This window comes from Bartonella sp. LJL80 (assembly GCF_054871565.1).
This window is the reverse complement of record NZ_JBTXLM010000008.1, coordinates 57,672-115,342: the sequence shown is the minus strand read 5'-3', so window position 1 is coordinate 115,342 and position 57,671 is coordinate 57,672. Positions and strand designations below refer to the sequence as shown.

Genomic DNA, 57,671 nt, shown 5'->3' with positions numbered 1-57,671 from the left:
CAAGACCGGTGCCTTAAACCGCTCGGCCACCCCTCCGTAAGGATAAGTTTGTCTTTACAAGGTTCCTGCTAAAAATCAATCACCAATTTATGCTTTTTATCATTCTTTTAGGCTGGTCGTGTGCCGCGATAGATGTTTACCCCTAAATCGCGCACCTTTTTACGCAGTGTATTGCGATTGACCCCTAAGAGCTCGGCAGCCTTGATCTGGTTGCCTTTTGTGGCCGTAAGACACGCCAAGATCAAGGGATATTCAACCTCGGCCAGAATGCGATGATACAAGCCCGATGGCGGCAATTCCTCACCGAAAGAAGAAAAATATTTTTGCATATTCAGTTCAACCGCCTGCGCGATTGTCATATTTTCGTTGATTGCGACGCCATCCTGACTTTCAAAGCTGCGCATCTCGTTTTTCAGTTCGGTTTCGATAACATCGATGGCAATTTCTTCTTGTGGATAGAGCGCTGCAAGCCTTCGGATGAGGTTTTCCAGCTCGCGCACATTGCCCGGCCACGAATAGCGCCGCAACAACTCAAGGCCGTCATTGCTGATATGCTTGAGCGCAAGCCCCTCATCAGCTGCCAATTTGAAGAAGTGGCGGACGAGATCGGGAATGTCGTCTGCGCGTTCGCGGAGTGAAGGAATGCGCAGCGGCACCACATTCAGGCGATAAAACAGATCTTCACGGAATTGTCCCTGATTGATGAGCTGATGGAGATCCTTATTGGTGGCTGCAACAATCCGCACATCGGTTTTAATCGGCGTCCGGCCACCAACGGTCATATATTCGCCCTGCTGCAGAACACGAAGAAGCCGTGTTTGTGCCTCCATCGGCATGTCGCCGATTTCGTCGAGAAAAAGTGTACCGCTATTGGCTTGTTCAAAACGACCGCTTGAACGCATATTGGCACCGGTGAAGGCACCTTTTTCATGGCCGAAAAGCTCGGATTCGATAAGGTCCTTAGGGATGGCGGCCATATTAATGGCGATAAACGGCCCCTTGCGCCGACGCCCATACTCGTGCAGCGCACGCGCTACAAGTTCCTTGCCTGTACCGGATTCACCGGTAATCATCACCGTCAGATCTGTCTGCATCATTCTTGCAAGAATGCGGTATATTTCCTGCATGGCTTGCGAGCGCCCGACAAGCGGCATCGTATCACCGCTATCGTCGGGAACCGTTTTTTCGCTTTGGCGACGGGGTTCAGCCATAGCACGGCCGACAATGTTAATCAGTTCCGATAGATCGAAAGGCTTGGGGAGATAGTCATAGGCACCGGCCTCCGATGCTTTTATGGCCGTCATGAAGGTATTCTGCGCACTCATAACGATGACGGGAATTTCAGGACGCGCTTTTTTGATACGTGGCAGAAGATCAAAGGCGTTTTCATCCGGCATAACGACATCGGTTATGACAAGGTCGCCGTCTCCGTTGGCAATCCAGCGCCAGAGCGTGGCGGCATTGGGAGCAACCCTGACATCGTATCCGGCACGCGACAGCGCCTGATTGAGAACGGTACGGATAGCCGCATCGTCATCGGCAACAAGAATCATCCCTTTACTCATCTTTGATCTCCGCTTTTCTCATCATCCAAATCTTCAGGCCGCCACATGGGTAAAAGGACACGAAATGTCGTTCGTCCCGGTTGTGAATCGCATTCGACAACGCCGCCATGATCATTGACCAGTTTTGCAACCAGCGCCAAACCCAAGCCGGAACCATTGGGCTTACTGGTGATAAAAGGATCAAACAGGTGTTCTTGAATATCGGCCGGTACGCCGGCACCGTTATCTTCGACACAGAATTCCATTGGAAGCGCGACCTTATCCTGACGGCCCTGTACCGAAAGCCTTATCCCTGGGCGATAGGATGATGTCAGCGTAATTGTCGCATTGTCACGATCGGTCAAAGCTTCTGCCGAGTTTTTAACGAGATTGAGAAAAATTTGCACAAGCTGGTCGCGATTGGCAAAAACCGGCGGCAAAGACGGATCATATTTCTCGATAAATTTGATGTTTTTAGCAAAACCGTTTTTGGCTACCGCTTTTACGTGATCAAGCACGGTGTGGATGTTGACGGGGAAGCGTTCGATTGGGCGTTCATCGGAAAAAACTTCCATCCGGTCAACCAGAGCAACAATGCGGTCTGTTTCATCGGTGATAAGCCGTGTCAACTGCCGGTCATCATCGCTGACAACACTTTCCAGCAATTGTGCCGCACCGCGTATACCTGAAAGCGGATTTTTAATTTCATGCGCCAACATTGATGCCAGGCCCGTTACCGACCGTGCGGCACCGCGATGGGTCATCTGCCGGTCAAGTTTTTCGGCCATGGATTTTTCTTGAAACAAGATGACAACGCCACCTTGGATATCTGAAAGGGGCTGCACGAAAATATCGACGAGCTTATCGTGGCCGAGTTTGGGCGAAGACAGGTCGACGCGATATTCATTGACCGGTTTCGGCGCCTCGCGCACTTGCGCAATCAGTGAAAGAAGCGGGCTCCCAAAGGGCAGGAAAGCATCAAGCTTGCTGCGCGCCAGGACAGCGGAACTGGCTTTGAAAAACTGCTCTGCATCGGCATTGGCATAGGCAATAAAATCATCGCCATCGACAAGGATAACGGGATGGCGCACAGCATCCAAAACCAGCGCTGCAAGGTTTTGTACCGGATATTTCTGGTTATTGACAGCCATCAAGCTACCTCTTTTGTGCTGCTGGGCAGACGGGAAAAAATATCATCAAGCATTGTTAAAACATTTTCCGGTTGACTGGATGTGAGGATTTCTCGGCGCTCCACGTCATGAACCTGCCCAATTGAATGCTTTTGCAAATACCAGTCCAGATGTTTTCGCGCATGGCGCGGGCCGGTGGTCTCACCATAATAGTCAACCATAGCGCGATAATGCGCGCAAATATAATGCGCCAGATCCTGTGTAAATGGATTGCCTGCAATCTCGCCTAAAAGCCACGGTTGCCCGCAAGCCGCCCTGCCAATCATCACAGCATCGGCACCAGAACGGCGCATAAACTCATCAGCATCGCTGCGGTTCGTTATATCGCCATTGGCAATGAGGGGAACAGATATGACATCGCGAACAGCCTTTAATGCATCCCAATCGGCCTTGCCGGTATAAAACTGCATTCGCGTGCGCCCGTGTACCGTTATCATGGCAATGCCGGCCTGTTCCGCCAATTTTGCAAGTTCTGGCGCATTGATGTTCTGTTCGTCCCAGCCAAGCCGCATTTTCAACGAAACCGGCACCCGCGCAACTTTCAACACGGCCTCTATCAAAGACATGGCCAAGGGGATATCGCGCATGAGTGCCGCACCGGAATATCCGCCGGTGACCTTTTTGGCAGGACACCCCATATTGATGTCGATCATATCGGCGTCGCAATCTTGCGCGATTTCTGCAGCACGGCCTATCCATTCGGCCTCTCGCCCGGCCAGTTGCACGATATGCTGCGGCAGACCATTGCCATTCATGCGCAAAAGGCTTTCGGGCGAACCGGCACAAAGCTCGGCACTGGCCACCATTTCCGATACAACCATACCGGCACCGCTTTGCCAGCAGCGCTGCCGAAAAGGCAGATCGCTGACACCCGACATCGGCGCCAGAAACACCCGGTTTCTAAACACAATATCCTTGACTTTAAGCGGGGTATCGAGCAGCGACAATCCAGAGTGCCTTAATGTTGTGCAATTGAGGAAACGCCTAATCCTTAACCATTTTTTCAAGAAAACGCAATGCCGCTTGTATTGATCAATGTTTGTGCGCGCGGTTTTTGTGCTGGGCAATTTGGCCATTTATCACTTTGGTCGCTATTGTCCTTATTGTCCGGCCGGCGCGTCTCAAGCTTTTAATTTGTCGCGGTATCTTATCCGATTGATAACTCACATCAATCAAGAACCGCTCTAAACAGCAAAGAGATGCGCGAAGGAAAGCCAAAGCCAAGTGATTTACCCAGAAACCGATCCCCATTTTTGGTACACGCCTTAGGAAGCGATGGGCCAAATCAGAAAGGCCAATGACAATGACCAGAAATTGATCGGTTGATTGCAGCTTCAGGGTGTAGGATAGTTGCAGTATGACGCGGCAGTAGCGCAGTCATCAAGTGATCTATCGAAAATGCAATTGAAATTTAGAAGGATAATCGTCATGAAATTATATTTTTCACCCGGTGCGTGTTCCTTATCGCCGCATATTGTGGCTTTGGAAGCGGGAATACCGCTCACATTGGAAAAGGTGGATTTGGGCAAAAAGCAAACCGCAAGCGGCAGCGACTTTCTGAAAATCAATCCGAAAGGCTATGTCCCAGCATTGGAACTTGACGACGGCCGTTTGATTACCGAGGGTCCAGCCATTGTGCAATATTTGGCTGACCTGAAACCGGAAAAGCTTCTTGCAGAAAAGGCTGGTACGTTTGAGCGCGCCAAGGTGCAGGAATGGTTAAACTATATCGGCACGGAAATTCATAAAAACTTCGGCCCGCTATTCAACAGTGCCGCGAGCGAAGCAGATAAAACACAGGCTATCAACAAGATCAAAGACCGTTTGAAACTGGTTGAAACCCAGTTGGAAGGTTCTGAATATCTGGTAGGTGCACGTTTTACAGTGGCCGATGCCTATTTATTCACCGTTCTGGGCTGGTGCCATTATGTCAATCTTAGTCTTGATGAGTTTCCGGCTATCGCGGCTTATGTCGATAAGCTTAAGGAGCGCCCAAGCATCAAAACAGCGCTGGATGCCGAAAAGGCTGCTTAGAGTTTCCTAAGCGACGGGTTTAAACACCCGTATCAGGAACAAAAAGCAGCAAGGCGCCAATCAGAAGGCCGCCAAGAAATCCAAAAACGGTTCCCGCCGCCAAACCAACCAAAGTGGCGACGGGGCCACCCGAGGCAACAACCGGCCCGAACCCCGGTATCGCCGTATAACCTGTCGCTGCCAAAGATGCGATAATCGCGCCCGACACACCGCCTATCAATGTACTGATTGAAATGGGTTCCCTCATGATCGACAGTCTTGTCGGCTGCTTTTGGATCACAGGTTCAAGTCGAGAAGCTTGAAATTGCACGTCTATATTGGTCATGTCCGCCGCCTTAATTCTCGACAACTATCTTGCCGGAGTAATCGACGGAAATCAGATAATCATGGCCTTCATGGTCTACCAAGGCCCGCCATATGCCGTTATCGTCCAATAAAATGCGCTTAACATTATCAAAGCCATTGCCACGCAAATGCTCGCGCACCTGCTGCTCGGTGAAAGAGTTTTGCCCAATCTTCAAAACCGTTTCTGTTGTTCCAAAACTTATGCTTTGCTGTTGTTCGATTGGTCGATTCAGGGCCTCGGATGCAGTAGCCGAGGCACACAAGCCCATAGAAACACAAAGTGCTGTCAACAAAACATTGCGGTTCAAGGTGTAACGCAAAAACATGAAGCCACCTCTCAGTAGTCTTTTTTCACCCCACCACAATGGGGCGAAGCATTGATAATATACACTTTTAACGCGTATTGGGGTAAGTGGTTCCCATCGCCCTATAGCCATTGTGAACCAGCGTTGAAAGCAAGATGCCAATCAATGGCAATGTGGCTTGATGGTGTTTCGGCTATTGTGTTGACAGCCATTGCCTGAATTTGATGAGCGACGGCAATGCGGCACTCCGCTCGGGATAGACCAAAAAATACTGACGGGTGCTTTTGACGGCCGGAAGCGGGCTATACAATTCACCGGCTGCAAGCTCGTCCTCGACCAGCACTTTTGGCACCAAGCCAATGCCAACCCCGGCTTTTACAGCTTGGATGAGATGCGAGGTCAATTCAAAATGGGCTCCTTGGCGCATCATGCGCCGCGGCAATCCAAAATGGTCGAACCAGCGCCCCCAACTATCGGCATTATTGATGATGTTGAGCAATACAAGATTGGCAATATCTTCAGCCTTACAATGTCTATTCGTGGGAAAGTCTTCGGGCCGGCCTATGACAACCAGTTCTTCATCCATGAGATGGTCGCAAAAGCCGCCATCCCATTGCCCGCTTCCAACTGAAATCGCCGCATCGGTCTGACTTTTACGGAAGTCGACGGGTGCGATGCTGGAGTGGATGTGAAGCGAGATATTGGGGAATGTCTTATAGAAATCGTTGAGCTTGGGAAGCAACCATTTTGTACCGAATGTGGGGAGCACGGTCAGCCTCAGCGTGCCCTCGCCAGATGCGAAAGCTATGGTTTGCAATGTCGCATTCCTGATTGCGGCAAGCGCTGGCTCCAGCTCCTGCTTATAAAGGCGGCCAGCATCGGTCAGCGCAATCTTGCGACCGTTTTTAACGAAAAGTGCAACATCGATCATTTTTTCCAATGTTTGCACCTGTCGGCTTACGGCACTTTGTGTCAGCGCCAATTCCTCGGCAGCACGGGTATAGCTCTCATGACGCGCGGCTGCCTCAAAGGCCAGCAAAAGTGACATGGATGGTGTTAAACGCCGAGGATTCATTCATAAAACTCATGTAATAGGTGTAAATAATATGTTTGTTAGCAGATTTTTTAGCCTTTAAATAGAAACCCAGTATCGCTTTTCATGAATATTATGAAGATGTAACATGTCGCCAGTTTTAAAAACAGCAATGCAGCCAAACGCGCTATACAGCGCATTCATTACCTTTATAGCTGAAAACGGTTTTAGCGGAGATATCGCAGCGAGTTATGGCGGGCGGCTGATCATGGCGACCGACAACTCAATCTATCAGCGCATGCCGCAGGCCGTATTATATCCTCGCTGCAGCGCCGATATTCAGCTGATTATGCGGCTGGCCGCACAGGAAAAATGGCGCAAAATCATCTTGACCCCGCGCGGCGGCGGCACTGGTACCAATGGCCAGTCTTTGACGGATGGCATTGTTGTCGATCTTTCACGCCATATGAACCATATTCTGGAAGTCAATATCGATGAGCGATGGGTCAGGGTGCAAACCGGCGTCGTCAAGGATCAATTGAATGCAGAACTGGCAAAACATGGTTTCTTTTTCGCACCCGAGCTTTCCACATCCAATCGTGCGACCATTGGCGGTATGATTAATACCGATGCTTGCGGTCAAGGAAGCTGCACTTATGGAAAAACCCGTCATCACGTGTTGGAACTGTCTGCGATTTTGCTCGATGGCAGCCAATTGCAAAGCCGAGCCGTTGACATGGCATCATTGGATCAACTCTGCTCCCAATCAAACAAGATCGGAAATATTTACCGTGTCGCCCGCGAAATTGCCCAAACCCGCCAGCAGGATATTAAAAACCACTTTCCTGTATTAAACCGCAGTTTGACCGGATATGATCTTGCCCATCTTGTGCAGGACGACGACCTCTTTAACCTGAATAGTATCTTATGCGGCGCTGAAGGCTCATTGGCATTTCTGACCGAGGCCAAACTCAACATCTTGCCGATACCCAAACATAGCCGGTTGGTCAGTATCAGCTATACCGGTTTCATGGCTGCACTCAGCGATGCCCAGACACTGATGCAGCACCGGCCAATATCAATCGAAACGATTGACTCACGTGTACTTGGGCTCGCCAAGCAGGATAATGTCTGGCAAGCAGTTTCAGCATGGTTTCCCACTTTTGCAACCCAAACCGAAGGCATTAATCTTGTCGAGTTCAGCGGCGATGACGCCGAAGATGTTGAAGCACGCACACAAGCCTTTATCACTATGTTGAAGAACGAAGCCAATCCTGAACGGCTTGGCCAAACGGTTGCAAGCAGCAAGGCCGACATTGCCGCTATCTATAATATGCGAAAAAAAGCAGTTGGCTTGTTGGGCAATATGGAAGGTGAAGCCCGTCCGCAACCATTCGTCGAAGATACTGCTGTGCCCCCGGAAAAGCTTGCCGACTATATCGCCGAGTTTCGTGCTTTATTAGACCAACACCAATTAGAATATGGCATGTTCGGCCATGTTGACGCCGGCGTTCTTCATGTTCGTCCAGCACTTGATATGAAAAATCCCGATCATGCAAAACTTATCCGGCCTATATCCGATGCCGTGGTGGAATTGACCCATCGCTATGGTGGTGTAATTTGGGGCGAACACGGAAAAGGGTTGCGCTCGGAATATGTACCGCATTATTTCGGCCCGCTCTACACATGCCTGCAGCAATTAAAGGCCGCATTTGATCCTTTCAACCAGCTCAATCCGGGCAAGATTGCCACCGCCGCCGCCAGCGAAAAACAGTTGACCCGTTTGGATGAAGTCGGCCTGCGGGCAGATATGGACAAGCAAATTCCCAATGCCGTTTGGAAAGAATATGGCCCATCGATGCATTGTAATGGCAATGGTGCCTGTTTCAATTACGATTTGAACGATGCCATGTGCCCATCCTATAAAGCAACGCGGGACAGGATGCATTCGCCAAAAGGCCGTTCATCTATGATGCGCGAATTTCTCAGACTTGAAAATGGCGGTAGCGCTATCAAGCAGACAGCGCTGTCCACCCGCTTCATCAATAGCATAACAAAACCGAAAGTTCCGACATTGACCGACGAGGTTTTTGCGGCAATGTCTGGCTGTCTTGCTTGCAAATCCTGCGTGGGGCAATGCCCGATCAAAGTCAACATTCCTGATTTGAAATCACGTTTCATGGAGATCTATTATCGGCGTTATTTGCGTCCCGTTCGCGAGCATATGGTCGCGCGGCTCGAAACAATTGTTTTTTTCTTGGCACTGGCACCAAGCATCGGCAATCTTTTGCTCAAACCACCTTTCCTTGGTTGCTTGACGGAAAAAATAATTGGCTTGGTCGACACACCGAAATTGAGCCGCTTCAACCTGACAGCCTTGCTTCGGCAATATAAGGTTGAAACCGCTACTGTTGAAAAACTATCGACACTTTCCGTCGATGACCGCATGCGCAGCGTCATTCTGGTTCAAGATGCTTTCACGCGTTACTTTGAAACACCATTGATGGCGCGTTTCATTCAACTTGTAACCAAACTGGGGTACAAGGTCTATCTTGCTCCTTTGAACCCTAATGGCAAAGCAATGAAGGTCTTGGGTTTCAATAGTGCGTTCGACAGGACAGCCCGCAACAATGCATCTGCATTATCAAAGCTTGCACAGTTCGGCATTCCCTTTGTCGGTATTGATCCCGCTATGACACTTGTCTATCGGCAAGAATATCGCAAAATAGCAAATCTGGCTTGCCCTGACATATTGCTGCCTCAGGAATGGCTGAACGATCGGATGCCAAACATAAAAACCAACCGAAATAAGACCTTCAGGCTCCTTGCTCACTGCACCGAAAAAACCAATGATGTAAAGGCAACGGCACAGTGGATGAGCGTCTTCAACAACGTCGGCGCCAAACTGGTCATGCAGCCGGTCGGATGTTGCGGCATGTCAGGCACTTTCGGTCATGAACGCAGCAACAAACATATGTCCGAGACAATATTCAAACAATCATGGCAGGGCGCGCTGGATAATGCAGCAAATGCCGGTGAAGAAGCTTTGGCAACCGGATACTCGTGTCGCAGTCAAGTCAAGCGTTTTAGACACGCAGCAATACGCCACCCGATCGAGGCTTTGCTTGATTTAATCGACTGAAAATACCAAAAAGTCCCTTTTCAGATATTTTTCCATAAAATATCTGAAAGGGAACTTAAAATGGCGTCACCAAAAATTGTTCAAAGCAGCTATAATTGCGGTTTTGTCATTGTTTAATGATTGTTTTTTATAGATATTTCGAAGTCCTATGCATTTTATTCGCTTGAATCAAAGTTTAAGCTTGAACTGCCTCTCTTTCCAGCTATATTGCGCCTCGCTGGAGAGGTGGCCGAGTGGTTGAAGGCGCACGCCTGGAACGCGTGTATAGGGGAAACTCTATCGAGGGTTCGAATCCCTCTCTCTCCGCCATTCCGGAACAAAAGTGGGAACCTGATTTTGCAGTGTTTTTTCTTTTGATAAACCGGCGAGCGCCCGCAACAGATTTCCCTTGTGACCGATAATCCGAACGCGGCCTTCTCCGACCTCGACCCGTTGGGCGAGTGCCCGCAGGTGCTCACGGCGGTAGCCGCTTGATGGTTCGCGCAGGCGCTTTCGAGCAGCCTCGGCAAATTGTTCCAGCATCTGCGCGGTGATTGCCTTTTTTTGCGAACTGTCGAGCATGGCGGTGATGCGGGCTGATTCTGCCCGCGCGGCATCACGCAGGGCTTTCAACTGGTGGATGCGCTCCTTGAGGTCTGGATCATCAAGGTCAGCTACGCCGGTTTCAATCGCGTCATAGAGCCGCTTGATCCGTGCCTCGGTCTCCGCAGCCTTCTTGTTGAGCTCGGTAATCTGGCCGCGCCGTTCTTCTGTGTGCTCCTGCCGACGGTCAAGAACCGTGTGCAGGATCGTTTCAAGGCGCGCCGGTTGCAGGATGTGGCGCTCAAGATGGTCCGAGACAAGTGTGTCAAGCTTGTCCATCGGCACCGTCATGCCGGTGCATCCCATCTCACCCTGGCGCGCCTTGGTCGAACAGATGTAGTAACGGTACTGGCCGTATTTGCCGGTTCTGAGCGTCATGGCGCCGCCGCACTTGTCGCAAAAGCAGATGCCAGTTAAAAGCGTCGGACCGCTGACAACGCGTGGTGGCGATACCTTCGGGTTTCTCGATCTTAGGTGATTCTGCACCGCTTCGAAGGTGTCTTTGTCGATGATCGCCGGAACCGCAATCGTTACCACCTCGCTTTCCGGTTTTCTCTCTTTTTTCTTGGAACGACGGTTGAACTCATGTTCGCCGATATAGGTCTTGCGGGTGAGAATGCGGTGCAACTGGCCGATGCCCCAGCGTCCGCCGTCACGGGTGCGGATATCGTGCCGGTTGAGATGGTTGACGATCGCCTTGACGCCCATCGGTCCCGATGTGCCGGTGCCGTTGAGGGCCAGGCGGAAGATCATGCGCACGGTGTCGGCCTGCAGCGGGTCGATTTCAAGCTTCTTCTTGGTCTTTGCGCCGCGCTGCTCGGCAGCTACGGTGCGATAGCCGATTGGCGGCCTTGAACCGTTCCAGAACCCTTGCCTTGCATTCTCCTTCAAGGCGCGCAGCACATGCTTGGCGTTTTCCTTTGACTGGTATTCATCAAACAATGACATGATCTGCCGCATCATGACATGCATCGGGTCGTCGCCCATCTCCTGCGTGATCGACAAAAGCCTGACGCCATTCTTCGCCAGCTTGCGGATATAGAACTCCATCTCGAAGTGATCGCGGAAGAAGCGTGAGAAAGAATGGACAATAACGACATCAAACAAGGGTGGCTTTTGCGTTCCCGCCTCAATCATGCGCTGGAATTCAGGCCGCTTGTCGGTGGTTGCCGAGGCGCCAGCCTCGACATAGGTTTCCACCAGTTCGAACCCACGTGACAGGCAATAGGCTTCGCCCTGTTTCTTCTGGTCGGGAATGGAAACATCGTGTTCGGCCTGCCTTGTGGTGGAAACACGCAAATAAAGTGCTGCCCGCACAGAAAGCGTCATGGCAATATCCTTTGCTCAAATCGTAATAGCAATAATGAAATCAGCCTTGTTACAATGAGCTACATCGTAACGGAAAACCGCTTCATGGCCTATCGAAAAGTGCGGCAAAAATATCATCAAACCAGCGTTCGAAAACCTCGACTTCCGCTTGTGTGACAGGCACGGGCCTCGGCCAGTCATCATCGACTGTCCATGTCGACATATCGTGCTTCGGCGGCCTGCCGCTGTTCTTGAGCAACTGCGCCATATAATCACGCAGATCCGGCGGCACGTCGTCCTCATACTCGTCAATGTTCCGGTCGGAATATTTTGCAGGCCTGGTCATGACCCGCATTATCCAGAAGCAATGACCATTGAAAAGACGGGAAATAATGTAAAAACAAAGGCATGGTAGGCGAACGTAAATGGTCGTAAATGCTGCGGAGTTGGGTCATGACTTATCCACAGCTTTGTCCTATGCCCATGCACAGACCTCTCTCCAAAACGACAAAACCAATCCCCGCCCAAACCGGCTCACTCTGCTCGCAAGACCTGATCATCTCCATCAAGCATCATGCTGCATCAAGATCATTACGACCTTGTCTCCGAAAGGAGAAGCGGGGAAAGAAGAAACTATAGGACAGGGGTAGTTTCAGCGCGTTTTTTTTAAAGGTTAATTCGGGCTTTGCGGAGGCAAGATAAAAACCCGGTGAAACCAAATGCAAGGCATTGTTTTCGCACAGGAATATGGACGGTCGTTTTTGGCTTTGGTGGTGGTCATCGACAATCTGTCAATGGAATCAAAGAGGTTTCCCGTACCAGACTTACGAACTCAAGTCTGGATGATTAGAAAATACAATAGGTTCTCCCTTGGAGATCCGAATATCTCAGGCTGTCCATCAGAGTTGTAGCCACCTCCCCGGAGTACTTCGCAGTTGAGCGTGCTGTGACATGGGGAGTGGAATGAATACTCAGAACCTCTGATGAAATCACGAAGGAAATTTGTCATCATTTGAAAGCGGCGCGCAAACAGTGTGGCCTGTCCGCCGAATATGTCGCCGAACATCTCGAAATACCGGTGTCTTTGTATGAGGCCTTTGAAGCGGGCACTAAACGCCTTAGCGACCAGATATGCTACCAGCTATCTGTCCTGCTTAATCAACCGTTGAGCCTTTTCTTTTGTGGCTCAATTCGTGATACGAGACTGGACGGTGCGCTGCGGGGAGAGTTGGAGTTTTTGGATCTTAATCCCGCCGACGGTCTGACCCTGCTTCGCATCTTCACCAAACTGAACGTCAGGGATCGGGAAATATTGATGCGAACCGCCGACGCACTTGATCGCTCTGAGCGATTTGGCGGTTGCGATTAATTGGACACCATATTTTTTGGAATGGTCAAGAGTTTTTGTTGAAGTTCCGGCGACATTGAATTGTAAGCACGAAATAGCTCTATCATTCCTCCCGTATCGAGGTTCTCATAACCCGGTGTTTTTTTGAAGAACGTTGACACTCCAGTGTCATAATGCTCCGCTATTCTTTGCAATAACGTTGCGTCAATGCGGATTGCGCCCATTTCAAAAAGCGTTATTTGCTCCAGCGTTTGTGCAATTATTTGCGCAAGGTCCTCGCAGCTTTCACCTTTATTAATGCGGATTTCAGCCAAAGCAGCACCCACGGCAGCATCAATCGGATCAATCTTATTCATGATTTTCCCTCAACATGCAGGGCACACACTGCAAAAAGTGTTGAGGTGTCGGAAAAACTGCTACGTGACAGTCCTACTTATTCATCACCGCGTGGGGAGATCATTTAGTAGGCATCCCCAACACCTATCCCCGAAGGGACGTGATGGGGTAACTGCAGTCAGCCCGCAGAAGTTCCTTCCGCAGGTTAATTGGCGTTTGTGTAGAGGGTTTTCCGAACCCTAATCAGAGCGCCTCACGCAGAGCTCGTTGACTCATGCATGGCTGATTAATCGAACCATATGTGAAAAGGCTATGCAGTCAATTGAACGTGAAGCTAACTTTATTGATTGATTTTTTTGCTAATTTTGTGGCTCCGGTAATCGTTAAACCCGAAAGCCAAAACTTGGAGTAGTAGCTATAAATATCATTAAGTCACCAGATTTTGCGCAAGCTAGCGATACTGTTTAAATAACGAAAGCAGGACGTAAATTAGTTCTTGTTTTTCGCCTTTCAGTTTTTCAACATTGTAGCGCAGCATTGCCGTTATCGTCGGTAAAGAGGGCAGGATGACATCCCCATAACGATTAAGCTCCACCCCTATTGTGCCGTCGCAGTATCTTTCCGGAAATACACCGATACCAAAGCCTTGTCTGATGGCTTGCATGGCCCCGAAATAGCTTGTTCCGCTATATCTTATTTCGTAATCGATCTCATTCTTGTTCAAAGCGTCAAGGGCAATCCTGCGATATGAACAGCCGTCATTCAATAAAACAAGCGGCAATTTCTTCGCTTCGCTTGATAAAGCGAAAGAAGAGCCGCGAATCCACACAAGTTGTTGACATTCAAGTTCAAATTGTCCTTCAACGGTCGCGTTTTCTGTGCTCAGCTCCTTCGTGAGGATGATATCCAATATACTCGGGAACATCGTTTCGAGATGTCCGGAAAAATCCGAAAAAACTGAAAAATCTATATAGGGAAAATGCGTTGCCAACTTCTCAATAATCAGTTGCAAGTTGTCGATATTATAATCGTCAGTTGTGCCTATCCGGATTTGTCCCGTTTGGGTCTTATTCCGCGTAGAATTATAGAATATCTCCACAGCGCGTACAGAGTTCTGGGCATACGGTAATACCTGTTTGCCGATTTCCGTTAAGCCTTGCACGCGTCCACGGGTGCGTAAAATCAATGGCGCACCTACGGTTTTTTCTAATTTACTCAATTGTTGGGTTATTGCCGATTGTGATCTTCCCAGACGCTTTCCTGTCGCCACAAAACTGTCTGTCTCAACAAGCGATACAAAAATTATCAGCTGATCCAGAGATATCCGATGCATCAATTCTCGCATAGAAATCCTTAATTAGCAAAACTTATAATATTGGATAGTAAATTAATTTTACTGACTTAACAATAACTTTTAGAATCCCGAGTGGGAGGAGTGAGCATGAACAAATCGCTGGTCATGACTTTGCTCGGTGTTGTTTTCAGCGCTTTATGGGCATCAGCGTTCATCGCGGGTAAGGTCGCCATGGAATTTGTCGATCCTATACCGCTGCTCTGTCTGCGCTTTTTGCTCGCCGGTTTTTTGATGTTTGCGGCCGTATCTCTTATGCCAAGCGGCCAGCCTATATGGTCACTGAAATTTCTTAAAGACGCTATTGTCCTAGGCTTCCTAAACAATGCGCTTTATCTCGGCCTGACATTCTGGTCAATGCATTACCTGTCCCCTGCAACAGTCGTGCTGTTGGTGTCATCTGCACCTTTTCTTACGTTGTTGATTACACGGTTACAGGGAGAGATCGTCACCAATACTCAATATTTTGGGACTATCTTAGGCATACTGGGTGTTGGTTTCGTGGTGGGTACCCCAGATATCGGTGATGCTATTTTGCCGCTGGCATTAGGATTGCTAGGCGTTCTGGCCTTTGCGTTCGGTACGTTATATTTCAAGAAATATGGGGTAGCTTATAACCCTGTCGCAATCAATGCGGGGCAAAACCTATTCGGGGGCATTATATTATTGCCCTTCTCGTTGTCTTGGTTTTGGGACAATACCTTACCTTATGAGAATGCAAGATTTATCTTAACCCTTTCATATCTCGTGCTCGTTATTTCGATCATTGATTTCTTAATATGGCTATATCTCATTAGAAAAATAGGCCCGCAGAAGGCGATGGCCTTTCATCTGCTAAATCCCATTTTCGGCGTCGGTATTTCCTATATCGTGCTGGGGACAACCATCACCACAAGAATGTTGCTGGGGGCTTTGCTGATAATCATAGGCCTGTTTTTCGTTCTGTTTAATAGAACATCGTTGCTAAGGGGAGGTACAAAAAATGGTGGTAAAGTCTGAATTAAAATCTGTTGATGATGTGCGTTTATACGTTCAGAATATTTTATCAAATTATCCGTCTGATATGGACGTTCAAATCGAAAATAATAACATCATACCTGAACATATTATTCACGACATGGGACATGCGGGCCTTTATGGTATCAGCATCCCCACCACATATGGCGGTCTCGGCTGCAATCATTTAAGCCGGTTCATAGCTATCGAAGAAGCTTCTTACTTTTCTGGCGCACTTGGCGGCGCCCTTCAATCTGCAATTTTGGGTACAGCTATGGTACAGCAATGCGGGTCTGAACAACAAAAGAAAAAATGGCTCCCGCGTTTTGCGTCCGGTGAAGACATCATTTCCATCTGTATAACCGAACAGGGTTCCGGATCCCATATCTTGGGTATGGAAACGACCGGTACCAAAGCCAACGAAAACCTTATCCTCAACGGTAAAAAATGCTGGATCGCTAACTCCCACATTGCAACCGTCCATGGCGTTATCTTCCGAACGGCCCCACCATCAAAAGGGTTAACAGCGGTTTTAGTCGAAAATACCTGCTTAGGGGTGCGGCCGGGTGTTGCAAATGATAACACCGGTTTACGTGGTTTCAATATCGGAGAATTGATCTTCGACAACTGTATCGTTGCCATCAATAATATGATCGGCCGCAATGGTGATGGCATAGCTATAGCACACCAGGCAATCACGACTTATGGGAAGCCCAACCTCACCGCGGTTGCATTAGGAGTACACCGCAGAATTTTACACGAAACAATCTATTACGCGAAAAATAGAACTATTTACAACAGGCCAATGACCGCTTTGGAAAGCGTTCGTCTGAAAATAGGCGAAATATATACGAACTACCGAACAGCGAAGCTTCACGCATATAATGCAATGCAAAAGCTTGATAGTGACGGACATGCTGATAGCGAAATCATGTTGGCAAAGCTGATTGGAACTGAGCTCGCATTCAAATCTGCCAAGTATGCCATGGATGTTTTTGGCGCTCGGGGAACAAGTCGCAACGCAAAGATAGAACGATTGTTGAGAGACAGTCTGATGTTGTTTCCGCCTGCTGCAACGTCCGACATTCACCGCAAGCGGCTTGCAGAAATTGCGCTTGGAGAATATGTTCCGACAGCCAAAATTCCGACTTTTGAGGAGCTAGAAGCATGAAAAATCTTCTAAAAACGGGAAACAGTTTTGATATTGAATACCAAGTTACTAATAAAAAGACGGTTGCCGGCCTTTATCCAGAATTCGAAGAATTTCAGCAGTTTCCCGACGTTTTCGCTACAGGGTTTATGGTCGGGCTGATGGAATGGTGCTGCATCTGCGCGCTCAAACCGGCGCTTGAAGCCGGCGAGGGTAGTCTTGGCACTCTAATCAACGTTACGCATGAAGCGGCTACGCCGCCGGGTGCTCTTGTTAAGGTGCATTCAGAGGTCAAAAACATTCAGGGTCGGCAAATATTGTGGGCCGTCGAAGCGTATGATGATCTTGATTTAATAGGCAGAGGCGAAATCGGCAGAACTGTCGTTCAGTGGGACAAATTTCACGAGCGTTTTGGCGAAAAAATCAAGAAAATTTCTGGCACCACTTAGTATGAGCATTTCTCGGTTAAGCACACGTTATTGGCTGAAAATTTATATCGAGATTCCGGCATATGATCGCTGATAGCTTTGCGCATCTTGCTAGACTGCGAAGCCGTATTGTCTCAAATTGTCCGCAATAACCAGCATCAGGCCAGACCGCCCACAAACGGACTTGCCTTTCTGTCTTCGATTAAAAGGACTTTGACTTCACCTCGGCAGCCCCGGGCATGGCATATCTCCTGCGTCTCCACCTCATCAAGATAAAGAAACTCCCGTTCCGGCGACCGGCAAAGTTCGGCTTTTGTCAGATAATGCGTATGTCCACACCGGGTGCAGGTGCATTCAAGCTTCATCTTGTCCTCACGGTCTCTGACCTGCAGATCTGTTTTCCAACTCATTATAACTCACCAAAAATCTTCTGAAGAGAGAATGCGCGTGAACGAAGTCTTCCCCCCGGTATGGCCGCCCGATGGCGGTTTCCAATTGTCCAGACTTACAACTGTACCGGTATAGCGCTGGTTGAGCGCATCGACAGCAGAGTTTGCGGCCTCCCATTTACGGCGCATTTGGTCGTCGTTCAGAAGCATATCCAACTGCCGTTGATCCGCTTTCGTCAAATCACCCAAAGTGACGCTCACTTTAAAAATCCTTGTGCGTCTGAGCAGTTCAGTTTCTGCAAGCCTCCAGACATTCGACAAAGCCCTCAAGCACAGCTTGGTCGTCTTTCACGATAGGAAGGCGATAGGACTTGCCCCAATAACCGTTGTCAATCGAAAGCGAAACCCACAGGAGCGAGCAATAATAGTTTTCATTGCGAAGCCGGTGTGCTGCTTTCACCAGCAGCAGCCAAGCGATGCCATGCGCTGACAGGCTGCGACTTTCTGCCGGCAATACCCGCCCATGGCCGAACATACCGCGTTCTGAGGTGCCGGCTTCAATGTCATAACCATTGAGGGCATACCGCAAGCGTTCACCAGTAACGTTCCTCCAAAGATTACGCATTTGCTTGGGTGCGCAGGCAAGCAGCAATTCCATATTAACAATACTGGCTTTCAACAGCCTGGATTTCATCCGGTTGCCGATGCCCGGAACATCTTCCAACGGTATGTTCAAAAGCGGCCCAGGCATAATTTCTGGTTTCCAAATAGCCAGACCGTCGCCATATTTACCATCGAATACCTCCTCGTCAATCACTTGGCTATGCTGGTTGCGGGTGATGAAGCCCTCGCATTCATCCGGCGATGGCGAGGGCAACAGATCCCTGCGAAGGACGTATGCGTAATCGGGATCCTTGTCATGAAGCGACTTTATCTGTATCTCGCCAACTTCCTGCGGATCATAGATATAGCGCCAGAGGCCATGCAGCCTGTAATCCCCATCCGCATAGGCGCCGATGTCAAAATACACCGTGTCCAGATTGGCAAAACTGTGCCGCCAGCCGAATTGTGTATCGGCATTCACATAAGGACAGGGCGATTTGAAACGCAGCGTCCAATGGCGTTTTTGCGGATGAAGACCCAATAACTCGATCTCGAACTCTGTCAAAAAGGGTTTGACCTGCAAGTCGTCTGCCGCTGCATTGTGATATGCATATTTGTAGTCATCGGGTAGATAGGGCCAGCGATTGTCGATCCAGTTTTGGTCATAGGTGCCGCCAAGCGGTCGGCGCGGCAGCCACGCCGCCGGTATCGGCCCAAGACCCGCAGGTTTGTAGCGCTTGTACGGGTCGGTTATCGGCTCGTCGGCATATTCGATCTGCGGCGCAGCTTGTGGTTTGGTGTGATCTGTCCAGTCGGGGTCGATATAACCTCGCCCAACCGGATTGTATTCATAGGCGGCAAGGACAGGATTGCCGTTTTCGTCCGCGCCCTTTTCGACAGCGCCGCCATAGGCGTATTCAAACCGGATCGGCAGGCTTGTTATCGGTTCGGGCTCGGTGAGCGTCCACCCTTCAAAGAGATCGCGATGTTTTTGCCATTCGGCCCTTTCCCGATCACTCAGCGGCCGCTTCCATTTTGGCGCCCACCAACGCGGGCCGGTGATGCGAAGAAACTTGGCTATGATTGTACCGGTCGCATTTTTGACCTGAATGCCTACGGTAAAGCTCGATACAGGCTTGCCATCCGGCGCATAAGCGATTGCGTCAAAGATGATGTCAGTGGCCGTTTTTAGGGGCAGAAGTCCGATGTCATCCGAAGCGACGATGTGTTGACTTCCTCATAAAACTCTTCGGAAAAGTTGATCGGCTCGTGCTCTTGCGAAAGCCGGCATCCGGTAGCGCCCAGATCGAAAGACGCCTTCACCAACACAACACCAAATTTCCGTCTGCTGACAGTGCGCCCCGGATATTTGAGACAGGCAAACGGCGTTGTATTCAAAACTCGGATTGTCAAAAAATGCCCCCAACGCATGATTATGATTAAGATAACACGAATATATCAATGAGTTATCTCTTCTGCTTTCTATTGCATATCTGGGAAAATGCAAACCATCATTCTGGGCTGTGTCAATTTTGTGTATATCTCTGCGGTAGCAGCTGTTTGAGCGAGCTATCACGGAACCCATGAAGGGGCTCGCCGGCAACCTGTTGAAAATCGTAGGTCTGGTTCCAAAAAACTGATTGATTTCATTGGAGGATTACCGATGACCACCACCAAGACCAAAACCGACCGTCCATATTGCACAGGAAAAACAATGCTTTGCATTGGGTTTCACCGGGTTTTTATCTTGCCCTTCAAGAACCCAAATTAGTGTTTAAAAACCTGTGCCGAACTTGAACCTTTCAAGACAAGATTTTTTGCTGTCATTACAGTCAAACACCGACTTCAAAGACTGGCCAGTCAGTCTGCCATAAAAGCCCCTTAACTGACGGGGATAAGTGTGGAAATCACATTGCTATGCGATGCATTTACCATAATTCTTTTGCGCTTTTCACGCGTCAGAATAGGGCTGGCAGCGCTACTCCATAACGGCATTCAATGTGGCGAAAATATATTTCGGATCAACTTCATCATGCCTTATCATAACTCCGCTCTGGTCTGAGGAGGCGCTTTCGATGGCATTCTATCTCGCCGATAGGTCGTGTCGAATACCATGTCTGTAAGCCAACGCTTGAAATTGGGATTGTCGCTGAATTGCTTGAATAACTCAGTGTGATCAGACAGCAGCTCAAGTACAACCCGGTTGAGCGCTCTGTCGTGTTCCAATTTGGCGTTCTGCCTGTCGGAGTTTGCCTGAGCATTCTTATAAGCGTTATCTTGGGCCACACGTGCTGGAATTTCCTCCGTTATGACCTTTCGTATCTTGTCCTCGTCCTTCCAGTCGATGTTGCCGAACAGGTCGTTAAAAGTCTTAATAATGTTTGACAACCTGTCAATTTCGGGTTCAGCCTTGCCCCCACGGTTACCTGAAGGAACGGGATCAACTGTAGCGTCGGTGTCGTTTATTGCCATCTTTAGAGCCGCTCGGGCTTCAACACGGTAGCTATCCATATCGACAGATTCCAGGATACCTTTGGAAAGGTCTTCCTCCTTGGGCGCGGGAAGCTTAGGGATAAGAAAGTTCAAAAAGATTGACAGTTTTTCCCACGATGGATGCCCGTAGTTCAAGATTGCTGCAAGGAAGCCATAGCTACGTACGAATGCCTTGGCTTTGCCTTTAAAATTCACCTGACCATCTTCGTCCAGGTTATCCCTGTATTCCTCCACACAAAGATCAAGAATCGGGTCGAGTTTGTCCCGGTCTGCGCCGCCAAGGTAAAGCGCGACCAGATCCTCCACCTGCTGCCAGCTATATACCTGCTGCCCGTCGAGTTCGGCTTTCAAATCGTGCAGCTTATTGGGGTCAGTATCGCCTATTTGCACCGTAGCGCGGTAATAGTCCTGAAACGCGGCCTTCACCGCCTCGGCGTTGTTGGCGAAGTCGAGCACAAAGGTATCATACTTTTGCGGATGCGCCCGGTTCAGGCGTGATAGCGTCTGTACCGCCAGCACGCCGGCCAGGGGTTTGTCCACATACATTGTATGCAGTAAAGGCTCATCGAAGCCGGTAACGAACTTGTTCGCAACAATCAGAAACCGATATGGGGCTTGTTTAAGACGGGCGGGGATATCCTTGCTCGGAAAGCCGTTCAAGTCTGCCTCGGTTTTTTTCTGGCCGCCGATCTCGAACTCTCCAGAATATGCCACGATGGCCTTGTAAGGGCTCTTGATCTGAATAAGGTAATCCGACACTTCACGAAAATAATCAATGGCGCGCGCAATGCCATTGCACACGATCATCGCTCGCGCTTTGCCGCCTATCTTCTGCTTGCCTGCCACCTGTGCAACGAAGTGGTCAACCATGATTTCGGCCTTGCGGCGGATGGCCTTGTCGTGCGATTCGACGTAATGACGGATCTTCTTCAGCGCCTTCACCTTGTCGAATTCGGGGTCGTCCTCAACCGTCTTGGCGACCTGATAGAAGCTATCCACCGGTGTATAGTTCGCGATCACATCAAGGATGAAGCCCTCTTGAATCGCTTGTTTGGTGGTGTAGGTCAACTCCTCAGGTGAGCGGAATTGCACCTCGTTGCCGACTATAACTTTCTCACCGAACAACTCCAGCGTCTTGCTCTTGGGGGTGGCGGTAAAAGCAAAGTAACTGGCGTTTGACAGCAGCTTGCGTGACTGAATGCGCTTCTCGATCTCCGCGTTCACGGCGTCCTGCGTGGCATCCTCTTCAAAGTCCTCCTCTGCAGCTTTCCCGCCCAACGCCTCGTGCATCCTCGCTGTGGTCTTGCCGCCCTGACTGGAATGCGCCTCATCGATCAGCAATGCAAATTTCCTGCCGGAAAGATCGCCCAGTTCATCAAGAATGAACGGAAACTTCTGCACTGTGGTGACAATGATCTTTTTTCCTTTGCGCAAGAAAGTGCGCAACTCATCAGCGTTTTCAGAGTGGCCAAAGGTTGACGCAACATGGTCGTAGCCTTTGATTGTGCGTGCGATCTGTGTGTCCAGTGCACGCCGGTCGGTGATGACGATAACCGAGTCGAACTGGGCCAACATCGCATCGGAGGCGGTCTTGAGTCCCACCAACTGGTGCGCCAGCCACGCGATGGTGTTGCTTTTGCCGCTACCGGCCGAGTGCTGGATCAAATAGCGTTTGCCAACCCCGTCAGCACGGGTGCGGTGCAGTAAAGCACGGACCGTGCGAAACTGATGGAAACGCGGGAAAATCTGCTTGCGTTTTTTGCGCTTCTTGCCATTGGCATCGGCTTCTTCTTCCTCCACCACCTGAGCGAAGCTCTCAATGATGTTAGCCAGCGACTCGCGGGTCAAAACCGACGTCCACAAATAGTCGGTTTTCAGGCCATTCGGGTTGGGCGGATTGCCAGCGCCACTGTTCCAACCTTGGTTAAACGGCAGAAACCACGAGGCCTTACCCTTCAGCTCAGTGCAAAAGGCTGCTTCCGCATCGTCGACCGCAATATGAGCTACACAGCGGCCTAGCTGGAACAGCAGCTCCTGTGGGCTGCGTGTGCTCTGGTACTGGACAATGGCGTCAGCAATCGTCTGCTTGGTCAATGAGTTCTTCAACTCGAAAGTCAGCACGGGCAAACCATTGATGAAGATCACCATGTCCAGCTCGTTACCGGAATCGTTGCTGTAACGCACCTGCCGGGTGACGCTTAAAATGTTTTTGCCAAAAGCCTCTGCAGCAGTCGTGTTGCCAGGTGTGGGCAGCATCTTATAGAGGTCAACGTGAACCGGCCCATGGCTCACGCCTTTGCGTAACACATCAACCACGCCGCGTTTGGTGATCTCGCCTTGCAAACGGTGCAAAAACTGCGTGCGTTTAATGCCCTCAGTAGCCAGTTCCAAAGTTGCCACTGCATCAGGCTGAGTGGCCTGCAGGAATACAAGCAACTGCGTAACATCCAGCCCAACATCACGATTGAAGTCCATGGGCTTGCCCTGTACGTAGCCGTTATGGGTAGCGGCAAAATCCGTGGGGGCCAGGTCATGGCTATATTCCGGCTGCGGAATACCTGTCAGAGCGCGTACAATGCGCGCCTCAAACCAGCGCTCGCTGGTGTCAGTCTTTGCCATCGCCATCCTCCTCTTCGCTTGCGCTTTCTTCGTCATCTCCCAACGCCGCCAGCACCTCATCATCGCTCACAATATCATCCGGGCCAGGCTGCCACCCGCGCACATCCACCTGCCCAGTGACGACATCAGAGATCAGGCGGTCGCGGTATTCCCGGATCAGCTTGATTTCTTCTTCCGTGCGGGCGATGGAGTCGTCCAGCGGCGCGCTCTCTTTCTTGATGCGCGCGACGATGGCCTGCTGTTCACTCACGGTCGGTGGCAATGCCACTGTGAAACGCCCAAGCACAGTTTCTGCGATAGCGGGATAGGCGATGCCGGTGGAGTTCGCCGAGACCCTGTTCACGAAAGCACTGCTCTGGATGACGAAACCGAGATATTCAGGCTCCACACTTTTCCCGGGCGTGAGGACCGCAAAGCCGGTAGATGCGATCAGGTTATCGGCCTCCTCACTGACATACCAGATCGCCTTCAGGTACGTTCGTACAGTCGAGATAATGGTGTCACCTCGGTGTAGAACGCGACGCGCTCGGGAAGGCGCAGCATCAAAACGGATGCGCCCGAGATCCTTTGCCAATCGCCCGGTTTGCACTGAGCTGATGTCCACGTAGCGGAACTCAAAATCCGGATCGGTCTTTTCGCCCAGCGTGCTGGCATTAAGCGTCACCCAACGTTTGAGCGGCTTCACTTCCCAATGTTTAGGTACATCTCCCAGCCATTGGATACCGGAAGGCTTCAGCGCGACGAAGGCATCAAGCCCGCGTGTGACAGCCTGGTCGATAATCTGAAGCTTTTGCTCAGTCAACAACGCGATGAGGTCGCGCTTGGCTTTGATAAAGCGGGCGATATGCGCGTCCTGCGCGCGCAGGTAGGAAACGATCTGGTCTTGTTCGGGGCGCGGCGGTTGAATCAACGGAATGTCGAGGAACTGATTTGGATACAGGCGCAAGCGTGAGGAACGAATACCGGTTGAACGCCCGATGTATTCGGCAACGTAAGCTCGGGTGCGCAGCAAATAATCAAGATAGGCCGGGTTGAAACTATCTGGCTTACGCGGACGGTATACACCGTAGGCTGGACTAACAATGCCCGCGTACCGGCTCGCACCAAGAGCGGCCATCCAAGCCCAAAGCGTGTTGATGACAATATCGCCTGGACGACACAGTTTAGAACCAATATAGCTCGCTGCCTTGAACATCGTAACGTTCTTCTGGCTGCGTGGCGTAACGCCTGTCAGATGCGACACCGATAGCAGCTCTTCTTTTCCTGTCTTGGAGCGCTCATCCACTTCGCGGAAGAAGGTTTTTGCTCGTTGCTCATTCCAGTGTTCGGGCACAGGTGGCAGCCAGCGTACTCGTGTTGTACGGTAGCCTGGATAAACATTTGTTGCTGCCATTACTTCGCGCCCACAATTTTGTGCAGCAATCCATCGGATTGCTCTTCCAGCTTCAGGATGTCGGCACGGATATCCTCCAGTGAACGTAGTGGCGTGGGCTTGTAAAAGTAACGCGCGAACGAGATTTCATAACCGATCTGAGTCTTGTCCGTGGCGATCCAGGCATCCGGCGCATGCGGCTGCACTTCGCGGACGAAGAATGCGTCGATACCACCTTGTTCCTTAAGTGGTACCTGTTCAGTGTCGCGAAGATCCGTATCAGATTCATACTCGATGATGAAGCGCTCCTTGCCGAAGGTCTCTAGATATCTGCCGTCGCACCCTTGCTCGAACGAATCGCTGGGTTTCAGCTTGGTGCGTTTGGCAATAACGGGAGGAGCAGTGTCATCGCGCCAGCTTACGGCCTTGTAGATGGCTTTCTTTTCAGGTGCACTTAGTTTTACACCGCTCGCCCTCATCGCCGCGTCGAAGCGGACGCGAAAATCGTTGTGATCGTCAAAAACGGTGTTACCCAAATCTTTCTGTGCCAGATAGGCTAGGTCAAGAAGATTTTTATCGCGTATCCATGTCGTGATATTCAGCAATTTTTTGCGGCGCTTTGCTGGTACAGACGTTTTCGCAACAACGCTTTGGGCCTCATCGTCTTCACTATCATCTTCCTCATCATTATCGTCTTCACCTTTCAGCCATGCCTCGATTGCGGGTTTGAGCTTGGCGAAGTCGGTATAGAGCTTGTCGCCATAAGTGGTGTAGATTTCTGACCGCAAGGCATCATCACCCGATGCAAAACGCAGCGTTTCGATGCTGTCTGAGCGCAGTTGGCTTTTGAGGCGCAGCGGCCGCTCAACCGTGATTTTCCAGTAACCAAAGTCGGTAGTGTCAAACCACTTGCAATCCGGTGTATCCTGCGGCTCGCCAAGGTACAGCTTCAGGATGCGCTGGATGTCTACCTTTGAAAGTTCGCAGTTTTTCTTGCCCAGGTTGCGGCGCAGCGGCTCATACCACTTGCTGGCGTCTATCAACTGTACCCGGCCTTTACGGTACTCCGCTTTCTTATTGGCCAGAACCCAAATATAGGTAGCGATTCCGGTGTTATAAAAGATGTTGAGCGGCAACGCGATGATCGCTTCCAGCCAGTCATTTTCTAGCACCCAGCGACGGATATTGCTCTCACCCTGGCCTGCGTCACCAGTGAACAGTGCGGACCCGTTGTGCACCAGCGCAATACGGCTGCCCAATGGCGTATCATGTTTCATCTTTTGTAGCTTGTTTACCAGGAACATAAGTTGCCCGTCGCTCGAACGTGTTATGAGCTTAAACTCTGGATCACCACCGTGATTGACAATGAAACGGGGATCGCTGAATTCTTTCTTGCCGCCCATGCGGTCGAGATCGGTCTTCCAGCTCTTGCCATAAGGCGGGTTGGAGATCATAAAGTCGAACTTACGTGAACGGAACTGGTCGGCTGACAGCGTGGATTTGTCCGCACCGCCGACAATATTTTCAGCCAATGCACCTTCGCCTTTAAGGAGTAAATCTGCCTTACAGATAGCATAGGTTTCCGGGTTGATTTCCTGTCCAAACAGGTGAATCGAGACCTCCTTATTGTGACTTTGGGCCAGTTCGTGCAATTCTTCTTCGGCAACAGTTAACATGCCGCCTGTGCCGCAACTTCCATCATAAAGAAGATAGGTGCCTGACTGAATCTGATTGGCAACCGGAAGAAACATTAACTTGGCCATCAGCTTGACGACGTCACGCGGTGTAAAGTGTTCGCCGGCCTCTTCGTTATTTTCTTCGTTAAAACGCCGGATCAATTCCTCAAAAACTGTGCCCATGGCGTGGTTATCTAGCGCAAGAAGCCTAATCTGCCCATCATCATCCTTCATAGGAAGGGGGGAAAGATTGATTTCCGGATCAAGAAAATCTTCGATCAGATAGCCGAGTATGTGAGCATCGACCATTGTTTGAATCTGGTCGCGAAACTTGAACTTGGTAAGGATTTCTTGGACATTGGGGGAAAAGCCGTCGAGATAGTTGATGAAATCATCACGCAAACGTTGGCCCGCACTGCTGGCCTTGAGCTTTTCGAGGGTGAATTCGGAGATGTTGTAGAAGGCCTGCCCCGCCGCCATACACAGCGCACCTTCTTGCTCAGCCACCTTGTTTTTATCGAGAAAACCTTTGCGCTCCAAGACGGCCTGCTTGGTCGATTCCAACACGGCATCCAGCCGCCGCAGCACGGTGAAGGGAAGAATGACGTCCCGATATTTCCCACGCACGTACACATCGCGTAAGCGATCGTCGGCAATATTCCAGATAAAGTCAGAAATCCATTTGATCTGAGTTTGGTCTTGCTGTTTGTTGCGCTTCATTTACTCCAGCTTCTCATCATTTTTTGTTGTGTAACATCAGATATCGCAAAGCTGACTTTGCAATCTTTCGTCAATAAATATCTATCAGCAGGCTCTTTTTACAGTGCTTCGTTGTATTTGAATCAATGCCATATCGGCGACATTTTTAAAAGTGCTGTACGCAGTGTACGCTGACGAAGAAAACAGGGAATATCGCTTTTTAGAAACGATTGATTTAATATCCGTCTGAAAACCTGAGCGTGAAAAAACATTCTAAATAATCATAAAAACTCCTGTTTTTCATAAACTAAATAATTAAAAATTTTATGCACATTAATATATAACTATTCATGAGAATTTTTCCTAAAAATATGACTGTATATTTCTGAGTCCGCGTTTTTCTGACCAGGTTTGTAGCATAACTCTGTCCGCGCATCGTAATCGTCAACACACCTCATCATAAGTGATCAAAGGATTTTAGGCAGAGAAGCAAGAAACGTCTAGCAATTGACAAAGATTGTGACCAATATGGATGAAAACGATATCATTCTACAATTTCGAATGGCCAACCATGATAGCTTGAGAGCGCGCCATCCTCGCCTTTTTTCACGGTCAACTTGTAGCGCGTTCCGACAGCGCTTTCCCGGACTTCCCTCGGGCAGGATTTAATTGGAATCGCAGTGTCATATCCCAGCCCCTTAACAGCTCTTACCTCAATTTTGCCATTTTCTAGTTTAACGATTTCTACGTCTATCATCTCGTGTTTTGGATGACCGTGTTTCTTCGGACTTTGGTCTTCTATGAACACGAGGCTGGACGGTATTTTCCGAACATCGAGTTGCTGCATGTTGCGCATGAGACTGATCTTCGAAAACAGTGGTAGGTTATCCGATTTATCATCCTTGTTCCTATGTGTGATGATGCCGAAAACGACCTTGAAGTCGAAAGATTCGAGAGGTGCGAGAAATATTTTGGGATCGTTTCCATTCAATTTACTCGTCACCAAGGCCTTCATTTTTTTGCGAGATACCGACTCCAATTGGATGAGGTCCACCGAATTAACGCCTTGATTGAATAAATGGCTCAGATGAGAAGAGCGCGTTGAAATCTTGAGGTGGTAGAAGAACGACCGTTGGCCGCATGAAGCCTCTGTGTCGGCACTAACCGTGTAAATATCACATGGCTCGATTTGTGTGCTGCCTGCCGGACTGATATCGGTTTGGTCGAGGCAGATATAGGCGTTATTCCAGTCCGGAATGGCTGCGTTGTAACCTTGTTCACTATAAACCGCTTTGCCGTCCTTGACCGCATCGTGATTGTAAGGAGGCAGATCGTGGTCTGCACATTTTGCGTCCAGATAGTTCTTCAACCGCTGAATGTAGCTCTTTTCGACGCGATACCACTTTCCCTCGCACAAATGGCAGACTAGGCCTTCACCCGCGAGCTCTGAATCGTAAATCAGAGATCTATAGACGCTGTAGCTCCGGCTGGTTGCCCCATCGACATCTGTCAAAATCATTCGAAAGTTTTTGAAGCTCTCAACTGTCATTCCCGCGAGATAATAGTTTTCTCCAAGAAATTGGTAGAATTCCTCTAACGAAATATCCGGAAACACGTCGCTGGTTCGTCCATCACCTTGAAAAATACAACACGTGTTATCCCGATAATCGATGATGTCGGGAATCGTTAGCGTGGCTTTGCCGTCCTTCGCTTTCAGGGATGATAATAGCAAATCATCAAGTTCGGTAATTTTGAGCGGATCGTTGATCGGCGATATATTCTGTATGTTAGGAAATGAAGTCTTATAACCATCCGAATTATAGAGGCCGAGTAAAGTCTTGCATATGTCCGGTAACTCACCCGGTTCGAGATTGAGACTTACTTTGAGCGATACCGAGCCAGTCGCGTTCTTGAAAAACTCCTCATATTCTGCCTTTACCTTACCGGTAAGGCTCTTGATGATTTCGCTATTTCCATCGAAATCAAGATAGGTTAGTTCGGTCGAAACCGGTACCTGGGTTCGTTTTCGGCGCGCTACCCCGGGCGCAACCATGTCGGCGCTCTTCAATTTGTTAGGATCGATGCTGTTCAGTGTTACTCTCAGACCAAAATCGTATTCGTAAGCGGCATCGTCCAGATGATGAAAAATCTGCCCGAAGGATAGAGCAAACCAGCGGCCACCGACCGGAAGGAAGACGAGTGCGCCCTTAAATTGTTGGATAAGATGTTTAGTGACGCCGAAATAATCTCTCCACCATGGAAATTTCGGTTTAGCATCGAGAATATAAAGCACCGCACCTTCGGGCAGTTCAGTTGCTTCGGCCACCTCAAGACCGTGATCTTCCTCCAGAGCATTCGTAGCATCGAAACCTTCTTTCAGAAGAAAAATTGAAAATGGTCGTGCTTTTGCCATTGTAACTCCCATCTTGTCTTCTTCAAAATACTACCATAAGCTAGCAGAAGAAAAAAGATGTCGCCGCCATTAGGCTATAACCTAGAAGTAACTGGCATACAGTATGTCTGCTACTAGGTAGCTATCCTATTAAGAAGGTCTTAGAGTAATATATCGTAGACGTAGTACTCGGCTTCATTGTTCATCGCCCGCCAGATAGTTTTCCACGTTGTTTATGATTCACATCATCTCGCTATTTTGGAAAAATATAATTCAAAGTCCGTATATCGGTTTTGAGTTCACTTCTGTTTAAGGTGAATGATCAGTTACCTAATAGAAATCATTCTTCAATGACTTTACTGGTGTTCCTTCGCCGACGAAATATCGCTCTTTTGTTAATCGATAAAACGAATAGATATTTAAAATATATCGCAAACAAACCAGCCATTTATTTGAACCGATGCTACGTTTATAACAAGCTCTCTATACACCCATCGGCTTAATGATCAATCTCGCAAGCCTGACACGATCATTCTCATGGAGTTTGCGGTGTGAGAACGTTATTCAGTGATCTTGATATCAGCTTTGTCTGACGCATATAAATTATTTGCAATCGTGTTTTGCAGTGTTTATTTTCCCCAAAAGCAGCGCTCAAGCCTCTTTTGGGCAAGATACACAAAGCCAAGAAGGGGCAAATATGTTAGCGCTACATATGAGCAGAAAATTATTTTCCTATCTTTTTCTTGGCATGATTTCTGTTTTCATGACGATTGCGCATATGGATGATGCCATGGCTGATAAACTATGCTTCTTTAGTGCCAATGGACCGCTCGATCATGCCAGCAATCCCCAATGCCTACAAACGGATATGCACACCGATTTACCGTTAAGCTGGGTCAGCGACCTTACCCATCTCGAAGCTTTACCGACTATGATAAGCCTTGAGGGGATATTTGCTTCAAATCGGTTTTCACCCCAAAGAAGTTATGTGAATTATGAACCGTTGCAAATCAACCAAATGAGTGCGGCAGCGAGAGAAGAAAAGCGCAATCCGCAGGTTTCACCTTTATTGCCGCTTTACACAAATGTACTGGGTCGTTTGACCGCATCGCTATTTTCCACGGAAGGACGCGTTCGTTTGTCGCAAGAAAATGGCTTGATAAGCCTCTCTTGCCAAGCTGGGAAAGCTGCTGCCGGTCTGGTGCTGGCACCGACACAAGGACGATTTCCAAAATTGATCGACTATTATGTAACGGTGCAAGGAGCCGCGGACAAGCCATTCCAAATTGGCTTGGCAGCACAAAACGGTACCTTATCCAGCAGCGCGCCTACTTTCCCGATACGCTACGGAACATCCGGGCCAGACCAACCCAAATATGATGTTTTACGTTTTCGAAATCGCCCAAACGCCAATGATGTGATTATGGTGCAATGCCCCGACCAGCAAGCGCACATAGACCTCGCGAGTATTCGCATTGAGCCATTGGAGAAAGCCGAAAATGATAAAGGGTTGGCGACATGGATTTGGCGCGACCAAGACTGGATCGATAATCCCGATGGTTTGATCGACTGGGCGAAAGCTCGATCTATCACGAAATTCTTTGTACAGATTGGCATTGAAAACGACTCCATTACCAATGAAGCTGCATTGATCGCTTTCATAAAAGCTGCGCGAAGAAATTCGATTGATGTATTCGCCGTTGAGGGTGATGCGCGGATGATCCGAGGCGAAGGACGACGCTTGGCCTTGCAACGTACACGTGTCATAGCCGATTTTCAAAACCGTATGGATGTTACGGCAAAGTTATCCGGTATCCAATATGACATTGAACCGTACACCTCCGACGAGTTTGCAGCTGATCCTACTGCAATGTGGGATGACTGGGCAACCACACTGAATGCCATGCATACGATATGGGGCGGGCCCATTGATATCGTCACACCCTATTGGATGCGCAACACAGCCGAAGGTGTAAACGCTTTGGACAAGGTGAAGGATATAGGCTCTTTCACTGTGATGGCTTACCGCACAACGCGGTCGCAAATCTTTGAAGTGTCACGCAGGTGGTTGGTTTGGGGCGCAACGGCAGGCGCACGGATCAATATAGCTTTGGAAAACGGACCGGTTGACGGAAAAGCCCAAATGTTTTTCAAACGTTCCGAAGAACAAACGCCGCAAGCCGCGCAACCCTTTATTCTGTTGCTGCGAACGACCAATTCAGGCATGACATCCATTCTTTATAGTTTGGATCATATCAATCAACCAGACGGCAATGATGTTAGTTTTTTGGGTGAAACGGGTGATCTGTTCGATACGCTTGCACGGATAAGGCCTTATTTCGCGACATTTTCAAGCTTTGGCGGGTTTGCGATCCATGGTTTGCGGTAATAATGAACCAAGTTTGTACCGGCGCACATATTCCAATGGCGTTTTCGCTGTTTCAGCCTACAAAGATGGCGATGGCCGGGTCTCTTGGTGCATTCTTTTATGAATGACCATGATATTTTCGTGAATAGGCTATCTGTTATAGAAGAATTAAAGTAATCAAGTGCCAATTTAGCCACAATTTGGTCATTATAGGGTAGCAAGCGGCAGAATAAGTCGATATTTGGCGGGATATCATCAAAAAGATACGAAATTATAATAGTTTGATGCACAAAATGGGCAGTTGATTCGACAAATTCGTAGATCGGGGTTTGAGTGATATCCTACGGGGCAAGAGGGGTATATGGAACAACGTCAACGCTGGTATGGTTCATATCGGCGGCGGCTTTATTTCTTTTCCCGTCAGGACATGTGCAAGCGCAATCGCCCCTCCCCCGTTTTGATAATTCCGTAGTTGCGGCAGCCGATAATCCTATCCACTACGAATTGCCGCTTGAAAAAGCACTGCCACCCAGTGCGGGCCCGCAACCTTTAACGACGAATGACGCGAAAAGGCTTTTCGCACAAGGCTATAAGGATCGACATTCCGGCAATTATGAAGGTGCAAGGGCGAACTTGGAGAAAGCCCGTAGTCTTGCCCCTAATGATCCTGACATACTCAGAGAGTTGGGACTGACATTGCTTATCCTAGGGCAGCTTGATGAAGCGGAAAAGAACTTTCAACTTGTCCTCGAAATTGTGCCTTATGACCTGGAAGCCGAGCTGAACCTCGCAAAAATTGCCTATTGGCACAATAATCTCGACCATGCGAAGCAATTGAATGACGACATCCTTTCCCTTTATCCAGACAATGAAGAAGCGCGCAAGCTTGACGAAGAACTTGGCAAGGCCATAGCGAATAGAGCACCGAATTCCGCCGCCATGGGGCAGAGACCGACAATCGTCGCTCCGACTGTCAATGCCCCCTATCTATCCCGCCCGGATATGTCACAACCACCCCACGTTGCTGCCGATATTGAATTACAGGCGGAAAAACTCCTGCAGCAGGGAAAAAAAGCACGAATTGAAGGGCATTTCGATCAAGCACGCACGCTGCTTGATCAAGTATTGTCATTGCTACCCAATAATGCCGATGCACTGGTCCAGCTAGGTTTGACCTATATGTCTCTTGGAGATATCGACGCTGCCAAAAGCAATCTGGAAGCTGCCCTTGAAATCAGTCCGACTTATGTCGAAGCACGCTTAGGCATTGCGCGCATCGCCTACTGGGAAGGCGATCTTGATAAGGCAAAAAATCTGGCGGATATGATCCTTTCAGAACAACCAGATAATGTCGATGCACGTAATCTTGCCTCCAGCGTAGAGGAAGCCAAGTCGGCAAAATCGGCTGATATGCGTGAAAGACCGCAAGTAAAAGACGAGGACCAACCAGCGGCGCGCCCACTGATGGAAGAGAAAGTGGCAACGCTGTTTCAGTCGGGCCGCGAAGAGCGCAATGCCCTAAGATTCACGTTGGCCAAGCAGCATCTTAGTGAAGCGCTTACGCTTTCACCCGATAATCCGGATATATTAGTACAGCTTGGTCTGACGTTGTTGCCCTTGGGGGAGATTGACGACGCCGAAAAATACTTCAAGCGTGCGCTTGAGATCGCCCCGACTTATGCTGAAGCCAGTGCCGGACTGGCACGTATCGCCTATTGGCGCGGCGATTTGAAACAGGCCAAGGCTCTGGGTGAAATGTCTCTTTCGCAATCGCCGCAGGATGGCGAATTGCAGCAATTGGTGACCGATATCAATAAAGCGATTGAGGCAAAGAAACCTACACAAAAGGCACCACAAAAAGCACCTGCAGCATCACTGCAACGCGATAAGGAAATCGGCCGTTTATCCAGCGAGGCTGCACAGCTTGTTGCCGCAGGTCAGGATTTTGCGCAAGCGGAATTGCTCTATACCAAAGCTGTCCGGTTGGCTCCTCATGACGCAGATCTTTTCATCAAACTCGGAAATGTTCAGGCGTTTCAGCAAAATTTTATCGATGCCGAAAAAAACTATGACCAGGCTTTGGCGATAGATCCCGACGCCGTTGAAGCCTATTTGGGCAAAGTGAATAGCGCTTTATGGCAAAAGAATTTTGCGTTGGCTAGAAATCGCATTGATCGGTTGCTGGCCCGTTATCCTGACAATGAAGAGGTAGCCCTTGCAAACGGGCAATTGCTGTTGATGGAAAAGAACTATCCAGCTGCAATCGAGGTATTTGAAAATATCATTGCTGCCAATGCAAATAGTGCCGCTGCATGGATAGGGGTTGGAGATGGCAAACGGGGGCTCTTGAACGACAAACAGGCTTATGTTGCTTATCAGCAAGCGCAGCACATAGCGCCTACAAACAGTGATGTTGTGAACCGATTGAAAGCACCCATCCGCAAGCGCTGGCGTCTGGATGCCGATACAAGCTATAGCAAGCTGACTTCGCCTTACAAAAATTGGGGCGAAGGTGGTGTGGCGCTGACCTATCGCCTGTCTGAAAAAACCAGTTTAACGGGGCGCATAGGACTGTCACGGCGGTTCGATATGGATGACCAGCAGATTGAATTGGGCGTTGCACATCAATTCGGCGATCAGCTTTGGGGTTATTTATCTGGTGTGGTGACACCGGAGGCTGACTTTCTGGCTCGATACATTATACGCGCTGGCGGAAGCGTCGGCATTGGTAAGCTCGGCGACAAATTGGGAATGCTTAACGCAACACTTGATATGAAAAGCGAGTGGTATGACAATGGCGTGGTCAAGACCATCACACCCGGATTGCGACAAGCCTTTCTAGATGAAAAATTCGTTGTTTATGCACAATGGATTAATGTTTTTGACCAATGGAACCAGCATGCAGGCGGATACATGGTACGTGCAGAAGCAACGCCGATTGACTGGCTGCACATCCATGCGGGGTATTCTGACACGCTCGAATCGTCCGGCGACCGTATGATACCCACGACGGCCATTTTCGGCGGAGCAGCCTTTGACATAAGCGAAGACTTGACCGTCGGCTTCAACATAGCAAAAGAAGAACGCCAAAACGCCTATAACCGCAAGGTTTACGGCCTCAGTCTGACGCGGCGGTTTTGATGTTTCAAATCGAGTGGATCACCTCAGCAATCTATATCGGTCTGGTCTACGCCACTTTGGCTGTCACAATGCTGGCGATCCTGATTATCTATCATTTTATCAAACGCAATGAACGTGCACGCATTATCAAACTGCGACGCAGTTTTGACCAGTTTTTGGACAGCATTGGCAGTGGCGAGATACCCAAAGGCCGCAAACGCCGTTTTACAACGCGCCAGCTTGTCAGCCTTGTCCCTTATTTCCGTGCCATTCCTGACCCCGAAAAACACAGCCTGGCAATGGATTACTTTACAAAGACCGGCATCGTTAAGGTGCTGCGCCGTAAGATGCATTTTGCCACCCGTACCACCCGTATCCAGATTGTTGAGACACTGGCCATGTTTTCTGACGAGATGGCGCAGGAGGTCTTGAAAAAATCATTAAAAGACAAGTCGAGCAAGGTTCGGCTGGCTGCTGCCATCGCGCTGATGGAAAACGATGCCCCTTGGTGGCTCTATCAAATCGTATCCGGTCTGCCTTCCAGCAAAATAGACCGCAGGCACTATCTCAACCCGAATGTCGAGAACGCCACACGTGTTGACAAGCTTATCGACGTCGCACAATTTGAAGCCATGCCGCCGCTTATCAGGGCCGATGCAATCAATATTCTGGCTGGAAATGCCAGCGACGAGACGGCGTCCATGGCAATGACCGAAAAGGTGATGATCGACGATGACAAATGGCATCGTCTTGCTGACGAGGACAGTGAACCAATCTTCAAATTGCCCGATGATGATATTGCAGATGACCGCTTTAGCGAAACGGTCACTCTTGATGATCAAGACATCGATATTGAACGGTTCAACACGCTGTTTGCCGATCTTCTGGACGATGAGGCGCTTCCGGTCATTTACGCTGCAGGCAAAGCCTTGTTAGCAACCGGCGCCCATGGTCATTTGATTTTGAAGCATACCGCACAACACGGCAATCCGCGCAGTCGAAGAGCCGCGCGCTTCTTTCTGGGGAGCGCGAATTACAATGATTGAGTCATTTCGTTTTTGGTTCTTCACGGTTACATTTGCTATCGTTTTTACCTTTTACAGCCTCTGGGTGCTAATCATGCTGGTCCAGTTGGCTCTCGCCCTTTATGCCTATCTCAAACGCGCATCGATCCCTAAAAACGGTTTACTTTGGCACAGATATTTCGAGACCGCGCCGCCGATTTCCATCATCGTACCAGCCTATAACGAGGAAAAAACGATTGTCCAATCGGTATACTCGCTGGTTTCACTGGATTATCCGGCATTTGAGGTGATCATCGTCAATGACGGCTCGAAAGATGACATGCTGTCCGTTTTGATTGCAGAGTTTGATCTGCAGCCGATTGCGCGGGAGTGTGAAACCATCCTTCCTTACAATGAAATCCGCGGCATCTATGGTTCTAAACGTTATGCCCGCCTGATCGTTGTCGATAAGGAAAACGGCGGCAAGGCAGACGCGCAAAATGCCGGTATCAGCGTATCGCGTATGGCGCTTTTATGCATGGTGGATGCTGATACCATACTCGAGCCGGACGGCTTGCTGCGTATGGTGCAACCATTTATCGACGATCCTGCCCGTACAGTTGCTGTCGGGGGCAGTGTGATGATCGCCAATGGCTCCAAGGTGAGCGCCGGTCGCCTCACCCGGGTTGCGATCCGTTTCAACTTTTTAATCTATTTTCAAATTCTAGAATATCTGCGGGCTTTCCTTATGGCACGTGTGGCATGGGGGTATGTCAACACGCTAACGCTTATTTCCGGCGCATTCGGCATGTTCAGCCGCCGCGAGGTCATGGCGGTAGGTGGTTATACCAAGGGGTCAGTCGGTGAAGACTTTGATCTTGTCATAAAAATCCATCGTCACATGCTTGAGAACAAGCGTGATTATCGCATCAGCTTTGTACCCGATGCGGTATGCTGGACCGAGGCACCTGAGGATTTTTCCGTATTGGCGAAACAGCGCACACGTTGGCAAAGGGGGGCGTTAGAAGTGTATTTCCGCCATCAGGATGTCATGTTCAATCGCCGTTATGGCCGTATTGGCTTTGTCGGTATGCCGATGGTCTTTATCATTGACGTGATCAGTCCCATCTTAGAGTTGTTCAGCTATATTCTTTTTCCCATCGTCTACTATTTCAAGGCGATGACGTTTGAATTCCTGTTATCTTTTGTTTTTATGCTTTTTATGTACGGTATCTTCATCAGCCTGCTTGCCATCTCGCTTGAGCAAGTCCATCTGGGCTTTCTGCGCCGGGCAAAATACATTCTGCTTCTTTTTTTGTCATCGGTGATCGAGTGTTTCGGCTACCGCCAGATCAATACTTTTTGGCGTATAAAAGCAGCATGGGAATATTTCTCCGGCAACACAGCATGGGGCGAGATCAAGCGAACCGGCTTTGATAGCAAGAAAAAGCCGACAGAGAAGTAACCAGTCAATTTTCCCCCATCATCTACCACCGCGACTCCTCGATATGATTTAGGGTCTTCCACCATCAGCGATGGTTTATCATCATCGCTCGGCGTAAGTCCGCAAGCACGCGGGATAAAATATTGACTGCACCTTTGAACATAATTGATCATTTTCCATTAGTTATCATATAGTCCAACATAAAATCTGGCATGAATGCTGGTTCAGGCGTTATGGCCAGATAATCGATGATAGGAAAAAATGCGCAACACGCGGGTGAATAAACAAGAGACGAAACATGGTTTGTGGTTCGACGCGTTAACGTGGTTGCGGTTTGGCGGCTTGTTTGCAGCCATTGTGGTGGTTCTGGGTTCCAGCCCCTTCGTCGGTAACATTTCCTATCCTGTCATGGCGGAATTTGGCATCCTTGCCTATTTCTATTATTCTTATCAGCAGAATGGCGGCGGTTTAAAAGCCGTCGCCGTCCATGGTTTTTTAGCTTGGGCCGGATTTGGTCTGTTACTCTATCTTCCGACATTCATACTCGCGAAAATTGTACTATTGGCTTGTCTGGCAGCACTAACCATGTTTGTCGGCAAGCGTTTCCTGCCGAACACAAGTGGCCCATTCTTTGTGATAATGATTGCGAGCCTTGGCGGCACGGTAGAGATGAATTCGGCGGCTGCCGCCAGCAATTGGATGTATTTGGGCATCGGCACATTCATCGGCTTTACCGCCGCTTGCGGCGTCGAATTCATATCTCGTCTTTGGCTTCATGCGGCCCCGAACAAGCCACCTTCACTGATGCCTCAAGCACAAACAAACGTTTTAAGCAGCTGCTACGGTGTGGCAATCGGGTTGGCCTATTGGGCCAATCTTTGCTTTCCCTTCCACACCTATAATTGGCTTACCGTATCTGCTGCAGCCAATCTCAAAGCCGATGACACACGACAAGCCATCATAAGATATTTGTGGTATATACTCGGCAATATTATCGGGGTACTGATCATTGCAATCATCAGTGCGCTTAACCCGCCCGCAGCGGTCTTGCTTGTTATCACCGGATTGTTCTTGATGGCGGTTGCAATGGTCATAACCATTAACTACGCGCTGGCTCTCGCATTGGCGACGCCCTTGGCGGTCTTTCTGTTCGATCTGCTCCATAGCTCGCTGGACGATAAGCTATTCGTTGTACGGCTTGTTTCCATCGCTATCGGTTCAATCATCGGTTTGATTGCCGACATCATCATCATTCAAATGCTTGCGCAGATGCGCAAAAACAAATCATCATAACAGCCATGAAAAAGACCATGTAAATAATGCGCTAGTGGTATTGCACCCTGGAATTTTTCCAACAAATATTGTTGCACTGCCTGCAAGCAGTTACACATGGTTGACAAACAACAGTGTTCGATGTTGCGCGTGCCGATCCAGTCCCACAGCGATTTAATATGGCCAGAATCTCCTTCACCCCACCATTTTCTACTTGGCATAAGCTGAAAAAGACGACGACACAGCGTAGAATAAGACCGGGTGTGACAATATAGATCATTGACAATGACGCCATGGCTTTCGGATATAGGCGCAAAATCAGCTCTTTTGGAGGCCTATGATGAGCGAAACAATCAAGCAAACCGTTAAAAATCCGCCCAAACCAGCCGCCCCGAACATCGAGAAGAAAACACCTGCTGTTGTGCAGCCAGCGGTGAAAGACATAGAGCACCCGAAAAACACATTTGAATACGATAAATACCCTTATGCCAAGAAGATGGCGAACAACGTTTACATGCACGAAATGGAAGATCTGCAAGTCCATCTTTTGAAGCTACAAAACTGGGTTAAAGAAACCGGCCAAAAAGTCGTCCTGATTTTCGAAGGACGCGACGCCGCCGGAAAAGGTGGAACGATAAAGCGTTTCATGGAACATCTCAATCCGAGAGCCGCAAGAGTGGTTGCATTGGAAAAGCCTGACGATCGGGAACGTACACAATGGTATTTTCAGCGTTATGTTCAACACCTGCCTTCCGCTGGAGAAATCGTTTTTTTCGATCGCTCTTGGTATAACAGAGCGGGCGTTGAACGGGTTATGGGCTTTTGTAATCCCAATGAGTATCTCGAATTCATGCGCTCATGCCCTGAATTTGAACGCATGCTTGTGCGTTCCGGAATCCATTTGTTGAAATTCTGGTTTTCCGTCAGTCGGGAAGAACAAAAACGCCGCTTCAAACAGCGTGAAACCGATCCGTTGAAACAATGGAAACTATCGCCAATCGATAAAGCATCGCTTGGAAAATGGGACGAATATACTGAAGCAAAAGAATCGATGTTTTTCTTCACTGACACAGCAGACGCGCCGTGGACGATTGTTAAATCTGACGATAAAAAGCGCGCGCGCTTGAATTGCATGAGACATTTTCTCCATTCTATGCCTTATCTCAAAGGTGACGAACATGGCGTAAAAAAACCGGATCCCCTCATTGTTGGTTCAGGTGCACATGCTCTATCAGCGGATGATTCACTTCTTGACAAAATGTCACATCCAGCAAGTCGTAAATTCAACCGTTCAGGCGCTATCTGACGGTTCCATTTTCGACAAGTAATGATTGAAAGACACAATCGCTAAAGAAGGGATTGCAATAGGCTATCCCTTCCAGCTCATGCACCAATCGCATGGCTTATCAAAGCCGGTGATAAAAACAGGGCTTGGCTCGATTTGAAAAGACACTGCACGCTTTTGGCGAAATTGAAGGGCCTTCGCGCCCCGCTTCATTTCAGTGACGGAGAAGCCATAAAACCATCGTCTTCCTCAGCACTCGTCCATCTTGGATGTTGTTATGTCTTGCATGGCAAGGGGCGGATCATTCTATGCCGTTAGCGCTGTGGAAATAGACTTGTGCGAAGTCGGACGAGGTTCAATAAACCTAAAGAGAACTTCATGAAGTAAATCCAAGTATTGGATTTTACTGGTGCCGCATGTCGGAATCGAACCAACGACCCCATCATTACGAATGATGTGCTCTACCAACTGAGCTAATGCGGCACTGATCCTGTCGCAGCAAGGCAAGCAAGATCGGTGAAGGCGTGATAGCCAAAAGCTGTTGTGAAAGCAAGCATACAATTAAATCTTCAATCGTTTTCCGCACAAATGGCCATGGGTTGTGATCAAAACCAGCGCGCGCTAACCGGCTGTCAGCCGACAAATGGTTTGCCAATCGGTTCCACTCTGCTTATTGTATGGCAAATATTGTCCATCACATACGGAGTAATGATTCTTGACAAATGCCGAGCAAGCCATCCGCAACGCATTGTTAAAAATTGACGCCCGTAATAAGGCAACGCGCCGCCGCGTCTATGAGTCAGCATGGAATGCCCATGAGCGGGCACTGCTTGCCGACGAAACTCTGAACGATGTCAAACGTTCTGAACGCCGCAATCGTTTGATGCGGCTTATCCGTTTGATCGAAGATGAGTACCAGCTTACTCCACCGGCTTCGCAAAATGACAGTCAAGACGATCTTACCGTTACCAATGATACGCTTTACTCCAATGGACCTGAAGAGCAGATCGACATTGAAGTCGATGGTGCAAGCAATCAAGACTATAAGCGCTTGCGTGGGCATGGATTACAAAAAAGACCAACACATCGTTTAACCATATTGGCCGTGATAATCGGTTGCGCGATCTTGAGTGTGTTTATCATCTGGTCTTTCTTCAACAGCCTGTCGGGCAGGACAATCATAGAAAACCAATCCGATGGTGCAATGCATTCCTCAGCGCCGATAGAGTTGCCCGAACGACCGCAAAACCAAAATGCAAAAGATGACGGATGGATAAGATTCTTTCACCCCGGTGACGCAACCTCTGTCACCACAAGGGGGGGAGCATCGGTTGATATCCGCGTGGATGCCGGTGAAAGCTATCTGCGTATATTTGCCAACAGTGCCAATGATGCAGCAATCATCGACATCGGCGAAGGTGCATTGAACACGCTGCGGGGCAAAAAGGTTCTGCTTGATATCGATGCCAAGAGCGATAGCGGGCAAACGAGCCAATTGAGCATCACCTGTGATCTGGGCCAAGGCAGTGATTGTGGTCGACGTCGTTTCGAGGTGCCGTCAAACCGTGAAGATATCCTTTTCCAGATCGATATTCCTGCAAATAGCTCAGGACCGGCAAAACTCTATCTAACCAGCGATTTGTTGGGAGAAGGTCATGCCATTGATATTTTCGGGATGCGTATGAGAGCGGCGGAATAGAAAAAATGGCACGAGAACCAATAGCCGTTGATGAGCAGGTGATCGAAAATGTCGTCCGTAGTTTTTATGCGAGGGTATTGAAGGATCCGTTCATCGGCCCCGTATTTGATGAACGGATTACCGAATGGGAACCGCATCTCCAACGTATGTTTGCGTTTTGGTCTTCTGTCATGCTGCATACACGCCGTTATGAAGGTCGGCCTATGCCCAAACACGTAGTATTACCGATCGACTCCCATCACTTTGATCGCTGGCTGACACTATTCAAAACCACAGTTGAAGAGATCTGTATTGCCGATGATGCTGAATTGTTCATGCAAAAAGCCACGCAGATTGCCCATAGCCTTGAATTGGGATTAGCGCATCGAAACAACGTATTGTTGAAGACCGGTGAACGATATGTTCGCGATGACAGGAATGTTCCTCATGACTGACGAAAACAGAATTATGGAACTTGAAATCAAACTTGCGGAGCAGGAAAAACTGGTCGAAGAATTGTCTACCGTCTTGGCCAGTCAATGGAAGATCATCGACCGGATGGAAAAACAGCTCAATGCTTTGACAAAGAGGTTTCTCGACTTGGAAGAACAGACAATTACAGAGATTCCTATCACGCGTCCGCCGCATTGGTGATTCATCTGCCCATTTCCCTAGAGTGTTTTTAAGCGTCGTAAAACACAGCCATACAGCTCCAAAGACTGTTTCGAAGCTTCCAATAGATGCTTGTCAGACAGCATTCATCTGTCGAGAGGGATCGGGCAGCTCACCCCGGTGCCTTTCAGGCCGCAATAGCCGTTAGGATTTTTAGCGAGATATTGCTGATGATAATCTTCAGCAAAATAAAACGGTCCCGCCAATGCAATCTCGGTGGTAATCGGCCCTAATCCGCGCTCTTTCAAGGCTTGCTGAAACTGATCTTTGCTTGCTTCGACAGAAGCAAGGTCATCATTATCGGACACGTAGAGCGCCGAGCGATAATTATTTCCAATGTCATTGCCCTGCCTCATGCCCTGTGTCGGATCGTGTTCCTCCCAAAAGACAGTCAACAGCGTATTGAGGGTAATTTCATTTGGGTCATAAACCACCAGCGCGACTTCCGTATGTCCGGTTTTTCCGCTGCAAACCTCCTCATAGGTAGGGTTCGGTGTGAAGCCGCCCGCATAGCCTACCGCTGTTACATAGACTCCGTCCAATGGCCAAAATAAACGCTCGACACCCCAAAAGCAGCCCATTCCGATGACGATCTGGCGCATACCGTCTGGATAAGGCCCCTTGAGCGGATGACCGTTGACGAAATGTGTTTTGGCTGTTGCTATCGGTTGGTCGCGCCCGGGTAAGGCTGTCTCCAATGTCGGCATTGCAAGTTTTTCAGTTTGGCGTGAGAAAGAAAACATAACAATTTCCTCAATAAGCGATCTTATGGAAACGCGGGCGACGGTTATAACCGACCATAAAAAAAAGCAAAGACACGACGCCGAAAACAATCCAGGCAGGCAGCATGCAAACCGCTGCGACTATTGAGGCGATTAGCGATGGCATGGCGGCGTAAATCCACTCATTGACACCCTGTAAATTGGTCTGAAAAAACTCTGCCAGAGTGACATTGAATGGCGACATGATCAGTGTTGATGCCCCTACCGATCGCGCAGCATCTGTGACGCAGACAATGACCATCAGCACGAGAAACACAAAGGAAACAAACCGCAATACCGCACGAAACATTGATGCCCACCTTCTATGAAATTTTATCCCTGGCATAACGCCTGCCGGATAAAACGGTTGCATCATAGCGTTGATCCCGAAATCTGTCATGTGGAAACTATGGCCATACCACGCGCCACAGCGGTCAAACGGGTTCGCGTTTATCGATGAGCTTGTCCGGGTGGGCAAAATTGATCAGTTTTTGACGATCGGTAAAAATGATGCGCGACCCATCGACGTTAATCCCATGCTGCGACACCGTCGCGAAGGCGCGTGAAAGGTTTTCCGGTGTCATGCCTAAACGATAGGCAAGAAGACGTTTTTCAAAAGGGATATCAATGTAGTTTTCGCATTGTTCATAGTCTGCCTGAGCCAATATCCAGTTGGCGAGCCGTTCGCTGCCGTTGCGCAATTTCTGGTTTTTGAGCTCCTTGATGGTCATCCGGTAACGTCGCGCCAATTCTCTGACGACCGCATGCATAAAGGCTGTATCTTCATCCATTGCCTGCCTGACCCGACTTGCCGGTATCATCAACACCTGTGCTTCCGTAAGGGTACGCGCCGATTGCAAGCACACATCATCATTCAATATCGCTGCCAAGATGAATAGGCCGACTGGCTGGATGACATCCAATGTGGTTTCACGCCCATAGCTGGTCGCGTACATTTCCACCTGTCCTTCAACCAGCACATAGAGAAAATCCTGCATGGCATTTTCTTCAACCAACGTTACGCCGGGCGGGAAACGTTGAAAAAAACCCGGCCCTACCAATGAAAGAAACGTTTCTTCGCTGGCTTGAGAAAAAAGATCGAGTTGACGGATAAGTGCCTGGTCTTCTGCTCGCATGGCGCACCTCTATATTTCACAACCTAAAACATACAATTGATAAATGTCAATCGTTGTTTTCATGGACGTCAATTCACCAAGCCCATTCAATTAAAAACGGCTCTTTTCAATTCTAATTCTCGCCTATTTGATTTCGATCAAGGCGCGCTAACTACCCCCTGACTACACCAAGATCAGATCAATGGTATGACTTTATCGGATACTGAAAATGGAAAAAACAAGTACCCCTATCAAAGGTTCATCCGAAGCGCTCTGGCTGAGCTCTTTCGCATTTACTGTCTGCTTTGCTGCCTGGACGATTTTTTCGATCATTGGCATTGCCATTCAAAAGCAGCTCGGGCTTACCCAGTCCGAGCTTGGTCTGCTGATTGCCACACCGGTTCTCACGGGCTCGCTCATTCGTATTCCGTTCGGCATTTGGACCGAACAGATTGGCGGACGTATTATTTTCGTTCTGGCCATGCTGGCCTCTGCGTTCTCAACCTTTCTGCTGACCTATGCCCACACTTATGAATGGATGTTGGTTGCAGCCTTGGGCATCGGTATTGCAGGCGGCACCTTTTCGGTTGGCATAGCCTATGTCTCGCGCTGGTTCAGCGCACAGAAGCAAGGGCTTGCCTTGGGAATTTTCGGTGCTGGCAATGTCGGTGCCGCGGTGACAAAACTAGGTGCACCTTGGGTGATGAACTGGTGGGGCGGCTGGGAAGGCGTTGCCTATATTTGGGCAATTGCCTTGGTCCTGACAGCCGTCGTGTTCTGGGTTTTCACCACGGACGATCCGGTCTTGGCTGAACAGCGCCGGACAGGCAATAAGCCAAAAAGCGCCTGGCTTGAACTTGAACCATTGAAGAGCCTGCAAGTCTGGCGTTTTTCCCTCTATTATTTCTTCGTGTTCGGCGGCTATATCGCATTGGCAGCCTGGTTGCCACACTATCTTCAGGATGTATATTCCATCGACCTTTGGCTTGCTGGTATCATCGCCGCTCTTTATTCCGTACCGGCTTCACTGTTTCGCGCTTATGGCGGCTATTTGTCGGACAAATATGGTGCACGCCGCGTCATGTACTGGACGCTTGGCATGTGCACGATAGCCTGCTTCATCCTGTCCTATCCGCCAACACATTATACGGTCGAGACAGCCAAGGGTCCTCTCAGCTTCACCTTCGCAATCAGCTTGATCGGCTTTGGTTTTGTTGTGGCAATTCTCGGCTTCTTCATGGCTCTGGGCAAGGCTGCTGTCTACAAGCATATACCGGTCTACTATCCAAAAAGTGTCGGTGCCGTTGGCGGTCTCGTCGGCATGATAGGCGGGCTGGGTGGTTTCGTTCTGCCAATCCTGTTTGGCAAGGTGCTCGATATCACCGGCGTCTATTCCACCTGCTTTATGATCCTTTTCGTCATCTCGTTCGTTTCTCTTCTTTGGATGCACTTTTCCATCCAACGCATGGAACGTCAAAAATTGGCTGAACTCGGGCAGACTATGCCTGAATTTCCGGAGTTAAAATAATGTCTCAAGAAACAAACAAAGGTTATGTTCTGACCGAATGGAACCCGGAAGACCCAATTTTTTGGGAGAGCCATGGTAAGAAGATAGCAACCCGGAATTTGTGGTTGTCGATCCCTGCACTTTTGCTGGCCTTTGCCGTCTGGCAGGTCTGGTCGGTGGTTGTCGCGGAGTTGCCACGGGCAGGCTTTCAATTTAGCGCCACGCAGTTGTTTTGGCTTACAGCCCTGCCCGGCCTATCGGGCGCAACATTGCGCATCTTCTATTCCTTCATGGTGCCGATCTTCGGTGGCCGCCGTTGGACCGGTCTTGCGACAGCTTCATTGCTTATACCGGCATTGGGCATCGGCTTTGCTGTCCAAGATATCAATACACCCTATTGGATTATGGCCCTACTGGCCCTGCTTTGCGGTTTCGGTGGTGGTAATTTCTCGTCATCCATGGCCAATATCTCGTTCTTTTATCCAAAGTCCGAAAAAGGCAAAGCAATGGGCCTGAATGCCGGTCTCGGCAATCTGGGTGTTTCCGTTGTGCAATTTGTCGTGCCGCTGGTTATTGCCACCAATACATTTGGCTGGTTGGGCGGCGACCCGTTAACGGTCGCGCATGCTGACGGCAGCACATCGTCTTTGTGGCTGCAAAATGGTGCCTATGTCTTCGTACCTTTTATCGCTCTTTCAGCCATTCTATGCTGGTTCGGTATGAATGATATTGCTGATGCGAAGGCTTCCTTTGCCGATCAGGCTATCATTTTCAAGCGCAAGGATAACTGGTTGATGTGCGTCCTCTATATGGGTACGTTCGGCTCGTTCATCGGCTTCTCCGCCGCTTTCCCCTTGTTGATGCGTGTCACATTTCCCGATGTCAATGTTTTGCATTACGTTTTCCTTGGTCCATTGATCTCCGCACTTGCACGCGCTGCAAGCGGCGGAATCTGCGATAAAATCGGTGGTGGCCGCATCACGTTCTGGTCGTTCATCTTGATGATGGCCGCCCTTGGCTCGGCACTTTACTTTGTGGCCAATCCCGGTAGTCCGATTGCGTTTCCCGGTTTCTTCGGCTCGTTCATGGTGCTGTTTTTTGCAACCGGCGTTGGCAATTCATCAACTTTCCAGATGATCCCTGCCATTATGAGCCGCGTCATCGACCGCACGATGCCAAACGCTACAGCCGAGCAAAAGCGTCATCAAAGCGAACGTGAATCCGCCGCGATTACTGGATTTACCGCCGCCATTGCTGCCTATGCTTTCTTCCTGATCCCCGTCAGCTTTGCTGCCTCCAAGGCATCAACCGGTGGCCCGCAGGCCGCACTTTGGGGGTTCATGATCTTTTACGTCATCTGCCTTGCTATCACATGGATTTGCTACATCCGCAAAGGTGCCATCCTCCATGTTGAAGGCCGCCAGCGTTCAACCAACGCTGCTAAATAAGGAGCCATTCAATGAGTCTTTTACTCGACCGTCTCAACTTTCTGGCAAGAAAGAAAGAACCCTTCTCTGAAGGTCATGGTATCACCACCAATGAAGATCGTTCTTGGGAAGATGCCTATCGCAAACGTTGGCAACACGACAAAATCGTGCGTTCCACCCACGGGGTCAACTGCACCGGCTCATGCTCGTGGAAAATCTATGTGAAAGGTGGCATTGTCACCTGGGAAACACAGCAGACAGATTATCCACGTACCCGTCCCGATCTTCCAAACCATGAGCCACGTGGTTGCCCCCGCGGTGCAAGCTATAGCTGGTATATGTATTCAGCAAACCGGGTGAAATACCCACTCATTCGCTCACGCCTGATGAAGTTATGGCGCAAGGAACGCGTGGTCAAAACACCGATCGGTGCATGGGCTGCCATTCAGGAAAATCCTGAAAAACGCGCTGAATACCAGAAGGTCCGCGGGCTTGGCGGTTTTGTCCGTGCTTCCTGGGACGAGGTCAACGAGATTATTGCTGCGGCCAATGCCTATACGGTGAAGAAATACGGGCCGGATCGCGTTATCGGCTTCTCGCCCATTCCAGCGATGTCGATGGTGTCTTACGCTGCCGGCTCACGTTATCTGTCTCTGCTTGGTGGCGTCTGCATGTCATTCTATGACTGGTATTGTGACCTGCCTCCGGCATCACCCATGACATGGGGTGAACAGACAGACGTACCTGAATCTGCCGACTGGTATAATGCCGGCTTCCTGATGCTGTGGGGCTCCAATGTTCCTCAAACACGCACGCCCGATGCGCATTTTTATTCTGAAGCCCGCTACAAGGGTGCAAAATCGGTTGTCGTCTCCCCTGATTATTCAGAAGCGGCCAAGTTTGCCGATCTTTGGCTGCATCCAAAACAAGGCACCGATGCGGCCCTTGCGATGGCTATCGGTCATGTGATTTTGCGTGAATTCCATTTGGAACGTCAGGCTGAATATTTTGAGGATTATTGCCAACGCTATACTGACATGCCAATGCTGGTAAAGCTGGTCGGTAAAAACGGTCATTATATCCCTGACCGTTTGATGCGCGCCTCAGACTTCGCCAAAAACCTTGGCGAGAAAAATAATCCTGAATGGAAAACAGTCGCTGTTGACGCAAAGACCGGCGAATATGTCGCGCCACTTGGCTCGGCAGGTTATCGTTGGGGTGAAAAAGGCAAGTGGAACCTTGAATCCAAGGATGGCAAGGGCCGCGATGTCACGCTTGAAATGAGCTTCATGCTGGAAGGCGAACACGACACCGTTGCGGAAGTGGATTTTCCTTATTTCGGCAATCGTGAACATGATTACTTCGAAGGCACCGACCATGAAAGCATTCTGACCCGCAAGGTCCCTGCCCGCAAATTGAAGTTGCCGGAAGGTGAAGTCGTTGTTGCCACTGTGTTCGATCTTTTCGTCGCAAATTATGGCTTAGAACGTGGTTTCAAAGACGAAAATTGTGCTTCGTCTTATGATGACAACATCCCCTATACACCGGCTTGGGCTGAAAAGGTCACCGGTGTGTCGCGCGATCATATCATCACGGTTGCACGTGAATTTGCCCGCAACGCTGAAACGACCAAAGGTCGTTCCATGGTCATTCTCGGTGCCGGTCTCAATCACTGGTACCATATGGACATGAACTATCGCGGCATCATCAACATGTTGGTGATGTGTGGTTGTATCGGCCAATCGGGTGGCGGCTGGAGCCACTATGTCGGCCAGGAAAAATTGCGACCGCAAACCGGCTGGACACCTTTGGCCTTTGCGCTTGATTGGGCCCGTCCGCCACGTCACATGAATTCGACATCATTCTTCTATGCCCATACCGATCAATGGCGCTACGAGACGTTGAAGGTGGATGAACTTCTTTCCCCGACAGCGCCTGAAGGCCCATGGGATGGTGCTATGATCGACTATAACATCCGTGCCGAGCGGATGGGCTGGTTGCCTTCTGCACCACAGCTGGAAACCAACCCGCTCGAGGTGGCAAAACAAGCTGCCGCGGCCGGCAAGGATGCCAAGGATTTCGTGGCCGAAGGCTTGAAGTCCGGTTCTCTTACCATGTCATGTGAAGATCCTGATGCTGAAGCCAACTGGCCGCGCAACATGTTTGTCTGGCGCTCCAACCTTCTTGGGTCCTCGGGCAAGGGGCACGAATATTTCCTCAAGCATCTGCTTGGGACCAGCAATGGCGTTCTTGGCAAGGATCTGGGGGAAGAAGGCCGTACCGAGTCCAAAGAGGCGGTCTGGCATGACGAGGCACCGGAAGGCAAACTCGACCTTCTGGTCACTTTGGATTTCCGCATGTCCACGACCTGCGTCTATTCCGACATCGTTTTGCCAACAGCAACATGGTATGAAAAGAACGACCTGAACACGTCGGACATGCACCCGTTCATTCATCCTTTGTCCAGTGCAACCGATCCTGCTTGGGAAGCCAGAAGCGATTGGGAGATCTTCAAGGGCATTGCCAAGAAATTCTCGGAAGTTGCACCGGAAATTCTGGGTGTTGAAAAAGACGTCGTTCTTGTACCAACTTTGCATGATACGCCCGGAGAACTCGCGCAACCCTTTGACGTAAAAGATTGGAAAAAGGGCGAGATTGAACCCATCCCCGGAAAAACCATGCCGACAGTCACTGTTGTCGAGCGCGATTATCCCAATCTCTACAAGCGCTTTACAGCCCTTGGACCTTTGATGAAGAATGTCGGTAATGGCGGCAAAGGCATCAACTGGAACACCGAACATGAAGTTGAGTTTTTGGGCAAACTCAATGGCCTTGTCGAGGATGAAGGTGTGACCAAGGGCATGCCGAACATCGATAGCGACATTGATGCTTCGGAAGTGATCTTGGCATTGGCACCGGAAACCAACGGCGAAGTGGCTGTCAAAGCATGGGCGGCTTTGAGCGAGAATACCGGCCGTGACCACACCCATCTGGCATTGCCGAAGGAAGAGGAAAAAATCCGCTTCCGCGATATTGTGGCTCAACCGCGCAAGATCATTTCATCTCCGACATGGTCTGGTCTTGAGTCCGAGCATGTGTGCTATAATGCCGGTTACACCAATGTGCACGAATTGATCCCGTGGCGCACCATTACCGGTCGTCAGCAGCTCTATCAGGACCATTTGTGGATGCGTGCATTCGGCGAGGCTTTCTGCGTCTATCGTCCGCCGATTGATACCAAAACCGTCAATCCGGCCATTGAAGCCAAAGCCGACGGCAAACCGCATCTGGTGTTGAACTTCATTACACCGCACCAGAAATGGGGTATCCATTCGACCTATTCAGACAATCTTCTGATGCTGACGTTGAACCGCGGCGGCCCGGTCGTCTGGATTTCAGAACCGGATGCCAAACGTGCAGGCATTGTCGATAATGACTGGGTGGAAGTTTATAACACCAATGGTGCCTTGGTTGCCCGTGCTGTTGTCTCACAGCGTATGAAAGACGGCACCATCTTCATGTATCACGCGCAGGAAAAAATCGTGAATGTTCCAGGCTCGCCACTTACCGGCCAGCGCGGCGGCATTCACAATTCTGTGACCCGCGTTATCACCAAACCTACCCATATGATCGGCGGTTATGTCCAGCAATCTTATGGTTTCAACTATTACGGTACCGTTGGTTCCAACCGTGACGAATTTGTGGTTGTCCGCAAATTGGAAAATGTCGACTGGATGGATGGCGAAGCCGATGCAGCTACAAAGGAGGCCGCAGAATGAAGGTTCGTGCGCAAATAGGTATGGTTCTCAATCTCGATAAATGTATCGGTTGCCATACCTGCTCTATTACCTGTAAAAACGTCTGGACCAACCGTGAAGGCGTTGAATATGCCTGGTTCAACAATGTTGAATCCAAGCCCGGCATTGGTTTCCCCAAAGATTGGGAAAACCAGAAACGCTGGAATGGCGGTTGGGTGAGAAAATCAAACGGAAAAATCCAACCTCGCATGGGTGCCAAATGGCGGGTTCTTTCCAAGATTTTCGCCAATCCTGATCTTCCCGAGATCGACGATTATTATGAGCCGTTCGATTTCGATTATGAGCATCTGCAGACGGCAAAAGAGAGCAAGGCCATGCCCGTGGCCCGCCCGCGCTCCAAAATAACCGGTCAGCGGATGGAGAAAATCGAATGGGGCCCGAACTGGGAAGAAATTCTCGGTGGTGAATTTGCCAAGCGCTCGAAAGATTACAATTTCGAAGGCGTTGAAAAGGACATCTATGGGGAATTTGAAAATACCTTCATGATGTATCTGCCGCGCCTTTGCGAGCATTGCCTCAATCCGACCTGCGTTGCCGCCTGCCCTTCGGGCGCGATTTACAAGCGTGATGATGACGGCATCGTTCTGATTGATCAGGAAAAATGCCGCGGCTGGCGTATGTGTGTTTCGGGTTGCCCTTACAAGAAGATTTACTACAACTGGTCTTCGGGCAAATCTGAAAAATGCATTTTCTGCTATCCGCGCATTGAAAGCGGTCAGCCGACTGTCTGTTCTGAAACCTGTGTCGGTCGTATCCGCTATCTCGGTGTGATGCTTTATGATGCCGACAAGATTTCCGATGCCGCTTCGACCATGAACGAGCAGGATCTTTACGAAGAACAATGTAAAATCTTCCTCGACCCCAATGATCCGGCGGTCATCGAACAGGCACGTAAAGACGGTGTTTCTGATGAGTGGCTGGAAGCTGCAAAGAATTCTCCCGTCTATAAGATGGCAATGGAATGGAAAGTTGCTTTCCCGCTGCATCCAGAATATCGCACCTTGCCGATGGTCTGGTACATCCCACCGCTTTCACCGCTGCAATCAGCTGCTGAAGCTGGCAAACTTGCCATGGATGACTTCATTCCCAATGTTCGCTCATTGCGTATCCCGGTACGTTATCTGGCGAATCTGTTGACCGCGGGCAAAGAAGAGCCTGTCATTTCGGCATTGGAGCGCATGTTGGCCATGCGTGCCTATATGCGTGCAAAGACCGTTGAAGGCGAGTACCGCCCTGAATATGCCGAAAAGGTCGGTATGACCGCCGAAATGGTCGAGCATATGTATCAGGTCATGGCGATTGCCAATTATGAAGACCGGTTTGTCATTCCGACAGCCCATCGGGAAGTCAGCGAAGATGCCTACGATGTTCGCGGTTCGTGTGGCTTCTCGTTCGGTAATGGCTGTTCAGGCGGCACATCGACGGCCGACCTGTTTGGCGCAAAACGCAAGAAGGTTGTTTCGACACCCACCGACATTTTCAAGGAGATTGCATAATGAACTCCGACCTTAAAATCTTGTCCGTTCTTCTGTCTTATCCAACAGAAGAGATACAAAAGGCAGGTAATCTGCTGCGTGCAACCCTCGATCAGCTTTCTGATTTGGACGAGGCCCAGATTGTCGGGGTCAAAGCACTGATCTCGTCAATATCCGAACGCGACATCTTTGATGTTCAGGAAGACTATGTGCTTCTTTTCGACCGTACACGGTCTTTGTCGTTGCATCTGTTTGAACATGTCCATGGCGAAAGCCGTGACCGTGGGCAGGCAATGGTCGACTTGAAAACCATGTATGACGATGCCGGTTTTGAAATTGATGCGCATGATCTGCCAGACTATCTGCCGATGTTTCTGGAATTCCTATCAACCCGTGCGCCTGAAGAGGCCCGCCAGTCTTTGGCGGACACGCTCCACATTGTTTCGGCCATCCGCGAGCGTTTGCAAAAACGCGGTTCGCTTTACGCAACGGTATTTACGGCCATTGAAGCTTTGGCCGGCGTTGAAGCCGACGAGGCGTTGGTGGCAGAAATCATCAATCGTGAAGAAGACGACCCCAATGACCTGGAAGCGTTAGACCGCATCTGGGAAGAGGAAGCCGTCACCTTCGGTGCCAATCAAGGCGAAAACGATTGTGGGCCGGACCGTTTGCAGCGGCGTATTCGCGCCGCCCAACGCGACGCATCCGCACAGATTTGAGGACAAAAACATGTCTGGTTTTTTAAATACTTTAGTGTTCGGAATTTATCCCTATATCGCATTAACAGTGCTGATTTTGGGCTCTATCATCCGCTATGATCGCGAGCCTTACACATGGCGCGCCAGTTCCAGCCAGCTGCTGCGTCGCCGGCAACTTATGTGGGGATCGGTGCTATTCCATGTTGGCGTCTTGTTTATTTTCGCCGGTCACCTTGTTGGTCTTCTTACACCGATTGCCTTCTGGGACGCGTTGGGCGTAAGCCATACATTCAAACAGGTTACAGCCATGACTGCTGGCGGGATCTTCGGTGTCATGGGCATTATCGGCGCAACTTTGCTGGTACATCGCCGCTTTTTCGACCCTCGCATTCGCGCAACATCCAGCCATGCCGACAGTATGATTATCGCTCTTTTATGGGTGCAGCTGCTGTTGGGCCTCATGACCATTCCGTTCTCTTTGCAGCATCTGGATGGCCACGAAATGGTAAAATTCATGGATTGGGCACAAGGTATCTTTACTTTCAACCTTGCTGCATCAACTTACATTGCTGATGTCGCATGGGTATTCAAACTGCACATCTTCCTCGGGCTTACCATTCTGTTCGTGTTCCCCTTTACCCGTCTTGTCCATATGCTGAGCGCCCCTATCCGCTACATCTGGCGGCCGGGCTATCAGGTGGTACGCCGTAAGGATCGCCGTCCTGTCAATGTTAGAAGCCAAGCTGCGGAGTAAGTAAAATGGTCACAGCATTCAAGGCGCCGGATACCGGCGCCGGCCCCAAGCCCTATACCAAAAAGCAGGAAGTCGATACGCGCATTCCGCCAAAAGCAAAGCCGTTATTCGATCAGGTTTCCGTCAACGGTGTTGCTATAGCCGAGGCCGATATATTGGCTGAGGCACAGAACCATCCGGCGGAAAATCCGGGGGAAGCCCTTCTCCTCGCTGCGCGGGCCTTGGTTGTGCGTGAATTGCTGTGGCAAAAAGCACAAGAAAAAGGTTTGGCTGCAGCCAATCAAACAACGAGCGGCCAAACCGTTCTGGATGCAGCCATTACCGAATTGCTGGAACAGGACATCGACGTTCCACAAGCAACACAAGAAGATTGCCGCCGGATCTATGATCGTGATCCTTCGCGGTTTTCTTCAGATACAATCTGGGAAGTCCGCCATATTCTTCTGCTTGCTGACCCCAAAGATAAGAAAACCTATGAAGATGCGGCAAAAAAGGCGGTCAGCGTTCTTGATATGGTGCAAAATAACCCTCAAGACTTTGCGCAATTTGCAAGGGACCTTTCGGCGTGCCCCTCGGCAAAAGAAGGGGGCAACCTCGGCCAGATCAGCCGTGGCAGTACCGTGCCTGAATTTGAAGATGCTTTGAAACGTGCGAAAGCGCCCGGTCTTGTTTCAGCACCGGTTGCCAGCCGATATGGACATCACATTGTCGACATTGCCCGTATCATATCGGGAAAAGTCTTGCCATTTGACGTGGTTCACGAAGAAATTGCTGCTTGGCTGGAAGCTTCAAGCTGGTCAAAAGCGGTTGCACAATATATTGGTATTCTTGCAAGTGAAGCCCATATTACCGGTATCGAAGTTTTACCGCATGATGGGCCGCTTGTTCAATAAGGAGCTAAAACCCGTGAAACAAACACCGATGCCCGCGCTGGTGGATCCGTTTGGAAGGACAGTAACCTATCTGCGTCTGTCTGTGACAGACCGTTGCGATCTGCGTTGCGTTTATTGCATGTCGGAAGACATGGTGTTTTTGCCACGAAAAGAACTTTTAACGATTGAAGAGCTTTACCGTGTCAGCACCCGTATGATGGAAATGGGCGTGCGTAAAATTCGCCTGACGGGCGGCGAACCACTGGTCAGGCGCGGCATCATCACCTTGTTCGAAATGCTTGCTCCCCACATTGGCGATGCTCTTGACGAAGTGACATTGACCACCAATGGCACTTTGCTGGCTAAATATGCTAAGGCGTTAGCGGAAAACGGTGTCAAGCGCATCAATGTGTCGTTGGATACCCTTGACCCGGAACGCTATGAGCAGTTGACCCGTCGTGGTGATATCGCCAATGTTTTTGCCGGCCTTGATGCCACACAGGAAGCCGGACTTAAGATAAAGCTTAACGCCGTCGCCATGCGCGGCGGTTTCATGAGTGAAGTTGATGATCTTATCCGTTTTGCCCATGGTCGTGGCATGGATTTGACACTGATTGAAGAGATGCCGATGGGCTATACCGGCCATGACCGGTTTGAAACGCATTTGTCCCTGCACCGCCTGCGTGAAAGCCTCTCGCAGCGTTGGACGTTGACAGCTGACCCGCATTCATCCGGCGGCCCGGCACGTTATGTGACTATCGAGGAAACCGGCGGTCGTCTTGGCTTTATCACACCGCTTTCGTGTGATTTCTGTGCGTCATGCAACCGTGTCCGTATTGGTTCCACAGGCAAACTTTATCCGTGTATGGGACAATCGGGCATGGTGGAATTGCGGGAAGCAATCCGCGGCTCTGAAAGTGATGACAAGCTCATCGAACTCATCCACCAAGCGATTGGCAGGAAGCCGAAAGGCCATGAATTTTCCATTGAGGAAAACAAGATTTGCGGCCTCACCCGCCATATGTCAGAATTGGGTGGTTAGAGCATTTCCAACAAAAGTTGACAGACTTTTGTGTCAGGACAATGTGATAAAACAAAGAGTTAGAGTGCATCCATGCCTAGTCAAAAACGGATTCACTCTAGACACGCTTTGGGTAAAACTACCAGCGGACGGGAACAAGGCGTTGCTACCAGAAGCATGACGTTATGCTGCTTTCATCCTGACAGCAACATTTTCCAACCATATCCTTCGACCAGTCAGGTGGCAGAAAAACAATCTTACAATTGTTTTCCGCCGCCATATTCAAACCAAATATGCTCTCGCTGGCTGTAAACTGTTCAGAATTTCACCTCACTGAGCAGAGGTTTGTCAGCATAAAAAGCGTCAAGATTATCGACGACCAATTGTGACATCTTATCGCGTGTTGCCACAGTGGCGCTGCCGTGATGGGGATAAAGCACAGCATTATCCAGCGTATAAAAGGCGGGATTGATGTTTGGCTCATTGAGATAGACATCCAAGCCGGCGGTACCAAGCGCACCGCTTTGCAAGGCGGCTATCATCGCCGCCTCATCGACTACGGTGCCGCGCGCGATGTTGATCAGCGAACCACCGCTGCCCAAAGCATGGATGACCTCTTTCGATACCATCTTTTCTGTTTCCTTGCCGCCGGTCACGGCCAATACCAGAATGTCAGCCCATTTTGCCATATCCAAAAGCGAGGCAAAAAACTGATAGGACACATCCTTCTTTTCGGTTCGCCCGAAGTAGCCGATTTCAAGACCGCAACTTTCATAGCGTTTGGCAATCGCATGTCCGATGCGGCCCAAGCCGACAATGCCCGCACGTTTTCCAGCCGTCGTATCCGTCAGCGGCATGGGGCCTTTTTCGGCCCACTCGCCAGAACGGACATATCGATCACCAACAATCAGATTACGTCGTGTGGCCAACATCAACATAAGCGCGACATCAGCCACATCATCGGTTAAAACATCCGGTGTATTGGTCAAGCGTACATTTCGCGCTTTGAGATCAGCGAGGTTCAACTGGTCAAAACCGGCTGTTACGCAGGCGATCAACTCAACCTTCGGCATTTTAGCCAACAGGTTTTTATCAACGGCTATATTGCCCGTGCTGACCACCGCACGGCAATTCTGACCATTCTTTTCAATGAAATCTTCCGCATTTGGCGCCAGATCGGCACGCAAAAGATGGTAGCGGCTTTCCAATATTGCCATCTGGCTGTCACGTAGCGGGCTTAGCACCATGATATCGGGTTTCATAAAAATCCTCTCCCTTGAAATTAAACGCCCATCGGCAAAACTGTATCTCTGCCGAAATACTATCGTTAGATGCAACAGCAATAAAGAACAAATTCAACACAACTACGAGAGCAGACGATGCCGTTTCGCGCTTTTGCCTTTTCACTTTCCAAATTCAGTGAATATTTCCGCGCAGCACTTTTGCCAATTACGGAAAAGTGCACCTTGGCCTTCTTTTTTCCGCCATTGCAATATTATATAGAACGGTAGAAGGGGTTGGCTTTGACAAGACAACCATTGATCCAATCGAGAAGGAAACATCCCATGCATCACGAAGCCCACGCCGTCATTGACCCGGTTAAGCTTGACCGGCTCGCAGAAGTTGCCGTCAAAGTAGGGCTGGGCTTGCAGAAAGGCCAGGATCTTGTTTTAACCGCCCCGGTTGCGGCATTGCCGCTGGTGCGCCGCATTGCACACCATGCCTATAAAGCAGGTGCCGGCGTGGTCACGCCATTTTTTGGCGACGAGGCCCTATCACTTGCCCGTTTTGAAAACGCCGATGACAAAAGTTTCGACCATGCTGCCGACTGGCTCTATGAAGGCATGGCGAAAGCTTTTTCCAATGGTGCTGCAAGGCTTGCCGTTGCCGGTGACAATCCGCTTTTGCTATCCGGTCAGGATCCGCAAAAAGTATCAAGGTTGAACAAAGCCACATCCGTGGCCTACCAACCCGCATTGGAAAAAATTGCCGGTTTTGACATTAATTGGAATATTGTCTCCTATCCCAATCCCTCTTGGGCGGCG

The 57,671-nt window shown here is 49.6% G+C and carries 43 protein-coding genes, 3 tRNA genes and 1 pseudogene (2 of these 47 cut by a window edge); 24 read left to right on the top strand and 23 right to left on the bottom strand.

Going from position 1 to position 57,671, the window contains the following annotated elements:
• From ACYSNS_RS12350 to dusB, 4 genes are all read right to left on the bottom strand, one after another.
• Positions 1 to 36 (bottom strand) — tRNA-Ser (locus tag ACYSNS_RS12350); it reaches 54 nt to the left of the window's first position.
• Positions 37 to 107: 71 nt separating this feature from the next.
• Positions 108 to 1,565, bottom strand: a complete 1,458-nt coding sequence (ntrC, locus tag ACYSNS_RS12345) for a nitrogen regulation protein NR(I) (protein WP_461723465.1) — start codon at positions 1,563 to 1,565, stop codon at positions 108 to 110.
• Positions 1,562 to 2,695, bottom strand: coding sequence for a two-component system sensor histidine kinase NtrB (locus tag ACYSNS_RS12340; protein WP_461723464.1), 1,134 nt, complete (start codon positions 2,693 to 2,695; stop codon positions 1,562 to 1,564). The genes ntrC and ACYSNS_RS12340 overlap by 4 nt, the downstream gene beginning before the upstream one ends.
• Positions 2,695 to 3,681 carry a tRNA dihydrouridine synthase DusB gene (dusB, locus tag ACYSNS_RS12335; RefSeq protein ID WP_461723463.1) on the bottom strand — a complete coding sequence of 329 codons (987 nt, stop codon included), beginning with the start codon at positions 3,679 to 3,681 and terminating at the stop codon, positions 2,695 to 2,697. Before dusB ends, ACYSNS_RS12340 begins: the two co-directional genes overlap by 1 nt.
• 481 nt (positions 3,682 to 4,162) lie before the next feature.
• On the opposite strand from dusB, the gene gstA reads away from it, so the two are divergent.
• The gene (gene gstA, locus ACYSNS_RS12330; RefSeq protein ID WP_461723462.1) at positions 4,163 to 4,768 is read left to right on the top strand and encodes a glutathione transferase GstA; all 606 of its coding nucleotides are present in this window, start codon (positions 4,163 to 4,165) and stop codon (positions 4,766 to 4,768) included.
• A gap of 19 nt (positions 4,769 to 4,787) precedes the next feature.
• Here gstA and ACYSNS_RS12325 read toward each other — a convergent pair whose 3' ends face one another.
• From ACYSNS_RS12325 to ACYSNS_RS12315, 3 genes are all read right to left on the bottom strand, one after another.
• Positions 4,788 to 5,093, bottom strand: a complete 306-nt coding sequence (locus ACYSNS_RS12325) for a hypothetical protein (protein WP_461723461.1) — start codon at positions 5,091 to 5,093, stop codon at positions 4,788 to 4,790.
• Between the two features lie 10 nt (positions 5,094 to 5,103).
• Complete coding sequence (locus tag ACYSNS_RS12320; protein WP_461723460.1) at positions 5,104 to 5,439, bottom strand: hypothetical protein; 336 nt, start codon at positions 5,437 to 5,439, stop codon at positions 5,104 to 5,106.
• A 172-nt stretch (positions 5,440 to 5,611) separates the two neighbouring features.
• Positions 5,612 to 6,493, bottom strand: a complete 882-nt coding sequence (locus ACYSNS_RS12315; RefSeq protein ID WP_461723459.1) for a LysR substrate-binding domain-containing protein — start codon at positions 6,491 to 6,493, stop codon at positions 5,612 to 5,614.
• 106 nt (positions 6,494 to 6,599) lie between these two features.
• Between ACYSNS_RS12315 and ydiJ the strand changes: the two genes are divergently transcribed.
• Both ydiJ and ACYSNS_RS12305 read left to right on the top strand, forming a co-directional pair.
• On the top strand, positions 6,600 to 9,593 hold the full coding sequence (ydiJ, locus tag ACYSNS_RS12310) for a D-2-hydroxyglutarate dehydrogenase YdiJ (RefSeq protein WP_461723458.1): 2,994 nt from the start codon (positions 6,600 to 6,602) through the stop codon (positions 9,591 to 9,593).
• Between the two features lie 219 nt (positions 9,594 to 9,812).
• Positions 9,813 to 9,902: transfer RNA gene (locus tag ACYSNS_RS12305), tRNA-Ser, on the top strand.
• On the opposite strand, the gene ACYSNS_RS12300 is transcribed toward ACYSNS_RS12305, so the two are convergent.
• Positions 9,870 to 11,504: a recombinase family protein gene (locus ACYSNS_RS12300; protein WP_461723457.1), complete on the bottom strand. Its 1,635-nt coding sequence runs from the start codon at positions 11,502 to 11,504 to the stop codon at positions 9,870 to 9,872. The two genes, ACYSNS_RS12305 and ACYSNS_RS12300, sit on opposite strands and share 33 nt — an antisense overlap.
• 82 nt (positions 11,505 to 11,586) lie before the next feature.
• Positions 11,587 to 11,829 carry a hypothetical protein gene (locus ACYSNS_RS12295; protein ID WP_461723456.1) on the bottom strand — a complete coding sequence of 81 codons (243 nt, stop codon included), beginning with the start codon at positions 11,827 to 11,829 and terminating at the stop codon, positions 11,587 to 11,589.
• Positions 11,830 to 12,495: 666 nt separating this feature from the next.
• On the opposite strand from ACYSNS_RS12295, the gene ACYSNS_RS12290 reads away from it, so the two are divergent.
• On the top strand, positions 12,496 to 12,852 hold the full coding sequence (locus ACYSNS_RS12290; RefSeq protein ID WP_461723455.1) for a helix-turn-helix domain-containing protein: 357 nt from the start codon (positions 12,496 to 12,498) through the stop codon (positions 12,850 to 12,852).
• Here ACYSNS_RS12290 and ACYSNS_RS12285 read toward each other — a convergent pair.
• Positions 12,849 to 13,187: a helix-turn-helix domain-containing protein gene (locus ACYSNS_RS12285; RefSeq protein WP_461723454.1), complete on the bottom strand. Its 339-nt coding sequence runs from the start codon at positions 13,185 to 13,187 to the stop codon at positions 12,849 to 12,851. The genes ACYSNS_RS12290 and ACYSNS_RS12285 overlap by 4 nt on opposite strands.
• A gap of 431 nt (positions 13,188 to 13,618) precedes the next feature.
• Positions 13,619 to 14,512 (bottom strand): LysR family transcriptional regulator, encoded by an 894-nt coding sequence (locus tag ACYSNS_RS12280; RefSeq protein ID WP_461723453.1) that lies wholly within the window; start codon positions 14,510 to 14,512, stop codon positions 13,619 to 13,621.
• A 96-nt stretch (positions 14,513 to 14,608) separates the two neighbouring features.
• Here ACYSNS_RS12280 and ACYSNS_RS12275 point away from each other — a divergent pair, with 96 nt between their 5' ends.
• From ACYSNS_RS12275 to ACYSNS_RS12265, 3 genes are read left to right on the top strand one after another with little or no spacing between them, the layout of a single operon-like run.
• A complete protein-coding gene (locus ACYSNS_RS12275; RefSeq protein ID WP_461723452.1) occupies positions 14,609 to 15,517 on the top strand; it encodes a DMT family transporter in 909 nt (302 codons plus the stop codon).
• Positions 15,501 to 16,685, top strand: a complete 1,185-nt coding sequence (locus ACYSNS_RS12270; RefSeq protein ID WP_461723451.1) for an acyl-CoA dehydrogenase family protein — start codon at positions 15,501 to 15,503, stop codon at positions 16,683 to 16,685. The genes ACYSNS_RS12275 and ACYSNS_RS12270 overlap by 17 nt, the downstream gene beginning before the upstream one ends.
• Positions 16,682 to 17,113, top strand: coding sequence for a thioesterase family protein (locus ACYSNS_RS12265; RefSeq protein WP_461723450.1), 432 nt, complete (start codon positions 16,682 to 16,684; stop codon positions 17,111 to 17,113). The genes ACYSNS_RS12270 and ACYSNS_RS12265 overlap by 4 nt, the downstream gene beginning before the upstream one ends.
• A gap of 137 nt (positions 17,114 to 17,250) precedes the next feature.
• Here the strand turns inward: ACYSNS_RS12265 and ACYSNS_RS12260 are convergent, their stop codons facing one another.
• From ACYSNS_RS12260 to ACYSNS_RS12230, 7 genes are all read right to left on the bottom strand, one after another.
• Positions 17,251 to 17,502 (bottom strand): hypothetical protein, encoded by a 252-nt coding sequence (locus ACYSNS_RS12260; RefSeq protein ID WP_461723449.1) that lies wholly within the window; start codon positions 17,500 to 17,502, stop codon positions 17,251 to 17,253.
• Between the two features lie 6 nt (positions 17,503 to 17,508).
• Entirely contained in the window at positions 17,509 to 17,742 is a 234-nt protein-coding gene (locus ACYSNS_RS12255; protein ID WP_461723448.1) for a hypothetical protein, read from the bottom strand.
• A gap of 28 nt (positions 17,743 to 17,770) precedes the next feature.
• Positions 17,771 to 19,243, bottom strand: a complete 1,473-nt coding sequence (locus ACYSNS_RS12250) for a DUF2169 domain-containing protein (RefSeq protein ID WP_461723483.1) — start codon at positions 19,241 to 19,243, stop codon at positions 17,771 to 17,773.
• An 881-nt stretch (positions 19,244 to 20,124) separates the two neighbouring features.
• Positions 20,125 to 23,196, bottom strand: a complete 3,072-nt coding sequence (locus ACYSNS_RS12245) for a type I restriction endonuclease subunit R (protein ID WP_461723447.1) — start codon at positions 23,194 to 23,196, stop codon at positions 20,125 to 20,127.
• Positions 23,183 to 24,589, bottom strand: a complete 1,407-nt coding sequence (locus tag ACYSNS_RS12240; RefSeq protein WP_461723446.1) for a restriction endonuclease subunit S — start codon at positions 24,587 to 24,589, stop codon at positions 23,183 to 23,185. Before ACYSNS_RS12240 ends, ACYSNS_RS12245 begins: the two co-directional genes overlap by 14 nt.
• Positions 24,589 to 26,964: a type I restriction-modification system subunit M gene (locus ACYSNS_RS12235; RefSeq protein WP_461723445.1), complete on the bottom strand. Its 2,376-nt coding sequence runs from the start codon at positions 26,962 to 26,964 to the stop codon at positions 24,589 to 24,591. Before ACYSNS_RS12235 ends, ACYSNS_RS12240 begins: the two co-directional genes overlap by 1 nt.
• 523 nt (positions 26,965 to 27,487) lie before the next feature.
• Positions 27,488 to 29,356, bottom strand: coding sequence for a DUF6119 family protein (locus ACYSNS_RS12230; protein WP_461723444.1), 1,869 nt, complete (start codon positions 29,354 to 29,356; stop codon positions 27,488 to 27,490).
• Between the two features lie 691 nt (positions 29,357 to 30,047).
• Between ACYSNS_RS12230 and ACYSNS_RS12225 the strand changes: the two genes are divergently transcribed.
• The 6 genes from ACYSNS_RS12225 to ppk2 all read left to right on the top strand — a co-directional run bounded on the left by ACYSNS_RS12225 (position 30,048) and on the right by ppk2 (position 39,849).
• Positions 30,048 to 31,724, top strand: coding sequence for a hypothetical protein (locus ACYSNS_RS12225; RefSeq protein WP_461723443.1), 1,677 nt, complete (start codon positions 30,048 to 30,050; stop codon positions 31,722 to 31,724).
• Positions 31,725 to 32,036: 312 nt separating this feature from the next.
• Positions 32,037 to 34,844: a tetratricopeptide repeat protein gene (locus ACYSNS_RS12220; protein WP_461723442.1), complete on the top strand. Its 2,808-nt coding sequence runs from the start codon at positions 32,037 to 32,039 to the stop codon at positions 34,842 to 34,844.
• Complete coding sequence (locus ACYSNS_RS12215) at positions 34,844 to 35,869, top strand: hypothetical protein (protein ID WP_461723441.1); 1,026 nt, start codon at positions 34,844 to 34,846, stop codon at positions 35,867 to 35,869. The genes ACYSNS_RS12220 and ACYSNS_RS12215 overlap by 1 nt, the downstream gene beginning before the upstream one ends.
• Positions 35,862 to 37,292 carry a glycosyltransferase family 2 protein gene (locus ACYSNS_RS12210; RefSeq protein WP_461723440.1) on the top strand — a complete coding sequence of 477 codons (1,431 nt, stop codon included), beginning with the start codon at positions 35,862 to 35,864 and terminating at the stop codon, positions 37,290 to 37,292. The genes ACYSNS_RS12215 and ACYSNS_RS12210 overlap by 8 nt, the downstream gene beginning before the upstream one ends.
• 240 nt (positions 37,293 to 37,532) lie before the next feature.
• Entirely contained in the window at positions 37,533 to 38,564 is a 1,032-nt protein-coding gene (locus ACYSNS_RS12205) for an FUSC family protein (RefSeq protein ID WP_461723439.1), read from the top strand.
• 319 nt (positions 38,565 to 38,883) lie between these two features.
• The gene (gene ppk2, locus ACYSNS_RS12200; protein WP_461723482.1) at positions 38,884 to 39,849 is read left to right on the top strand and encodes a polyphosphate kinase 2; all 966 of its coding nucleotides are present in this window, start codon (positions 38,884 to 38,886) and stop codon (positions 39,847 to 39,849) included.
• Between the two features lie 386 nt (positions 39,850 to 40,235).
• On the opposite strand, the gene ACYSNS_RS12195 is transcribed toward ppk2, so the two are convergent.
• Positions 40,236 to 40,311 (bottom strand) — tRNA-Thr (locus tag ACYSNS_RS12195).
• Positions 40,312 to 40,543: 232 nt separating this feature from the next.
• Between ACYSNS_RS12195 and ACYSNS_RS12190 the strand changes: the two genes are divergently transcribed.
• Genes ACYSNS_RS12190 through ACYSNS_RS12180 form a run of 3 tightly spaced genes read left to right on the top strand, consistent with a single transcriptional unit; the run spans position 40,544 to position 42,160 of the window.
• Positions 40,544 to 41,527 (top strand): hypothetical protein, encoded by a 984-nt coding sequence (locus tag ACYSNS_RS12190; protein ID WP_461723438.1) that lies wholly within the window; start codon positions 40,544 to 40,546, stop codon positions 41,525 to 41,527.
• 5 nt (positions 41,528 to 41,532) lie between these two features.
• Positions 41,533 to 41,961: a group III truncated hemoglobin gene (locus ACYSNS_RS12185; protein ID WP_461723437.1), complete on the top strand. Its 429-nt coding sequence runs from the start codon at positions 41,533 to 41,535 to the stop codon at positions 41,959 to 41,961.
• On the top strand, positions 41,954 to 42,160 hold the full coding sequence (locus tag ACYSNS_RS12180) for a SlyX family protein (protein ID WP_461723436.1): 207 nt from the start codon (positions 41,954 to 41,956) through the stop codon (positions 42,158 to 42,160). The genes ACYSNS_RS12185 and ACYSNS_RS12180 overlap by 8 nt, the downstream gene beginning before the upstream one ends.
• 104 nt (positions 42,161 to 42,264) lie before the next feature.
• On the opposite strand, the gene msrA is transcribed toward ACYSNS_RS12180, so the two are convergent.
• The 3 genes from msrA to ACYSNS_RS12165 form a co-directional block, all read right to left on the bottom strand.
• Positions 42,265 to 42,921, bottom strand: coding sequence for a peptide-methionine (S)-S-oxide reductase MsrA (gene msrA / locus ACYSNS_RS12175; RefSeq protein ID WP_461723435.1), 657 nt, complete (start codon positions 42,919 to 42,921; stop codon positions 42,265 to 42,267).
• Between the two features lie 10 nt (positions 42,922 to 42,931).
• Positions 42,932 to 43,249 (bottom strand): hypothetical protein, encoded by a 318-nt coding sequence (locus ACYSNS_RS12170; protein ID WP_461723434.1) that lies wholly within the window; start codon positions 43,247 to 43,249, stop codon positions 42,932 to 42,934.
• Between the two features lie 124 nt (positions 43,250 to 43,373).
• Positions 43,374 to 44,075: a cyclic nucleotide-binding domain-containing protein gene (locus ACYSNS_RS12165; protein ID WP_461723433.1), complete on the bottom strand. Its 702-nt coding sequence runs from the start codon at positions 44,073 to 44,075 to the stop codon at positions 43,374 to 43,376.
• Between the two features lie 208 nt (positions 44,076 to 44,283).
• Between ACYSNS_RS12165 and ACYSNS_RS12160 the strand changes: the two are divergent.
• From ACYSNS_RS12160 to moaA, 7 genes and pseudogenes are all read left to right on the top strand, one after another.
• Positions 44,284 to 47,009, top strand: a pseudogene (locus ACYSNS_RS12160) (nitrate/nitrite transporter).
• 11 nt (positions 47,010 to 47,020) lie between these two features.
• Positions 47,021 to 50,767, top strand: a complete 3,747-nt coding sequence (locus ACYSNS_RS12155; protein WP_461723432.1) for a nitrate reductase subunit alpha — start codon at positions 47,021 to 47,023, stop codon at positions 50,765 to 50,767.
• Positions 50,764 to 52,302: a nitrate reductase subunit beta gene (gene narH, locus ACYSNS_RS12150; RefSeq protein ID WP_461723431.1), complete on the top strand. Its 1,539-nt coding sequence runs from the start codon at positions 50,764 to 50,766 to the stop codon at positions 52,300 to 52,302. Before ACYSNS_RS12155 ends, narH begins: the two co-directional genes overlap by 4 nt.
• Positions 52,302 to 53,000, top strand: coding sequence for a nitrate reductase molybdenum cofactor assembly chaperone (narJ, locus tag ACYSNS_RS12145; protein ID WP_461723430.1), 699 nt, complete (start codon positions 52,302 to 52,304; stop codon positions 52,998 to 53,000). Before narH ends, narJ begins: the two co-directional genes overlap by 1 nt.
• A 10-nt stretch (positions 53,001 to 53,010) precedes the next feature.
• The gene (narI, locus tag ACYSNS_RS12140; protein WP_461723429.1) at positions 53,011 to 53,733 is read left to right on the top strand and encodes a respiratory nitrate reductase subunit gamma; all 723 of its coding nucleotides are present in this window, start codon (positions 53,011 to 53,013) and stop codon (positions 53,731 to 53,733) included.
• Positions 53,734 to 53,738: 5 nt separating this feature from the next.
• Positions 53,739 to 54,626, top strand: coding sequence for a peptidylprolyl isomerase (locus tag ACYSNS_RS12135; protein WP_461723428.1), 888 nt, complete (start codon positions 53,739 to 53,741; stop codon positions 54,624 to 54,626).
• On the top strand, positions 54,607 to 55,647 hold the full coding sequence (gene moaA, locus ACYSNS_RS12130; protein ID WP_461723481.1) for a GTP 3',8-cyclase MoaA: 1,041 nt from the start codon (positions 54,607 to 54,609) through the stop codon (positions 55,645 to 55,647). Before ACYSNS_RS12135 ends, moaA begins: the two co-directional genes overlap by 20 nt.
• 296 nt (positions 55,648 to 55,943) lie before the next feature.
• Here moaA and ACYSNS_RS12125 read toward each other — a convergent pair whose 3' ends face one another.
• Positions 55,944 to 56,888 (bottom strand): 2-hydroxyacid dehydrogenase, encoded by a 945-nt coding sequence (locus tag ACYSNS_RS12125; RefSeq protein ID WP_461723427.1) that lies wholly within the window; start codon positions 56,886 to 56,888, stop codon positions 55,944 to 55,946.
• 303 nt (positions 56,889 to 57,191) lie between these two features.
• Here ACYSNS_RS12125 and ACYSNS_RS12120 point away from each other — a divergent pair, with 303 nt between their 5' ends.
• On the top strand, positions 57,192 to 57,671 hold the 5' portion of the coding sequence (locus tag ACYSNS_RS12120) for an aminopeptidase (protein WP_461723426.1). Its footprint extends 768 nt past the window's final position; only the first 480 of its 1,248 coding nucleotides appear in the window; it begins with the start codon at positions 57,192 to 57,194; its stop codon lies off the right edge, out of view.

Coding starts and splice junctions, on each gene's coding strand:
- ACYSNS_RS12185 (WP_461723437.1), top strand. CDS start 41,533: ATGGCACGAGAACCAATAGCCGTTGATGAGCAGGTGATCGAAAATGTC.
- ntrC (WP_461723465.1), bottom strand. CDS start 1,565: ATGAGTAAAGGGATGATTCTTGTTGCCGATGACGATGCGGCTATCCGT.
- ACYSNS_RS12205 (WP_461723439.1), top strand. CDS start 37,533: ATGCGCAACACGCGGGTGAATAAACAAGAGACGAAACATGGTTTGTGG.
- ACYSNS_RS12295 (WP_461723456.1), bottom strand. CDS start 11,829: ATGACCAGGCCTGCAAAATATTCCGACCGGAACATTGACGAGTATGAG.
- ACYSNS_RS12245 (WP_461723447.1), bottom strand. CDS start 23,196: ATGGCAAAGACTGACACCAGCGAGCGCTGGTTTGAGGCGCGCATTGTA.
- ACYSNS_RS12125 (WP_461723427.1), bottom strand. CDS start 56,888: ATGAAACCCGATATCATGGTGCTAAGCCCGCTACGTGACAGCCAGATG.
- ACYSNS_RS12270 (WP_461723451.1), top strand. CDS start 15,501: ATGGTGGTAAAGTCTGAATTAAAATCTGTTGATGATGTGCGTTTATAC.
- ACYSNS_RS12230 (WP_461723444.1), bottom strand. CDS start 29,356: ATGGCAAAAGCACGACCATTTTCAATTTTTCTTCTGAAAGAAGGTTTC.
- ppk2 (WP_461723482.1), top strand. CDS start 38,884: ATGAGCGAAACAATCAAGCAAACCGTTAAAAATCCGCCCAAACCAGCC.
- ACYSNS_RS12170 (WP_461723434.1), bottom strand. CDS start 43,249: ATGTTTCGTGCGGTATTGCGGTTTGTTTCCTTTGTGTTTCTCGTGCTG.
- ACYSNS_RS12320 (WP_461723460.1), bottom strand. CDS start 5,439: ATGTTTTTGCGTTACACCTTGAACCGCAATGTTTTGTTGACAGCACTT.
- narI (WP_461723429.1), top strand. CDS start 53,011: ATGTCTGGTTTTTTAAATACTTTAGTGTTCGGAATTTATCCCTATATC.
- ACYSNS_RS12215 (WP_461723441.1), top strand. CDS start 34,844: ATGTTTCAAATCGAGTGGATCACCTCAGCAATCTATATCGGTCTGGTC.
- ACYSNS_RS12240 (WP_461723446.1), bottom strand. CDS start 24,589: ATGGCAGCAACAAATGTTTATCCAGGCTACCGTACAACACGAGTACGC.
- ACYSNS_RS12300 (WP_461723457.1), bottom strand. CDS start 11,504: ATGACGCTTTCTGTGCGGGCAGCACTTTATTTGCGTGTTTCCACCACA.
- ACYSNS_RS12340 (WP_461723464.1), bottom strand. CDS start 2,695: ATGGCTGTCAATAACCAGAAATATCCGGTACAAAACCTTGCAGCGCTG.
- msrA (WP_461723435.1), bottom strand. CDS start 42,921: ATGTTTTCTTTCTCACGCCAAACTGAAAAACTTGCAATGCCGACATTG.
- ACYSNS_RS12260 (WP_461723449.1), bottom strand. CDS start 17,502: ATGAGTTGGAAAACAGATCTGCAGGTCAGAGACCGTGAGGACAAGATG.
- ACYSNS_RS12285 (WP_461723454.1), bottom strand. CDS start 13,187: ATGAATAAGATTGATCCGATTGATGCTGCCGTGGGTGCTGCTTTGGCT.
- ACYSNS_RS12210 (WP_461723440.1), top strand. CDS start 35,862: ATGATTGAGTCATTTCGTTTTTGGTTCTTCACGGTTACATTTGCTATC.
- ACYSNS_RS12280 (WP_461723453.1), bottom strand. CDS start 14,512: ATGCGAGAATTGATGCATCGGATATCTCTGGATCAGCTGATAATTTTT.
- moaA (WP_461723481.1), top strand. CDS start 54,607: ATGGGCCGCTTGTTCAATAAGGAGCTAAAACCCGTGAAACAAACACCG.
- ACYSNS_RS12180 (WP_461723436.1), top strand. CDS start 41,954: ATGACTGACGAAAACAGAATTATGGAACTTGAAATCAAACTTGCGGAG.
- gstA (WP_461723462.1), top strand. CDS start 4,163: ATGAAATTATATTTTTCACCCGGTGCGTGTTCCTTATCGCCGCATATT.
- ACYSNS_RS12275 (WP_461723452.1), top strand. CDS start 14,609: ATGAACAAATCGCTGGTCATGACTTTGCTCGGTGTTGTTTTCAGCGCT.
- ACYSNS_RS12225 (WP_461723443.1), top strand. CDS start 30,048: ATGAGCAGAAAATTATTTTCCTATCTTTTTCTTGGCATGATTTCTGTT.
- ACYSNS_RS12165 (WP_461723433.1), bottom strand. CDS start 44,075: ATGCGAGCAGAAGACCAGGCACTTATCCGTCAACTCGATCTTTTTTCT.
- ACYSNS_RS12135 (WP_461723428.1), top strand. CDS start 53,739: ATGGTCACAGCATTCAAGGCGCCGGATACCGGCGCCGGCCCCAAGCCC.
- ydiJ (WP_461723458.1), top strand. CDS start 6,600: ATGTCGCCAGTTTTAAAAACAGCAATGCAGCCAAACGCGCTATACAGC.
- ACYSNS_RS12265 (WP_461723450.1), top strand. CDS start 16,682: ATGAAAAATCTTCTAAAAACGGGAAACAGTTTTGATATTGAATACCAA.
- ACYSNS_RS12315 (WP_461723459.1), bottom strand. CDS start 6,493: ATGAATCCTCGGCGTTTAACACCATCCATGTCACTTTTGCTGGCCTTT.
- ACYSNS_RS12155 (WP_461723432.1), top strand. CDS start 47,021: ATGAGTCTTTTACTCGACCGTCTCAACTTTCTGGCAAGAAAGAAAGAA.
- ACYSNS_RS12325 (WP_461723461.1), bottom strand. CDS start 5,093: ATGACCAATATAGACGTGCAATTTCAAGCTTCTCGACTTGAACCTGTG.
- narJ (WP_461723430.1), top strand. CDS start 52,302: ATGAACTCCGACCTTAAAATCTTGTCCGTTCTTCTGTCTTATCCAACA.
- ACYSNS_RS12235 (WP_461723445.1), bottom strand. CDS start 26,964: ATGAAGCGCAACAAACAGCAAGACCAAACTCAGATCAAATGGATTTCT.
- narH (WP_461723431.1), top strand. CDS start 50,764: ATGAAGGTTCGTGCGCAAATAGGTATGGTTCTCAATCTCGATAAATGT.